Annotated in this window: 52 protein-coding genes (1 of these 52 cut by a window edge); 35 read left to right on the plus strand and 17 right to left on the minus strand. The window is 40.5% G+C overall.

All coding sequences use genetic code 11. The annotated features are described in order from the left end of the window. A protein-coding gene (gene tcdA, locus AC3Z9T_RS15750) for a tRNA cyclic N6-threonylcarbamoyladenosine(37) synthase TcdA (protein ID WP_490127038.1) crosses the window boundary here: on the plus strand, positions 1–114 show its end. The gene continues 705 nt to the left of window position 1, outside the view; only the last 114 of its 819 coding nucleotides appear in the window; its start codon lies beyond the left edge, outside the window; it ends in the stop codon at positions 112–114. 32 nt (positions 115–146) lie between these two features. Here the strand turns inward: tcdA and csdE are convergent, their stop codons facing one another. Next, positions 147–608 (minus strand): cysteine desulfurase sulfur acceptor subunit CsdE, encoded by a 462-nt coding sequence (gene csdE, locus AC3Z9T_RS15755; RefSeq protein ID WP_490127039.1) that lies wholly within the window; start codon positions 606–608, stop codon positions 147–149. A gap of 9 nt (positions 609–617) precedes the next feature. Then, positions 618–1,832, minus strand: a complete 1,215-nt coding sequence (csdA, locus tag AC3Z9T_RS15760; protein ID WP_490127040.1) for a cysteine desulfurase CsdA — start codon at positions 1,830–1,832, stop codon at positions 618–620. A 609-nt stretch (positions 1,833–2,441) separates the two neighbouring features. On the opposite strand from csdA, the gene AC3Z9T_RS15765 reads away from it, so the two are divergent. The 3 genes from AC3Z9T_RS15765 to rlmM all read left to right on the plus strand — a co-directional run bounded on the left by AC3Z9T_RS15765 (position 2,442) and on the right by rlmM (position 4,981). Next, entirely contained in the window at positions 2,442–3,383 is a 942-nt protein-coding gene (locus AC3Z9T_RS15765; RefSeq protein ID WP_490127041.1) for a transcriptional regulator GcvA, read from the plus strand. Between the two features lie 127 nt (positions 3,384–3,510). Further along, entirely contained in the window at positions 3,511–3,891 is a 381-nt protein-coding gene (locus AC3Z9T_RS15770) for a DUF423 domain-containing protein (RefSeq protein ID WP_490127095.1), read from the plus strand. After that, entirely contained in the window at positions 3,884–4,981 is a 1,098-nt protein-coding gene (gene rlmM, locus AC3Z9T_RS15775) for a 23S rRNA (cytidine(2498)-2'-O)-methyltransferase RlmM (protein ID WP_490127042.1), read from the plus strand. The genes AC3Z9T_RS15770 and rlmM overlap by 8 nt, the downstream gene beginning before the upstream one ends. Before the next feature lie 48 nt (positions 4,982–5,029). Here the strand turns inward: rlmM and xni are convergent, their stop codons facing one another. From xni to queF, 3 genes are read right to left on the minus strand one after another with little or no spacing between them, the layout of a single operon-like run. Next, positions 5,030–5,797, minus strand: a complete 768-nt coding sequence (gene xni, locus AC3Z9T_RS15780; protein WP_490127043.1) for a flap endonuclease Xni — start codon at positions 5,795–5,797, stop codon at positions 5,030–5,032. A 31-nt stretch (positions 5,798–5,828) separates the two neighbouring features. Continuing rightward, positions 5,829–7,196: a nucleotide 5'-monophosphate nucleosidase PpnN gene (gene ppnN / locus AC3Z9T_RS15785; protein WP_490127044.1), complete on the minus strand. Its 1,368-nt coding sequence runs from the start codon at positions 7,194–7,196 to the stop codon at positions 5,829–5,831. 52 nt (positions 7,197–7,248) lie between these two features. Beyond that, complete coding sequence (gene queF / locus AC3Z9T_RS15790) at positions 7,249–8,094, minus strand: NADPH-dependent 7-cyano-7-deazaguanine reductase QueF (RefSeq protein ID WP_490127045.1); 846 nt, start codon at positions 8,092–8,094, stop codon at positions 7,249–7,251. 144 nt (positions 8,095–8,238) lie between these two features. Here queF and syd point away from each other — a divergent pair, with 144 nt between their 5' ends. Next, a complete protein-coding gene (gene syd, locus AC3Z9T_RS15795) occupies positions 8,239–8,799 on the plus strand; it encodes a SecY-interacting protein (protein ID WP_490127046.1) in 561 nt (186 codons plus the stop codon). A 398-nt stretch (positions 8,800–9,197) separates the two neighbouring features. Here the strand turns inward: syd and AC3Z9T_RS15800 are convergent, their stop codons facing one another. Beyond that, a complete protein-coding gene (locus AC3Z9T_RS15800) occupies positions 9,198–10,112 on the minus strand; it encodes a DUF535 family protein (RefSeq protein WP_490127047.1) in 915 nt (304 codons plus the stop codon). A gap of 261 nt (positions 10,113–10,373) precedes the next feature. Between AC3Z9T_RS15800 and AC3Z9T_RS15805 the strand changes: the two genes are divergently transcribed. From AC3Z9T_RS15805 to AC3Z9T_RS15815, 3 genes are all read left to right on the plus strand, one after another. Then, a complete protein-coding gene (locus AC3Z9T_RS15805) occupies positions 10,374–10,709 on the plus strand; it encodes a YqcC family protein (RefSeq protein WP_490127048.1) in 336 nt (111 codons plus the stop codon). A 7-nt stretch (positions 10,710–10,716) separates the two neighbouring features. After that, the gene (gene truC, locus AC3Z9T_RS15810) at positions 10,717–11,466 is read left to right on the plus strand and encodes a tRNA pseudouridine(65) synthase TruC (RefSeq protein WP_490127049.1); all 750 of its coding nucleotides are present in this window, start codon (positions 10,717–10,719) and stop codon (positions 11,464–11,466) included. Positions 11,467–11,562: 96 nt separating this feature from the next. Beyond that, positions 11,563–12,015: a flavodoxin gene (locus tag AC3Z9T_RS15815; protein ID WP_490127050.1), complete on the plus strand. Its 453-nt coding sequence runs from the start codon at positions 11,563–11,565 to the stop codon at positions 12,013–12,015. 50 nt (positions 12,016–12,065) lie between these two features. Here the strand turns inward: AC3Z9T_RS15815 and AC3Z9T_RS15820 are convergent, their stop codons facing one another. The 4 genes from AC3Z9T_RS15820 to map all read right to left on the minus strand — a co-directional run bounded on the left by AC3Z9T_RS15820 (position 12,066) and on the right by map (position 17,119). Continuing rightward, positions 12,066–12,452 carry a DUF3461 family protein gene (locus AC3Z9T_RS15820; protein ID WP_070927333.1) on the minus strand — a complete coding sequence of 129 codons (387 nt, stop codon included), beginning with the start codon at positions 12,450–12,452 and terminating at the stop codon, positions 12,066–12,068. 176 nt (positions 12,453–12,628) lie between these two features. Then, on the minus strand, positions 12,629–13,453 hold the full coding sequence (gene dapD, locus AC3Z9T_RS15825) for a 2,3,4,5-tetrahydropyridine-2,6-dicarboxylate N-succinyltransferase (RefSeq protein ID WP_490127051.1): 825 nt from the start codon (positions 13,451–13,453) through the stop codon (positions 12,629–12,631). A 45-nt stretch (positions 13,454–13,498) separates the two neighbouring features. Next, the gene (glnD, locus tag AC3Z9T_RS15830; RefSeq protein WP_490127052.1) at positions 13,499–16,135 is read right to left on the minus strand and encodes a bifunctional uridylyltransferase/uridylyl-removing protein GlnD; all 2,637 of its coding nucleotides are present in this window, start codon (positions 16,133–16,135) and stop codon (positions 13,499–13,501) included. A 186-nt stretch (positions 16,136–16,321) separates the two neighbouring features. Further along, complete coding sequence (map, locus tag AC3Z9T_RS15835; protein WP_490127053.1) at positions 16,322–17,119, minus strand: type I methionyl aminopeptidase; 798 nt, start codon at positions 17,117–17,119, stop codon at positions 16,322–16,324. Positions 17,120–17,694: 575 nt separating this feature from the next. On the opposite strand from map, the gene rpsB reads away from it, so the two are divergent. From rpsB to tilS, 19 genes are all read left to right on the plus strand, one after another. Next, positions 17,695–18,420, plus strand: a complete 726-nt coding sequence (rpsB, locus tag AC3Z9T_RS15840) for a 30S ribosomal protein S2 (RefSeq protein ID WP_070927341.1) — start codon at positions 17,695–17,697, stop codon at positions 18,418–18,420. 140 nt (positions 18,421–18,560) lie between these two features. Further along, on the plus strand, positions 18,561–19,412 hold the full coding sequence (gene tsf, locus AC3Z9T_RS15845; protein WP_490127054.1) for a translation elongation factor Ts: 852 nt from the start codon (positions 18,561–18,563) through the stop codon (positions 19,410–19,412). 138 nt (positions 19,413–19,550) lie between these two features. Beyond that, the gene (gene pyrH, locus AC3Z9T_RS15850; protein WP_490127055.1) at positions 19,551–20,279 is read left to right on the plus strand and encodes a UMP kinase; all 729 of its coding nucleotides are present in this window, start codon (positions 19,551–19,553) and stop codon (positions 20,277–20,279) included. A gap of 108 nt (positions 20,280–20,387) precedes the next feature. Next, positions 20,388–20,945, plus strand: coding sequence for a ribosome recycling factor (gene frr, locus AC3Z9T_RS15855; RefSeq protein ID WP_070927346.1), 558 nt, complete (start codon positions 20,388–20,390; stop codon positions 20,943–20,945). Positions 20,946–21,079: 134 nt separating this feature from the next. Beyond that, positions 21,080–22,279: a 1-deoxy-D-xylulose-5-phosphate reductoisomerase gene (gene ispC, locus AC3Z9T_RS15860; RefSeq protein ID WP_490127056.1), complete on the plus strand. Its 1,200-nt coding sequence runs from the start codon at positions 21,080–21,082 to the stop codon at positions 22,277–22,279. A 175-nt stretch (positions 22,280–22,454) separates the two neighbouring features. Then, a complete protein-coding gene (gene uppS / locus AC3Z9T_RS15865) occupies positions 22,455–23,207 on the plus strand; it encodes a polyprenyl diphosphate synthase (RefSeq protein ID WP_490127057.1) in 753 nt (250 codons plus the stop codon). Positions 23,208–23,219: 12 nt separating this feature from the next. Continuing rightward, entirely contained in the window at positions 23,220–24,083 is an 864-nt protein-coding gene (cdsA, locus tag AC3Z9T_RS15870) for a phosphatidate cytidylyltransferase (RefSeq protein ID WP_490127058.1), read from the plus strand. Between the two features lie 16 nt (positions 24,084–24,099). Then, on the plus strand, positions 24,100–25,452 hold the full coding sequence (rseP, locus tag AC3Z9T_RS15875; protein ID WP_490127059.1) for a sigma E protease regulator RseP: 1,353 nt from the start codon (positions 24,100–24,102) through the stop codon (positions 25,450–25,452). Positions 25,453–25,492: 40 nt separating this feature from the next. Then, positions 25,493–27,907 carry an outer membrane protein assembly factor BamA gene (gene bamA, locus AC3Z9T_RS15880; RefSeq protein WP_490127060.1) on the plus strand — a complete coding sequence of 805 codons (2,415 nt, stop codon included), beginning with the start codon at positions 25,493–25,495 and terminating at the stop codon, positions 27,905–27,907. Positions 27,908–27,997: 90 nt separating this feature from the next. Next, a complete protein-coding gene (skp, locus tag AC3Z9T_RS15885; protein ID WP_490127061.1) occupies positions 27,998–28,492 on the plus strand; it encodes a molecular chaperone Skp in 495 nt (164 codons plus the stop codon). Positions 28,493–28,495: 3 nt separating this feature from the next. Beyond that, positions 28,496–29,533, plus strand: a complete 1,038-nt coding sequence (gene lpxD / locus AC3Z9T_RS15890; protein WP_490127062.1) for a UDP-3-O-(3-hydroxymyristoyl)glucosamine N-acyltransferase — start codon at positions 28,496–28,498, stop codon at positions 29,531–29,533. A gap of 130 nt (positions 29,534–29,663) precedes the next feature. Beyond that, entirely contained in the window at positions 29,664–30,116 is a 453-nt protein-coding gene (gene fabZ, locus AC3Z9T_RS15895) for a 3-hydroxyacyl-ACP dehydratase FabZ (RefSeq protein ID WP_004916757.1), read from the plus strand. A 1-nt stretch (position 30,117) separates the two neighbouring features. After that, positions 30,118–30,915, plus strand: a complete 798-nt coding sequence (lpxA, locus tag AC3Z9T_RS15900) for an acyl-ACP--UDP-N-acetylglucosamine O-acyltransferase (protein ID WP_490127063.1) — start codon at positions 30,118–30,120, stop codon at positions 30,913–30,915. Between the two features lie 97 nt (positions 30,916–31,012). Beyond that, positions 31,013–32,167 (plus strand): lipid-A-disaccharide synthase, encoded by a 1,155-nt coding sequence (gene lpxB, locus AC3Z9T_RS15905; protein WP_490127064.1) that lies wholly within the window; start codon positions 31,013–31,015, stop codon positions 32,165–32,167. Beyond that, a complete protein-coding gene (gene rnhB, locus AC3Z9T_RS15910; protein ID WP_490127065.1) occupies positions 32,167–32,760 on the plus strand; it encodes a ribonuclease HII in 594 nt (197 codons plus the stop codon). Before lpxB ends, rnhB begins: the two co-directional genes overlap by 1 nt. Positions 32,761–32,771: 11 nt before the next feature. Continuing rightward, entirely contained in the window at positions 32,772–36,254 is a 3,483-nt protein-coding gene (gene dnaE / locus AC3Z9T_RS15915) for a DNA polymerase III subunit alpha (RefSeq protein WP_490127066.1), read from the plus strand. Positions 36,255–36,266: 12 nt separating this feature from the next. Continuing rightward, positions 36,267–37,226 carry an acetyl-CoA carboxylase carboxyl transferase subunit alpha gene (accA, locus tag AC3Z9T_RS15920; RefSeq protein ID WP_490127067.1) on the plus strand — a complete coding sequence of 320 codons (960 nt, stop codon included), beginning with the start codon at positions 36,267–36,269 and terminating at the stop codon, positions 37,224–37,226. A 229-nt stretch (positions 37,227–37,455) separates the two neighbouring features. Continuing rightward, positions 37,456–38,331 carry a DMT family transporter gene (locus AC3Z9T_RS15925; protein WP_490127068.1) on the plus strand — a complete coding sequence of 292 codons (876 nt, stop codon included), beginning with the start codon at positions 37,456–37,458 and terminating at the stop codon, positions 38,329–38,331. Between the two features lie 14 nt (positions 38,332–38,345). Next, on the plus strand, positions 38,346–39,695 hold the full coding sequence (gene tilS / locus AC3Z9T_RS15930) for a tRNA lysidine(34) synthetase TilS (RefSeq protein ID WP_490127069.1): 1,350 nt from the start codon (positions 38,346–38,348) through the stop codon (positions 39,693–39,695). 73 nt (positions 39,696–39,768) lie between these two features. Here the strand turns inward: tilS and rof are convergent, their stop codons facing one another. Beyond that, positions 39,769–40,032: a Rho-binding antiterminator gene (gene rof, locus AC3Z9T_RS15935; protein WP_490127070.1), complete on the minus strand. Its 264-nt coding sequence runs from the start codon at positions 40,030–40,032 to the stop codon at positions 39,769–39,771. 397 nt (positions 40,033–40,429) lie between these two features. Here rof and nlpE point away from each other — a divergent pair, with 397 nt between their 5' ends. The 7 genes from nlpE to chbG all read left to right on the plus strand — a co-directional run bounded on the left by nlpE (position 40,430) and on the right by chbG (position 47,061). After that, a complete protein-coding gene (gene nlpE, locus AC3Z9T_RS15940) occupies positions 40,430–41,086 on the plus strand; it encodes an envelope stress response activation lipoprotein NlpE (RefSeq protein ID WP_490127071.1) in 657 nt (218 codons plus the stop codon). Positions 41,087–41,584: 498 nt separating this feature from the next. Further along, positions 41,585–41,905: a PTS sugar transporter subunit IIB gene (locus tag AC3Z9T_RS15945; protein ID WP_490127072.1), complete on the plus strand. Its 321-nt coding sequence runs from the start codon at positions 41,585–41,587 to the stop codon at positions 41,903–41,905. 97 nt (positions 41,906–42,002) lie between these two features. Continuing rightward, positions 42,003–43,361 carry a PTS N,N'-diacetylchitobiose transporter subunit IIC gene (chbC, locus tag AC3Z9T_RS15950; protein ID WP_490127073.1) on the plus strand — a complete coding sequence of 453 codons (1,359 nt, stop codon included), beginning with the start codon at positions 42,003–42,005 and terminating at the stop codon, positions 43,359–43,361. A gap of 35 nt (positions 43,362–43,396) precedes the next feature. Beyond that, positions 43,397–43,741 carry a PTS N,N'-diacetylchitobiose transporter subunit IIA gene (gene chbA / locus AC3Z9T_RS15955; RefSeq protein WP_490127074.1) on the plus strand — a complete coding sequence of 115 codons (345 nt, stop codon included), beginning with the start codon at positions 43,397–43,399 and terminating at the stop codon, positions 43,739–43,741. Positions 43,742–43,788: 47 nt separating this feature from the next. Further along, positions 43,789–44,601, plus strand: coding sequence for a transcriptional regulator ChbR (gene chbR / locus AC3Z9T_RS15960; protein WP_490127096.1), 813 nt, complete (start codon positions 43,789–43,791; stop codon positions 44,599–44,601). A 318-nt stretch (positions 44,602–44,919) separates the two neighbouring features. Further along, positions 44,920–46,287 (plus strand): 6-phospho-beta-glucosidase, encoded by a 1,368-nt coding sequence (locus tag AC3Z9T_RS15965; RefSeq protein ID WP_490127075.1) that lies wholly within the window; start codon positions 44,920–44,922, stop codon positions 46,285–46,287. 12 nt (positions 46,288–46,299) lie between these two features. Beyond that, entirely contained in the window at positions 46,300–47,061 is a 762-nt protein-coding gene (gene chbG / locus AC3Z9T_RS15970; protein WP_490127076.1) for a chitin disaccharide deacetylase, read from the plus strand. Between the two features lie 57 nt (positions 47,062–47,118). Here chbG and proS read toward each other — a convergent pair whose 3' ends face one another. The 6 genes from proS to metN all read right to left on the minus strand — a co-directional run bounded on the left by proS (position 47,119) and on the right by metN (position 52,905). Beyond that, positions 47,119–48,837, minus strand: a complete 1,719-nt coding sequence (gene proS, locus AC3Z9T_RS15975; RefSeq protein WP_490127077.1) for a proline--tRNA ligase — start codon at positions 48,835–48,837, stop codon at positions 47,119–47,121. 165 nt (positions 48,838–49,002) lie between these two features. Then, positions 49,003–49,725, minus strand: a complete 723-nt coding sequence (gene tsaA / locus AC3Z9T_RS15980) for a tRNA (N6-threonylcarbamoyladenosine(37)-N6)-methyltransferase TrmO (RefSeq protein ID WP_490127078.1) — start codon at positions 49,723–49,725, stop codon at positions 49,003–49,005. Positions 49,726–49,732: 7 nt separating this feature from the next. After that, positions 49,733–50,137 (minus strand): Rcs stress response system protein RcsF, encoded by a 405-nt coding sequence (gene rcsF / locus AC3Z9T_RS15985; protein WP_490127079.1) that lies wholly within the window; start codon positions 50,135–50,137, stop codon positions 49,733–49,735. A 209-nt stretch (positions 50,138–50,346) separates the two neighbouring features. Next, the gene (locus AC3Z9T_RS15990; protein WP_490127080.1) at positions 50,347–51,168 is read right to left on the minus strand and encodes a MetQ/NlpA family lipoprotein; all 822 of its coding nucleotides are present in this window, start codon (positions 51,166–51,168) and stop codon (positions 50,347–50,349) included. A gap of 59 nt (positions 51,169–51,227) precedes the next feature. After that, positions 51,228–51,881 (minus strand): methionine ABC transporter permease MetI, encoded by a 654-nt coding sequence (metI, locus tag AC3Z9T_RS15995; protein ID WP_490127081.1) that lies wholly within the window; start codon positions 51,879–51,881, stop codon positions 51,228–51,230. Further along, positions 51,874–52,905 carry a methionine ABC transporter ATP-binding protein MetN gene (gene metN / locus AC3Z9T_RS16000; protein WP_490127082.1) on the minus strand — a complete coding sequence of 344 codons (1,032 nt, stop codon included), beginning with the start codon at positions 52,903–52,905 and terminating at the stop codon, positions 51,874–51,876. Before metN ends, metI begins: the two co-directional genes overlap by 8 nt. 170 nt (positions 52,906–53,075) lie before the next feature. Between metN and gmhB the strand changes: the two genes are divergently transcribed. Further along, positions 53,076–53,642, plus strand: a complete 567-nt coding sequence (gene gmhB / locus AC3Z9T_RS16005; protein WP_490127083.1) for a D-glycero-beta-D-manno-heptose 1,7-bisphosphate 7-phosphatase — start codon at positions 53,076–53,078, stop codon at positions 53,640–53,642. The last annotated feature ends 93 nt before the right edge of the window (positions 53,643–53,735 follow it).

The raw sequence follows: 53,735 nt of genomic DNA on the forward strand, positions 1-53,735 counted from the left end.
TCGGGTTTTGGGGCTGCAACGATGGTAACAGCGAGTTTTGGTTTTATTGCTGTATCACATGCACTTAAAAAGATGGTGGCTAAACACCAGAGAGAAAACGCGCCTAAAAATTAAATAAGGGAAACGGATTGTTTCCCTCTATTCAATTATTCTGTTGGCGTCATTTCACTCGCAAAGTTTTGTATCGTCGTGATAAGTGCCGCAATTCCATTTTGCCTTGACTCGCTGAGCTGCCCAGTAAGGCCTGTTTTATTTAAAATCTCTTTGAAATCGATAGCTAAAATTTCATGGCTATTTTTTTGTTCAACAGCGGCTAATAAAAGTGCAAACAAACCTTTTACAACGCGTCCTTCGCTATCACCATAAAAGTGAAAGGTTTGGTCGTCATTGAGCCTAGCACCAATCCATACTCGATTTTCACACCCTTTAACCTCTTGAGTTTGCTGTTTTTGCTCTTCAGTCAAAACAGGAAGTTGGCGAGCGAGCTGGATGAGTAAACGATATTTATCTTCCCACGCTTTTTGTGTCGAAAACTGTTCTATCATTTCCTCGATTTTTAACTCCGTACCAAACGGGTGTGGAGCAAATGTCGGTGTTATTGAAGTCATTAGGCTTCCTTATTCATCTTCATCATTTAATATCGAGAGTGCAAATTTGACTGCATTAATAAATTTATCAATATCTTGTCGTTCATTATATGGCATCACTGAAATACGTAAACAGCCACTAATTGCCATCGCATCCATTAACGGTTGCGCACAATGTTGACCATAGCGTAATGCAATTTTTTGTTCAGTCAACAACATCCCTAAATCACTAAAGTGTATACCTGCAAAATTGAACGCAAGTAGCGGTGAGTTTGGTTGGCTGTAACAAATAAAGCCAGATAACTGGTTAAGCTGCTGACGTGCGTAATTAATTAAGGCGCAGCAATGTGCTTCAGATTGATGTAAATCAGTTTGATTTAGCCATTCAAGGGCTGCAGAAAAAGCGATAACACCGGCGATATTTGGTGTTCCGGCTTCAAAACAGTAAGGAACTGGAGCTGGGGTAAAATGTTCAAAATTAACCTCTGTTAGCATTTTTCCTCCACCATGCCATGGCGGCATCTGTGCAAGTAGCTCAGATTTGCCATAACAAACTCCGAGCCCTGTCGGGCCATAGAGTTTGTGTGTAGAGAATGCATAAAAATCGATATCTATTGCCTTGACGTCAATGGGGCAGTGAACAACACCTTGTGCGCCATCAACAACAATCAGAGCGCCTACAGCATGAGTTAACAAGGTTATTTGTGCTAAGTCGGGTTGAAAACCCGTCACATTTGACATTTGGGTAATTGCAACGACTTTGGTACGTGAACTCAGACGTGATTTAAGGCTCTCTAGATCTAAAGTATATTGTGTATTTACTGGCCATTTAATAATTTTGGCACCAGTTTGCTGGGCGAGGATAATCCAAGGTAATAAATTAGAATGATGTTCTAATTCACTAACAATGATTTCATCATTAGGTTTTAAATGATTTCGAAAATAACTTTGAGTAATCAGGTTAATTGATTCGGTAGTTCCCCGTGTCCATATAATGTTTTTGTCACTTCTCGCATTGATCAATCGGGCTGCCCGCTGACGCCCTTGTTCATAATTTTCCGTTGTTTTTAACGCTTCAGGGGATTGGCCTCGATACACAGAACTTCCCGAATAGCGATAATAATCATCTGAAGCTTGAGACATTAATAGAGGTTTTAGCGAGGTCGCTGCACTATCAAGAAAGATAGTTGGGGAATTAATCGCAGGGAACTGATCTCGAAATTGCTTTGCAGAGAAATAATGCATTTTATTTATTCTTTATCTGAGTGTGTTCTGTATCTGAAATTTGGGTGTTTTATTTGTAATCAAGACTAATAATGATATTCTAGACTAGCTCTTTGAAATATCTTGTTACATTCGTTGGGTTAGCTAATGTTACTCGGAAATGATTATGTGTTTTAGGTCATATTGCAATCATTTTTATTTTATTTGCTAAGCACTAAAATGTGTCACCAAATCAAAATCAAGATTTATCTTAAATATCTTACTGTGGATATTTTTTGTAAACTGAATGACGATTTGTCTTTTTTGGACTTATGGTTGGTTTTGCAGGCAAAAAAAAGCACCGCATTGGGCGGTGCATCACAAAAATCACTATGGACAGACAGGGTAAATGTACAGGAAGTGAAAAAACAGTAGCTAACGCTACAAAGTCTGGCATTCCCAGACAACTTGCAAACACAACATCACAACCACAAAGCCAAAAGTTCCAAAGTAACCAAACTCTGTAACTTTTCGTTCCGGCTTAGGAAGTGCGCATACTATAGGTATTTACTGGCGTATCCTCAATGGACAATTTATAATGCTTCGGATGAAAAAAACTAATGCATATAACCATGTCGAGTAGAAGTGATTATGTCTAAAAGATTACCGCCCCTTAATGCGCTAAGAGTATTTGATGCGGCCGCTCGTCATTTAAGTTTTACTAAAGCGGCAGAGGAATTATTTGTTACCCAAGCAGCCGTTAGCCACCAAATGAAAAGTTTGGAAGATTTTCTTGGGCTGAAACTATTTCGCCGTCGTAACCGCTCATTATTATTAACAGAGGATGGGCAGAGTTATTACCTTGATATAAAAGAAATATTCTCCTCTATTAATGAGGCGACAAGAAAGTTACAGGCTCGAAGTGCAAAAGGGGCATTAACCGTTAGTTTGTCTCCAAGTTTTGCTATTCAATGGCTTGTGCCACGTCTTTCTAGCTTCAATCAAGCTTATCCAGGTATTGATGTACGCATTCAAGCTGTTGATAGGGAAGAGGATAAATTAGCTGATGATGTTGATGTAGCTATTTTTTATGGGCGTGGCAATTGGTCAGGTCTTAGAACAGATAGGTTGTACGCAGAATATTTAATGCCAGTTTGTTCTCCGGCATTATTAACTGGAGCACACCAGTTAAAGCAACCCGAAGATCTAGTAAATCATACTTTATTGCATGATTCTTCACGTCGGGATTGGCAAGCTTACATTCGCCAATTAGAATTGCACAACGTTGTCAATGTACAACAAGGTCCCATTTTTAGTCATAGTGCTATGGTGATCCAAGCCGCGGTGCACGGGCAAGGGGTTGCTCTAACCAATAATGTCATGGCTAAAAATGAAATTGACGCAGGTCGTCTGGTTTGCCCATTTAGTGAGGTGCTTGTCAGCAAGAACGCGTTCTACCTTGTTTGTCAGGAAAACCAAGCCGATTTAGGAAAGATATCCGCGTTTCGTCAATGGATCCTGACTCAGGCAGCGAGTGAACAAGAAAAATTGGGTTTTATTACGGGTGACCAGGATGTGGCGCTTATTCAGTAATCATACATACCTATAATGCTTTAAGTCGCGATAAAAAGGCAGTTTTCCATCAACAGGATCTGTATTGATGCCATTTGAAGTATGACACGTATAGTTAAAAGAAGGTGTTACTGTGAATAGTCGTTTGATGTTAATTTTTGCAGGGATTAGTGGCTTTTTTAGTGTCGCCTTTGGTGCGATTGGAACCCATGCACTTTCATCAGTCATGAGTGCACATCAGATGGAATGGATAGAAATTGGTTTACGTTATCAAATGCTACACACAGTCGCTTTAATGGTACTAGGGGCTATTTTATTACGTAAAGTGATCTTATGGTTTTACTGGTGTGGTGTTTTTTTTGCTGTAGGGATACTTCTTTTTAGTGGTAGCCTTTATTGTATGGCCTTGTTACAGGTAAAATACTTTTCCTATTTTACGCCAATAGGGGGAGTGTGTTTTCTTATTGGCTGGCTGTTGGTCGTTATCGGCGCTATGCGTCTAAGGAAACCGGCGTTACGCCATGAGTAATAAAATTGCATTATATTGCCGCCCAGGTTTTGAAAAAGAGTGTGCGGCAGAGATTACAGATAAAGCAGGGCAAAAAGAAATTTATGGTTTTGCTCGCGTTAAAGAAAATAGCGGTTACGTTATTTTTGAATGCTATCAGGCTGAAGATGCCGATAAGCTTGCTCGTGAGTTACCTTTTCGCGAGCTGATTTTTGCGCGTCAAATGATAGTGGTCGGTGAATTACTTAAAGATTTACCTCCGGAAGATCGCATCACACCAATAGTAAATGCACTTAAGGAGCAGGTCGAACGCGCAGGTGATGTTCGAGTTGAAGTAGCAGATACTAACGAAAGCAAAGAGTTAATGAAGTTTTGCCGTAAATTTACGGTACCTTTACGTAACGCGTTAAGGCAGGAAAAAATCTTATTAGCAAAAGAAAACTTTAAGCGTCCAGTCATTCATGTTTTCTTTATTGCGTCAGGTTGTTGCTATACAGGTTATTCATACAGTACGAATAGCTCTCCATTTTATATGGGGATCCCACGTTTGAAGTTTCCATCGGATGCGCCAAGTCGTTCAACATTGAAACTTGAAGAAGCATTTCATGTGTTTATTCCTTATGATGAATGGGATGAGCGTCTAGCAAGTGGCATGAATGCTGTTGATTTAGGGGCATGCCCCGGTGGTTGGACATACCAGCTAGTAAAACGCAGTATGATGGTGCATGCGGTTGATAATGGCCCAATGGCTCAAAGCTTAATGGATACAGGGCAGGTTAAGCATCATCGAGTTGATGGTTTTAAATTTCAGCCTAGCACCAACAATATCACTTGGTTAGTGTGTGATATGGTTGAAAAACCGGCGAAAGTTGCGGCTTTGATGACAGATTGGTTGCTACAGGGTTGGTGCCGTGAAGCCATTTTTAACTTAAAGCTGCCGATGAAAAAGCGTTATGAGGAAGTTTCGCATATCCTTGAAAAAATGCAGACACAGTTAAAAGAGCAAGGCATTAATGTTCGTATTCAAGCGAAACAGCTCTATCATGACCGTGAAGAAGTTACTGTACATGTTCAACGTATTTGGTCTGCATATGCACCGATCCGTGACTAAATAATCGAAATAACAGGCCGAGCCTTAAAGACTTAAGGCTCGGTTTTTTTATGGGTTATTTAACGTTCCTAGATAGCGCAACTGATTTAAATTTCCCTGCAATTTAATATCCGTTTTTAGCGTTGCGATATCGCGGCAGATTTTAGCGATGTCTAATTGCCCTGTAAGCTTTCTTCGCCATTTTTCATCTACGGTATCTAAATTAGCATACAAGTTTTCAATCGAGTGATACTGCTGCAAAAGCTGAGTGGCGCTTTTGGCGCCGATCCCTGCAACGCCTGGAACTTTACTACTGCTGATCCCTGCTAGCCCCCAATAATCAGGTAATTGATTAGGTTTTACGCCAAATTCTTTCTCAATAAAGGGTACATCTAACCAACGTTTTTGAAAGTAATCGCGGATACGGATTGAAGGTGATAGCAATTGGCAGTAGCCTTTATCCGTCGACACAATGGTAACGGTTTGGCCTGCATCAGCAATTTTTTTTGCTAAGGTTGCAGCTAAATCGTCGGCTTCATCACCATCTGATTGCCAGCAATGGATACCTTTAGATTCAAATTGTTTTATTAGGAGAGGGAGCTCAGCTTGTAGGTTTTCAGGCATGGGCTGTCTGCCCGCCTTATAATCAGGTAATTTTTCATGTCGCCAGCTATGGTGTCTACCTTCTTCATCAAACACTGCAACAATATGCGTTGGAGAGGTATGTGCGATGAGCTGTACAATGGCTGACATACAAGTATCACCACAAGGGCTGCCTTGTACGGCATGTATGCGACGTATTAAGTTAAGTGCATCAATGATTAATAAATGGATCATAACATTTATGCCGTCCTTGGCTTCTAGTTGATTACTTCACTATTTCATAGCAAGGCTCGTAGGCTGTTCCGCCCGGGAGCTTCATACGGTGTTGGCTAACAAAGCCACGTAATAGAGTGTCCATGCGCTGCATGATTTCTTTATCGCCGTGGATCTTGAATGGCCCATGCTGCTCAATGGCTTTCATACCAACTTCTTTCACGTTACCAGCCACAATACCCGAGAAGGCCCGACGAAGGTCAGAAGCCAATTTCTCAGGAGATTGGTTTGGATGCAAGTTAAGAGATGCCATATTTTCATGGGTTGGTTCAAAAGGATGCTGTAATTCAGAGTCAATTTTTATTGACCAGTTAAAGCTATAAGCATCACCCGTGCTACGGCGGTTATCTTTCACCAATGGCATATGTTTTTTCATTACCCGAGCGACTTCTTGCGGGTCGTCGATAATGATTTGGTAATGTTTACTTGCATCATCACCAAGTGTATGGCGAATAAAGTCATCCAAGACAGCGAAGTATTCAGCACTTTCTTTTGGACCTGTTAAAATCAGTGGCAATACTTGCTCACTGTTTTCAGGATCCATCAAAATACCTAACAGATAGAGCAGCTCTTCAGCTGTACCTACACCACCAGGGAAAATAATAATGCCATGGGCTAAACGAACGAATGCTTCAAGGCGTTTTTCAATGTCTGGCATGATGATCAGTTCATTAACCAGTGGATTAGGTGGCTCAGCTGCGATAATAGAAGGCTCTGTCAGCCCAATAAAACGGCTATTTTTGTAGCGTTGTTGCGCATGACCTACCGCGGCACCTTTCATTGGCGCTTCCATCGCACCTGGCCCACACCCTGTACAAATATTCAACTCACGTAATCCAAGTTCATTACCGACTTTACGTCCATAGAGGTATTCAACTTCATTGATTGAGTGGCCTCCCCAGCAGACGATCATACTTGGATCTTCATCAAGGTGCAGGGTACGAGCATTACGTAATATCGAGAAAATGACATTGGTGAGATGGGCGCTATTTTCTAAATCGAGATGCAATTTTTGTTCTGCATAGATGATCTGGCCGTGTACAAAGAGAATGTCACGTAATACGGCAAACAGGTTTGCTTGAATTGAACGAATAATTTTGCCATCCACAAAAGCTTCTTGTGGGGGGTTAATCAGTTCCAGTTTGACACCACGTTCACGGCGTAACACATTAATATCGAAGTCAGTGTGTTTATCTAACAAGTCTTTACTATTATCGGTTAAGCTGCCTGAGTTTAGGACTGCTAATGAGCAATTTCTAAACAGCCGATAAAGATGGCTGCTGGCAGTGCGTTTCAACATATCAACTTCGAGTTGAGACAACAGATCCATGGATCCTAATGGACTGATATGAGTAATCAAGTAACTCTCCTTTATCCCAAAGGGAAAAATTATTTCAATTAACTTAATTTGCTTATTGCCGTGCTAAACGTCCTACTTCAGGCGTAAATGGTGTATTGCTGCGCCATGGGTTGATATCAAGACCACCTCGGCGAGTATAACGTGCGTAAACACTGAGCTTTTCAGGATTACACAGTTGTTTTATATCATTAAAAATGCGTTCTACGCACTGTTCATGAAATTCATTATGATGGCGAAAAGAGACTAAATAGCGCAGTAATGCTTCACGATTAATCTTAGAGCCTCGATAATGAATTTGTACTGAACCCCAGTCAGGTTGATTGGTGATCAGGCAATTCGATTTTAATAAATGACTGACCAGTGTTTCTTCAACAGTCTCATTTTCCGTACTATTGATAAGGTGATCACGGTTGAACTCGTAGTCATCAATTTCGATATCCAAATCATCAATACAGATACCTTGGAACGGATTAATGGTTTGCTGTGAAAATTCATCAAGCTTATGGAGTGTAACGTTAACTTTTCCATTAGCACAGCTGCTGAGATCGTTTTGCAAAACGCTTCGCACATTTTCCCAAGTTTCATAACGTGTTTGATTGAAACTGTTCAGATAAAGCTTAAAACTTTTGGATTCGATAAGATTTTCGCTTTGTGCATCGACACTGACTAAACCAATTGCAACTTGAGGAACGCCTTTACTGTTTAGCCATGACAGCTCATATAAAGTCCAAATATCGGCCCCGTGGAAGGGGAGATTGTCAGCGTGAATATCGAGAGGATCTCTATTTAGGCTACGTGGGACGGCTTGCAATAGGCTTGGATCATATTGGTCATAGTATGCCGTTTTTTTGCCTAATGTAAGGTTATCCAACGCAGGGTTATTCTGATAATGTGACATATTGATCCTTAAACGTCATCGGTTGAGCTAAGTACCGTTAGCCAATGAGGCAAGTTCATTCATTAGTTAATATCTGCCATAATATCACTTATTAACGGTATTGCCGCCATCTCTCTTAATTACATCCTGAATAATTAAATAAATATGAATATGACTGTCTCTGAAACACTAACGCATTTTACGCAACAATATGTCTCTATGTGGGTTGAACAAACGGGATTACCTCCCGCTTCAAGTGAACTTTATGGCATATCTTCTCCATGCATAGTACGTACTGGAGAAAGCTGGGTTTACTGGGAACCACAGCCTTTTCCTATGCTAAATAAGGATTTGAATAAAGTGGCGACTGCATTGGATATTGAGTTACAACCTAGTATCCATGCATTTTATACCACACAGCTTGCGGGAGATATGAAAGCAAAATTTCATGAGCAAACATTGAGTTTAGTTCAAGTGTGGAATGAAGATGATTTTATACGTTTGCAAGAAAACTTAATTGGTCATTTAGTGACGCAGAAACGTTTGAAACTATCACCGACTTTATTTATAGCCACATTAGAATCCGATTTGGAAATGATTTCTTTGTGTAACTTAACTGGGGAAATTATTTTAGAAAAATTTGGTAGTAGGGAACGAAAAGTATTAGCACCTGATTTAACCCAGTTTATTAGTGAACTGTCTCCAATTTTAGTTGCTGTTGAGTAAGTTATTGATGATTTAGATTGTAGGAAATAACTTACAAATTAATGAAGATATAAGCTCTAAATTTCTTAATTTGTCTGAATGAGAATTATTTAATTTTTAATTTCATGTAGTTACTATCAACCCGCGCAAATCAAATTTTATAGTTTTTTTTTAATTTGTTTTGCTAGGTTGTTTCATTAATGTTTTTAATACATTCTTAAACGGCTGGGTGAGGGTGCACTTGCTCAGTGATCTAATCAGTAACACAGGGTCAAGGATGGCTAAGTGATGCATGTAGCTCACTAAACTGTTTATAGAGACAGGATGTTAACGGCAGGATGTCGTATTGCAGGATGCAGTAACACCATTTAAAACATGAGATAAGCCAGTCAACCTGCTTGTTGACTGGCTTTTTTTTATTAATTAAGCGTTTTGCTCTGTTGATTTGGATCCACAGAATAGAGTGATAATGAGTTTAAAACGCTTTGATACATCGCTTCTCTTAAAGCTTCACGTTTGCGAAATGCTGAACGGTGTTGGCTTTTAACTGATTCAATATCACGAACCGGTTCAGTTAACGGTAAGTGATACCAGCCGTCGCTGTTGGCGGTTGCGTTACATTCCAGCCAAAAATTATCATAACTCGATTTCAAATGTTGACGTTTGATATGGCTATTATTTGATATGCCTAAAATTGAAGTACAATGGAAAAATGCAGCAACGGCATATATGGATGACATTAAAAGGTTTTTAGGTCGCATATTATGCATCTGCTTGGTAATAGACTTAACCTGCTCAGTACTTTGCTCTGTTGATGGCCCTTGTAAAGAACATACATAGAGTTGGCCTTCTGTACCGAATGAAAAACTCATTAAGTAGATATCATCGCCAAATTCATTAAGCAAATGTAAGGTAAGGTCTCCCTCTCTCGGAAATGCAGAATAGACTAACCTTAATTGTGCAAAATCGCCTGATTTCAGTTCAATATTTGCTACATTTAGGCCTTTACGTTCTGTCGAAAACATCGCTTGAATAGCTTCAATAGTAAATGTTTTTTCTATCAACTCTAGTGTATAGCTAGCCGTCAATAACTTTTGCTTACCATTCCATTTGCGATGCAAATATTTATTTAATGGGCGTTCAGCAAAATCAGGAATATGGCTAAATTGCTTAGACATGCGAGCACTGGTGTAATTTTCACACATGATTTGGAATTGCTGATAAGGTTTAGCGGGGAGTTTGGCAATACGCGCTTGCCGTTTTAAATTGTCATAACTCTTGTTTATTGATTGCCAAATCTTATTTTGATTGCGCCACTGCTTTAATAATCCCATATATAACCATGCTTGACTGTTGAATATTTTTTATTCGGGGGGAGGTAAAAACGGCAGATATTACGCCTCTGAACTACAACGAAAGCTAAATAAACATTAAATAACTTTACAAAATAACTTGCGGTAAAATAGGCTACGTGACAGTACGGATAATATATGTCATGGCTTAATTGTTTTTGATTATTGCAAACCCCATATATACGACAGAATTAATACGGCATATGCCGTATATTTGAGCCAATTTTATTGAGTGAGTGAATTATGAACATTGAACTACGGATCATTGAAAAGCTTCGTCATATTGAAGAAGAGATGAAAGCAAAATCGCTATGGAATGAATTACCTCCTAGCCCTGAAGCTTTTGAAAGTACGGAGCCTTTTTCGATTGATACCATGGAAGCTACCGAGTGGTTGCAATGGGTTTTGATCCCGCGTTTATATGCACTTATTGAGCAAAATTCTGTTTTACCAGGGGCTTTTGCTGTTACACCTTATTTCGAAGAAGCTTATAAGCATGATGAAGAAGCGCAATATAGTTTATTGCTCGAGCATCTTCGTGAGTTAGATAGTTTTTTTAGCACCGTATCATGTAGGTAATTTATTGATGTTAGAAATTGTTTATCATGATGAATATATGGTTGCGGTGAACAAGCCCGCAGGAATGTTGGTTCATCGGAGCTGGCTCGATAGCAGAGAAACAGTCTTTGTAATGCAAACACTACGTGATCAAATTGGTCAGTTTGTTTATCCGATCCATCGACTCGATAGGCCGACTTCTGGGGTGCTGTTATTTGCACTTTCCAGCGAAGTTGCACGGTTATTAGCGGCTCAATTTGAATCTCATCAAATTGAAAAAATTTATCACGCAGTGGTTAGAGGTTATGTTGAAGAAGTACAAACTATTGATTATCCGTTGTTGGAGCAACTGGATAAGATAGCCGATAAACATGCAACTCGTGAGCCCGCATTACAAGAATGTGTTACGCACTGCCTTCCACTTGCCCAAGTTGAGTGCCCTGTTGCTATTGGCCGCTATCCAACATCTCGTTTTAGTTTATTAGAATTGAAGCCAGAAACGGGGAGAAAGCATCAGTTAAGGCGCCATATGTCGCATATTCGTCATCCGATAATTGGTGATAGTAAGCATGGTGATTTACGGCAAAATCGTGGTATTAGCCAAAATTTTGCTGTTTCGCGACTTATGTTGCATGCAACTCAGCTAGTATTGAGTCACCCTATTTCAGGGGAGCGACTCTCATTAGTTGCGAAATGGGATGAGTCATGGCTCTCGTTAATTAACCAATTTGGTTGGCAAAAGGTGGCGGATGGTTTGGGTATGATGGCATTGGATTGATATACTCGTCATACTTCAAGTTGCAGCGTTGTTGACTACGCCTAGCTGCACCTCGAATTATTTAGAGTATAAGCAGTAAATTTAATGGAGGTGTTCATGTCAAAGATTGGTATTTTTGTAGGAACGGTTTACGGTAATTCTTTAGCAGTGGCTGAGTCTGCCAAAGAAATATTAGAGCAATTGGGTCATGAGATAACGATTTTTGATGAACCAACCCTCAATGATTGGCAGCAGTACAATGGCGGCGAAGGCATCGCTTTAGTCATCACTTCATCAACAGGGCAAGGTGACTTGCCTGACACGATTGCACCACTATTTTATGAGATTCAAGATGTGGTGGGATATCAACCTGAACTCCGTTATGGCTTAATCGCGCTTGGTGATAGTAGTTATGAAAGTTTCTGTGGTGCAGGGAAACGTTTTGATGAGCTATTGATGGAACAATCGGCAACAAGAATTGGCGATGTGCTATTGATTGATGCATTGGAAGAAGATATGCCAGAAGAATATGCCAAGTCATGGCTGCAATCGTGGGCTGAGTTACTCTAAATATCAGCACCGTGGATGCATTTCACGGTGCTGTTAAGATAATTGCATTATTACTTACGCGTTAGTTTTTCAAGATCAGCTTCAATTTCAGCGATTTTATTTGAAACAACATGCTCAAGATGGCGTAAATCATCTAGAATCTTATGTTTCAAATCAATGTCTGTGCTGACGGTTTGACAAATTTGATCTAACTCTTCAATCGCATAGCGTAGGTTTGAGTTAATTTCATTAATTTCTTTAAAATTGTTGCTGCCATCTGCCGCAGCAACGGTTTTGCGCTGGCGTGGATATTTAAACTTGACGCTTTTGGCGAAAAACTCACCTTTATCTTTGCGAAAATAGATTTTCAAAATATCGTTATTTGCTTCTTGGCGTAGCGTATAACGATCGATATCTTGCGGGTTACTAATACCTAAACTTTTTAGATTATCGTACATAAAGTTCACCGAATTATAGAAAATCAAGGATGGTAGAAATACAGAGTCATTGTTTAAAACAATATTATGCGTGAAATATGGGAATTGACAAACCCCTTCACAAGAAAAAAAGGGGTCTATCATTCTTTGAATGGTGAAAGATATTGGTTCAGCTTTTAGCCACTTAGTGGAGGGAATTAATCAATGCTTCTGAGTAATTCGTTAATACCCACTTTGCCACGCGTTTTTTCGTCAACTTTTTTAACGATCACCGCACAGTACAGGCTATAGCTGCCATCTTTTGAGGGCAAATTACCTGATACAACAACTGAGCCAGCAGGGACGCGGCCGTAATGAATTTCACCTGTTTCTCGGTCATAAATCTTAGTGCTTTGGCCGATATACACACCCATAGAAATGACTGACCCTTCCTCAACGATAACACCTTCAACAATTTCAGAACGTGCGCCAATGAAGCAGTTGTCTTCAATGATGGTTGGATTTGCTTGTAAAGGTTCAAGCACACCGCCGATGCCTACGCCACCTGATAAGTGAACATTTTTACCGATTTGCGCACAGGAGCCAACAGTTGCCCATGTGTCGACCATCGTCCCTTCATCAACATAAGCACCAATATTGACATAAGAAGGCATCAATACGCTGTTTTTAGCGATGTAAGCGCCTTGGCGGACTGCTGCTGGTGGCACAACACGGAAGCCTTCGCGTTCAAAACGAGCTTGATCGTAGTCTGCAAATTTCATTGGTACTTTATCAAAGTAGCGGCTTTCTGCGCCATCAATCACTTGATTATCGTGAATACGGAATGAAAGCAATACTGCCTTTTTTAGCCACTGATGCGTAACCCAAACGCCATTAATTTTTTCTGCGACACGGAGTTTGCCACTATCGAGTAATGCGATAGTTTCTGTAACGGCTTGATGAATTGCAGGTGTCACTGTAGACGGAGTGATCGCGGCTCTGTCTTCAAATGCTTGTTCAATGATTGTTTGTAAATGCTGCATTGATTGTTTTTCCCCTTAAGAACGAGTAATAATATTGCTTTAAGACTATGTTTTATCCTTCGAATTGAGGGTTTCTGTCAACCTTTCTGATAACTCTTGTTGCATTTTTTTATCAAGTGCTTGGTGATTTTTATCTGCTAGTACGAAAAAATCCTCGACTTTCTCACCAATAGTGGTGATCCGAGCGCCATGTAGGGAGATTTCCATCTGTGCCAAAACATGGCCAACTCGCGCTAGCAAGCCTGGCTGATCAAGCGCAAATAGCTCCATAAAACTGCGACGTTCATTAGTCGAATGCAAAAAATTCACTTTAGTGGGTACCGTGAAGTGGCGCAATTTAGAAGGCAGTGTGCGTGGTTTGGGTAAGGAAACAGCAGGTTGTTGAACTGCATGTAATAAAGTTTTACGGATTTGTTCATAGCGGTCTTTTGATAATGGTGTGCCATTGGGTTCAAGCACGACAAAGGTATCCATCGCCATGTTATCTTTATTGGTGAAAATTTGTGCGCTGTGGATACTTAGGTTGCGTCGATCGAGTTCACCCGCAACAGCTGCGAATAAGTGAGGTTTATCGGGACACCAAATAAAAATCTCTGTTCCACCATGCTTTGGTTGTGTACTGATCAAAACCAAAGGGCGTTCAAGGTCATGTTTGAGCAAATGATTGGCATGCCAAGCGAGTTGTGTTGGTGTATGTCGCAAGAAATAGTCGGCATGGCAGCGAGACCATAACTTGTTGAGTTTCTCTTCATCAATTGGGGATTGCCGCAACAATGCCAATGCTTGGTGGCGATGATGACGGATCCGTTCACGTAAATCAGGTGTGCTTTGCATACCTTGGTTGAGCTGATGTTCTGTAGAGAGGAAAAGCTCACGGATCAAACTCTGCTTCCAACTATTCCATAAGGTGCTATTGGTGGCGCAAATATCAGCAACGGTTAAGCACATTAAATAGTTCAATCGAGGAACGGTTTTAACTTCGAGAGCAAATTGTTTGATCACATCAGGATCTTGGATATCCCTACGTTGTGCAGTGACAGACATTAATAAATGGCTCTTTACTAACCAAGAGGCCAGCTCTGCTTCTTTGATTGGGAAATCGTGCAACATAGCAAACTCATAGACAAACTCAGAGCCCAAATCGGAGTGATCTCCTGAGCGACCTTTAGCAATGTCGTGAAACAGTGCTGCAAGCCTTAATGTTTCAGGATGCAATAATTTGGGATAAACACTGACACAGAGTGGGTGGTCTTTGCGGTTTTCTTCATGCGTAAAGCTATCGATTTTTTGCAAAACACGGATTGTGTGCTCATCAACGGTATAGGCATGGAAAAGGTCAAACTGCATTTGACCAACAATATTGCTCCAATAAGGGGTATAAGCACTTAATACACTGTGTAAGTGCATGGGCACAAATGCACCTTTAATGGCTCTCGGATGACGCAATATTTTAAGAAACAGCTGCCTTGCTTCTGCTAATTCACATAGCGGTGCTGACAAATTACGTCTTGCAAAACGCAGTTGGCGCAATGTGGTGGAATAGATCCCAGTAATATTTGGGTAGCGGGCCATCAAATAGAACATTTTTAAAATGGCGGCGGGTTGCTTGATAAATAACATGTCATCAATGACATCGATAAATGATCCACGCAATTGGAATTGCTCATCGAGAGGTCTAGGCTTTTCATCAGGGTTGAGTGCGAGGATCGCATCATCAAATAGCTGTAATAGCATCTGATTTAATTCACGCACTCGCCGAGTAACACGATAAAAATCTTTCATCATGCGTTCAACAGGCTGATTTTTTTCGCCTTCGTAACCCAATAAACGAGCAACACTAAATTGGCGATCAAACAATAATCGGTTGTCATAGCGTTTGACTACTAAATGTAATGCAAAACGGATCTTCCATAAAAAGGCGAGACACTCTTTAAGTTCTTTGCGTTCTTCTTTAGTTAAAAAACCAAAGCCGACCATTTCATCAACTGTGGTGGCGCCAAAATGACGTCGCCCGACCCAAAGTAGTGTATGTATATCGCGCAAACCACCCGGACTGCTTTTAATATCAGGCTCTAAATTGTAGCTGGTGCTGTGATAGCGTTGATGACGCTCTTGCTGTTCCTCAAGTTTCGCGGCAAAAAAATTCGCTGAAGGCCAGAAACTGTCACTAAATATTGTTTTTTGTAATTGTAAAAAGAGGGTGATATCACCACAAATCAGCCTTGATTCAATCAGATTAGTCGCAACGGTTAAATCGACATTACCTGCATCAATACACTCTTGTAATGAGCGAACACTATGCCCAATATCAAATTTCAGATCCCATAACAATGTAATAAATTGGCCTATTTTAGCAGCAATTTCATCATTCAATGGTTGTGCGCTGAGCACTAAAATGTCGATATCAGATAACGGATGTAGCTCGTGCCGACCATAACCCCCAACAGCAACTAATGACATCTGTGGTTGCAGATCAAATTGATACTCTTGCCATAATCGAGTGAGTAGAGCGTCAAGATAATCACTGCGTGCGTGTACAAGATCGACGACCGATTGCCCTTGTTTGAATGCTTCCTCTAAATAGTGATTAAAAGATTCGACATGTTGTTTCAGTAAAAGAAGTTCAATGTCAGAGGATTGAAATAAAGAGGGCGATAAAAACGTTACAGGAGATGGTGTCATCGTTATCTTTCCACATCGAGAGCTAAACTGGATAATAACAGCTTACTGGGGATTTTTGCGGATGAACAGACGGAAGTTGAATTATTTTGAGTGAATTAATTGACGTTGAAAATTAAAAACCTGACATGTCACGATGGTATGTGAAAACCTAAACGTGACATGTCACAGCAAATGAGACGGTAAAGATTAAGCGTTAACTAAAACTGCTGAGATAAACGGCTCTTCTTCTTTACGTAGCGTCATGATCTCACAACCATCATCAGTAACAACTAGGGTGTGCTCATATTGCGCAGACCAACTTCTATCTTTGGTTTTTACGGTCCAGCCATCGTTCATGGTACGAATACGATAATCGCCGACGTTAACCATTGGTTCGATGGTAAATGCCATGCCTTTTTGCAATACAACACCACTGTCATCAGCGTCATAATGAAGGACTTGAGGCTCTTCATGGAAACCTTCACCAATACCGTGGCCGCAATATTCACGAACGACAGAGAAATCATTTTTCTCAACATACTCTTGAATCGCTTTACCCAGTGTACGGAGACGAATACCAGGTTTTACCATACGCAGCGCTAGATAAAGGCTTTCTTGCGTGATTTGGCACAGACGTTCACCTTGAATGGTCGGTTTACCGACAATAAACATTTTAGAGGTGTCACCATGGAAGCCTTCTTTAATCACAGTCACATCAATGTTAACCACATCGCCATCTTTCAAGATTTTATCATCACTAGGAATGCCGTGGCAGATAACATCATTAATGGAAATGCATACTGACTTAGGAAAACCATGGTAATTTAAGCATGCAGGGATCGCTTGCTGTACATCCACAATATGTTGATGGCAGATGCGATCTAGCTCACCAGTGCTTACCCCAGGTTTTACGTGTGGTGCAATAATTTCTAATACTTCGGCTGCTAGTCGGCCAGCAACTCGCATTTTCTGAATATCTTCTTCAGTTTTGATAATAATAGCCATGAATTCAGTCCATTTATGTCAACAACGGCTGTGTGACACAATTTAAATGAAAAGGGTCAATAAATAGGCAGTAGTGCCATCTATTCAACATTAATGGGGGTTATGGTACCAGCCACCGCATTTTCTGCCAACTAGACATCGATGTTTATTGGTTTGAAGGAATGGCTCTAGAATACGCTGAACGGCTTGTACGGCTTATCATTTTGAGCTTTGGGTAGCACAAATTATCAAAAAATGTATTCCAAAAGAAGACGTGGGTAGCGAATTTGTATCGAAGATTGATTTGTTTTTTCACTCAGCAAAAAAACAACAAAAGTTGGCTTATTAAACCGATTTATGGTATAAAGCGCGCCGGCAATCCATAATTCTCTATGCTCAAATGTGGCTTTAACTAGTGTTTAATGGCACTGCATCATTAGAATTATGGGTAAGCTTAAACTAAACTCAATTGTGTATAACACACACAGGTCGACACATGCACCGGGGTGCTCTTATGCGTTTAGGCGCAGCTTTAGAGTCGGTGTTATGGGATCTGTGGAGGCATAACCCCAATTACTTAAATACAGAGGTATTAAATGGCAACTGTTTCCATGCGCGATATGCTACAAGCGGGCGTACACTTTGGTCACCAGACTCGTTACTGGAACCCTAAAATGAAACCTTTCATTTTCGGCGCTCGTAACAAAGTACATATCATCAACCTGGAAAAAACTGTTCCAATGTTCAACGAAGCTCTGGCTGAGTTGACTAAAATTGCTTCTCGTAAAGGCAAGATTCTGTTTGTTGGTACTAAACGTGCAGCAAGCGAAGCCGTTCAAGAAGCTGCTAACAGCTGTGACCAGTATTTCGTTAACCATCGCTGGTTAGGCGGTATGCTGACTAACTGGAAAACGGTTCGTCAGTCAATCAAACGCCTGAAAGATCTGGAAGTTCAGTCTCAAGACGGTACTTTCGACAAACTGACCAAGAAAGAAGCGCTGATGCGTACTCGTGAACTTGGTAAGTTAGAAAACAGCTTAGGCGGTATCAAAGATATGGGCGGTTTACCTGACGCTCTGTTCGTTATCGATGCAGAACACGAACATATCGCTATCAAAGAAGCAAACAACCTGGGTATCCCAGTATTTGCTGTCGTTGATACTAACTCTGATCCAGACGGTATCGACTTCGTTATCCCTGGTAACGACGACGCAATCCGTGCAATCAAATTGTATCTGGGCGCTGTAGCAACTACTGTTCGTGAAGGTCGTTCTCAAGATCTGGCTGTACAAGCAGAAGAAAGCTTAGTAGAAGCTGAATAATAAGGCCTGCTCAGTAGAGCCCTTATTAACCAGGTATTGCTATATGGTTAGAAGGGGGCCTTTGTGGCCCCTTTTATCTATCTGAATCAGAATTATCCTTGGGGGGATTCTCCCGCAAGGTATATCGAGGAATAAATCACATGTCTGGAATTACCGCTGCATTGGTAAAAGAACTGCGCGAACGTACTGGCGCAGGTATGATGGAATGTAAAAAAGCACTTGTTGAAGCGAATGGTGATATCGAATTAGCTATCGACAACATGCGTAAATCAGGTCAGGCTAAAGCGGCTAAAAAAGCAGGCCGTGTTGCTGCTGAAGGTGTTATCCTTGCAGAAGTTTTTGCTGATGGCAAAACTGGCGCACTGATCGAACTGAACTGTGAAACTGACTTCGTTGCTAAAGATGCTGGCTTCCTAGCATTTGGTAAAGAAGTTATGGCTTCAGTTGTTGCTGATAAAAATGCGGATATCGAAGCACTGAAAGCAAAATTTGAAGAAACTCGTACTGCTTTGGTTGCTAAAATCGGCGAAAACATCAACATCCGTCGTGTTGCAATCCTTGAAGGCGCACAAGTAGGTAGCTACCTGCACGGCGCTCGTATCGGTGTTTTAGTTGCAGCTGAAGGCGCAGACGAAGAAACTCTGAAGCACGTTGCTATGCACATCGCTGCAAGCAAGCCTGAATATGTTACTCCTGATGATGTACCTGCTGATGTTGTTGCTCATGAGCACCAAATCCAGTTAGACATCGCGATGCAATCTGGTAAACCACGCGAAATCGCGGAAAAAATGGTTACTGGCCGCATGAACAAATTCACTGGCGAAATCTCTCTGACTGGCCAGCCTTTCGTTATGGATCCAAGCAAATCTGTTGGTGATCTGCTGAAAGAGAAAAATGCGAAAGTTACTAACTTTATCCGTTTCGAAGTGGGTGAAGGTATCGAGAAAGTTGAAACTGACTTTGCAGCAGAAGTTGCTGCAATGAGTAAGTAAGTTTTCAGCTTTACAAGGAGCCGCCAATTGGCGGCTCTGTTTTAATTAGCATATCCCAAAAATTAAGGTACGTAGAAATCGCTTTTATGCATTCTGCGTGTGTTACCCCAATAAATTATCTGTGTAGGACAGAACACCATGGCAACCAATGCAAAACCCGTTTATCAGCGTATCCTGCTTAAGCTCAGTGGCGAAGCCTTACAAGGCGCAGAAGGTTTTGGAATCGATGCTAGCGTTTTAGATCGTATGGCTCAGGAAATCAAAGAACTCATAGAACTGGGTATACAGGTCGGTGTAGTTATTGGTGGTGGTAACCTGTTTCGTGGCGCTGGTTTGGCACAAGCGGGTATGAACCGTGTGGTCGGTGACCATATGGGGATGCTGGCAACTGTAATGAACGGGCTAGCCATGCGTGATGCGTTGCATCGTGCTTATGTGAATGCAAGACTAATGTCTGCTATTCCACTCAACGGCGTGTGTGATAACTATAGCTGGGCTGAAGCTATCAGTCTGTTACGTCATGGCCGCGTTGTAATTTTTTCTGCAGGAACAGGGAATCCATTCTTTACAACTGACTCTGCTGCGTGTTTACGTGGCATTGAGATCGAAGCGGATGTTGTATTGAAAGCAACAAAAGTTGATGGTGTGTATTCAGCGGATCCTGCAAAAGATCCTGATGCTGTGCTTTATGAAACATTAAATTATCAAGACGTTCTTGAGCGCGAATTGAAAGTGATGGACTTGGCTGCGTTCACGCTAGCGCGTGACCATAATCTGCCTATCCGTGTTTTCAATATGAATAAGCCTGGTGCTTTACGTCGCGTTGTCATGGGCGAAAATGAAGGAACTCTGATTTCTCACAATTAATACTCAGAGACATCGGCTGAGTTTAATTGTATTATCTAACGTAAATTCAGAAAGTTTAAGCGAGGCTGCATTGCGGCCTTTAATAACCAGTTTTTAAGGGTTGAAAACGTGATCAATGAAATCAAAAAAGATGCTCAAGACCGCATGGAAAAGAGCGTCGAAGCACTGAAAAATCAAATCAGTAAAGTTCGTACTGGCCGTGCATCTCCAAGCCTGCTTGATGGTATCATGGTAGATTACTATGGCTCAGCAACACCTTTACGTCAATTAGCAAACGTGACTGTTGAAGATGCGCGTACACTAGCTATTTCTGTATTTGACCGTTCAATGTCACCTGCAATCGAAAAAGCAATCATGGCTTCTGATCTCGGTCTGAACCCATCATCAGCGGGTACGGTTATTCGTGTTCCACTTCCACCACTGACTGAAGAGCGTCGTAAAGATCTGATCAAAGTTGTTCGCGCTGAAGCTGAACAAGGTCGTATTGCTGTTCGTAACGTTCGCCGTGATGCTAACGATAAAGTAAAAGCATTACTGAAAGATAAAGAAATCAGTGAAGATGATGAGCGCCGTTCACAAGATGATATTCAGAAATTGACTGATAACTTCATCAAAAAAGTTGATGACGCTTTGGCTCAAAAAGAAGCTGAGCTGATGGAGTTTTAATCCATCCAATAAAACCATCAAAGGACTGTCTTTGATGGTTTTATTCTCTCATATCAAATATTCTAATAAGCATCCTTTCTTATCGATCAAGCTGATATAATCTCAGTATTGAATAAATACAGAGCATCCGCATCATGAAACGTCTTACTATTCTGGGTTCTACAGGTTCAATTGGTACTAGTACACTTTCTGTTGTAAGAAATAATCCCGATAAATTTAAAGTGATTGCTTTAGTGGCAGGTCGGAATGTTGCTGAATTGGCAAAGCAATGTCTTGAGTTTCAACCACAGTATGCTTCGATGGCTGATGAAAACTCTGCTCAAGAATTGCGTGTGATTTTGGCCGGAAGTAATTGTAAAACTGAAATTCTGTCTGGTCGTGAAGCCGCTATTCAACTTGCTGGCCTTGATGATGTTGATCAAGTTATGTCTGCAATCACCGGTGTTGCTGGTTTACTCCCTACATTGGCTGCAATTCGCAAAGGGAAACGAATTTTATTAGCGAATAAAGAGTCACTGATCACCAGTGGTCGACTATTCTTTAATGCGATTCGTGAGCATGGCGCCTCGGTTTTTCCGATTGATAGCGAACATAATGCCATTTTCCAAAGTTTGCCTGAAATTATTCAGTTAAATCTAGGTTTTGCCGATCTATCCGCTTCGGGTATTTCGAGTATTATTTTGACTGGCTCAGGCGGCCCGTTCAGAGAAACGCCATTATCTTATCTTGATAATGTGACTCCAGATGAAGCTTGTAATCATCCTAATTGGTCGATGGGACGTAAAATTTCCGTTGATTCAGCAACTATGATGAATAAAGGTCTTGAATATATTGAGGCTTGTTATTTCTTTAATGCTGATCAACAGCAAATGGAAGTGATTGTGCATCCCCAATCGGTGATCCATTCAATGGTGCGTTACCGTGATGGGAGTGTGATTGCGCAGCTCGGTACGCCTGATATGTGCACACCAATCTCTTATAGCATGGCTTATCCACAACGTATTTCTTCGGGGGTTGAGCCTCTCGACTTTTCAAAATTGTCATCATTAACATTTGTTCAGCCTGATTATCAGCGCTACCCTTGTTTGAAGCTTGCCATTGATGCTTGTCATCAAGGTCAGGCAGCAACAACAGTTTTAAATGCGGCTAATGAAATATCTGTCGCCGCATTTTTGGAAGGAAAAGTACGTTTTACCGATATTGCGAAAATCAATCTTGCAATATTAGAAAAACTGCATTTACCTGAACCAGTTTCTATTGATGAGGTCTTAGACATCGATAATCAGGCACGATGTGAAGCTGCACAATTAATCAAACAGACTTTTTCGGTCTAGTATGTGATTTATTTAGTTGCTGATAGGCATCATAACTCTTTAATATGTCAGGCGCATAAAAACATAATATCAGTATTTAGCGCAGAATTAAGGACGTGTCTTATCAGCAAATTCAAAAATAACAGGTATGATTATGCTGAATTCTCAACGCTATGCATACAAGGATTAATATTTAATGAACTCTAGTGGTGAAAATCTCTCCAACTCAGGGCTGCCAAAACATGTTGCTATTATTATGGATGGCAACGGGCGATGGGCAAAGCAGAGAGGGAAATTAAGAATAACTGGGCATAAGGCTGGCGTTGAGTCTGTGCGTAATGCTGTACGTTTTTCAGTTAAAAATAACATCGGCTCACTAACGTTATATGCTTTTAGTAGTGAGAACTGGAGAAGACCAGAAAAAGAAGTTAGCTCCCTAATGGAGTTATTCGTGTTTGCACTCGATAATGAAGTGAAAAATCTACATAAGAATAATGTAAAACTACAAATTATCGGTGACATTGGTCGATTTAGTGAACGCCTTCAAAAACGTATTCAAAAAGCAGAAGAACTTACTGCAAACAATACGGGTTTGAGGTTAAATATCGCAGCAAACTATGGCGGTCGTTGGGACATTGCAAATAGTGTAAAACAGGTTTTTAAGCGCGTACAAAATGGTGAGTTGACCATCGATGATATTAATGAAGAGTCAATTAATGATTATGTCTGTATGCATGAACAAGAAGACGTTGATTTGGTTATTAGAACTGGTGGTGAACACCGCATCAGTAACTTTTTATTATGGCAGGTTGCTTATGCCGAATTCTATTTCACCAATGTACTGTGGCCAGATTTTGATGAAATGGTGTTTCAGAACGCAATTGATGCTTTTAGTCAACGCGAGCGGCGTTATGGTGGGGCTGAGTCAGATGATGAGCTCGTTAAGTAAAAGGGGTAAATTGTGCTGAAATATCGTTTAATTACAGCAATTATATTAATTCCACTGGTTATTGCCGCGCTTTTTCTGCTTTCACCAGCTGCATTTGGTTATGTTGTCATTGCTGTATGTGCGCTTGGGGCATGGGAATGGGCACAGTTTGCTGGGTGGCAAGCTCAAGCTAAACGAGTTGCGCTCGCTGTGATTTTTGCTGTTGTGCTACTGGCAATGCAATTTTCTTTTGCTGATATGACCACGCTGGCAAGTGAGCCCATGATTTTATATGGCTTATGGGCAGGGCTTATCTGGTGGGTAGTGGCAATTTTGTTAGTTGTAACCTATCCACAATCTGCACAAGCATGGGGGCAATCAGCAATTGTTCGTATACTGTTTGGTGTATTGACTATTATCCCTTTCTATTGTGGCATGATGGTGCTAAGAACGATTGGTTATCATACTGATACTTTCTTTGGTGCTTGGTGGCTGTTGTATGTCATGTTATTAGTATGGGGCGCTGATTCAGGAGCTTATGCCTTTGGTCGTACTATGGGGCGCCATAAGATGGCACCAAAGGTGTCCCCTGGTAAAACTTGGGAAGGGTTAGTGGGTGGCTTGATCACTGCTGGTATTATTTCTTGGCTATTTAGTTTATTTGCGCCAATCCCTGTTATGCCTGATTATTTGCTGGTTACATCAATTATTGTTGTTGTAGTATCTGTATTCGGTGATTTGACTGAAAGTATGTTTAAGCGTCAGTCAGGGATCAAGGACAGTAGTCATTTAATTCCTGGTCACGGTGGAATTCTTGACAGAATCGATAGTCTAACAGCTGCAATACCTGTATTCGCTGGCCTGAATTTATTAGTTTTTCATGGCTTCGGTCTGTAAGGCGCTAGGATAGGACATGGGATTTTTTTGGAGTTTGGCGGCATTTATCATCGCTATTGGCGTGTTAATTACCGTGCATGAATTTGGCCATTTTTGGGTCGCTCGCCGTTGTGGTGTCTACGTTGAACGTTTTTCTATCGGTTTTGGGAAAACGTTATGGCGTAAAGTTGACCGTCAAGGGACTGAATTTGTTATCGCCATGATCCCGTTGGGCGGCTATGTCAAAATGTTGGATGAGCGTGTAGGGGATGTGGCTCCTGAACGACGCCATCTGGCTTTTAATAATAAAACCATTGGGCAACGTGCTGCAATTATTAGTGCAGGGCCAATTGCGAACTTTTTATTAGCAATTGTTGTCTACTGGTTGGTATTTATGATTGGAGTTCCTTCCGTTCGCCCAATTATTGAAGATGTGAAAGCAGGTTCAGTAGTGGCTGAGGCAAATTTTTTGCCAGGAATGGAACTAAAGTCAATTGATGGCATCGAAACGCCTGATTGGAATTCGATTCGTTTAGCATTAGTGGGCAAAATTGGCGATCGCCAATTAACCGCTGAAGTGTTGCCTCAAGGATTTAATGAGCCAATCACTAAAACTGTTGATTTAACAACTTGGCAGTTTGATCCTGAAAAGCAAGATCCTGTGCTTTCTATTGGTATCATGCCAGTTTCGGCGAGGGTGGAGCCCGTTATTTCAAAAGTTTCACCGGGGCTTGCTGGCGAGCGAGCGGGTTTACAAGCAGGGGATAGGATTGTTAGCGTGAACGGGGATGTCGTTGATCTATGGAACCCTGTTACGCGGTTTATTCGTCAGAGTCCGAATCAGCCATTAAAATTAGGCGTTGAAAGAGACAATCAGCTCATTTCGCTCACATTGACACCAGATAGTCAAAAAGGGAAAGGTGGAGAGCAAATTGGAATTGCGGGAGTCGAACTTTCAGTGTTACCGTTAGCGGATGAATATAAAATGGTGCAGCAATATGGGCCATTTTCTGCATTTTACCAAGCTAGCGATAAGACATGGCAGTTAATGAAGCTGACCGTGAATATGATGGGTAAATTAGTTGTTGGGGATGTCAAACTTAACAACTTGAGTGGGCCGATCTCGATCGCTAAAGGCGCGGGGGTATCGGCAGAGTCAGGCTTGGTATATTATTTGATGTTCATCGCGCTGATAAGCGTGAATTTGGGCATTATCAATTTGTTTCCATTGCCTGTATTAGATGGGGGGCACTTGCTCTTCTTATTAATTGAAAAAATTAAAGGAAGTCCAGTGTCTGAGCGAGTACAAGACTTTAGTTATCGGATAGGTGCAATGGCATTGATTCTGTTAATGGGGCTTGCACTTTTTAATGATTTCTCTCGCTTCTAATAAGTAAGCTTGGGACCAGTAAGGAATACGCATAACAACGATGGCGATGAAAAAGTTGCTCATAGCGTCGCTGCTTTTCGGCAGCGCCACTGCATACGGTTCAGACGGATTCGTAGTTAAAGACATTCGTTTCGAAGGTCTACAACGCGTCGCCGTTGGTGCAGCATTATTGAACATGCCTGTAAGGGTAGGTGATTCAATTGATAACGACGATATTAGTCGTTCAATTCGTTCCCTATTCTCTACTGGTAACTTCGAAGATGTTAGGGTCCTGCGTGATGGAAACACGCTGATCGTTCAAGTTAAGGAGCGGCCAACCATCGCGAGTATCACTTTTACAGGTAATAAATCTGTTAAAGACGATATGCTCAAACAAAACTTGGAAGCATCAAATATTCGTGTTGGTGAAGCCCTTGACCGCACGACAATCGCGAACATAGAGAAAGGTCTAGAAGATTTTTACTATAGTGTTGGTAAATACAATGCGACAGTAAAAGCAGTTGCTACGCCACTACCTCGTAATCGTGTTGATTTAAAATTTGTGTTCTCTGAAGGCGTTTCTGCAAAAATTCAGCAGATCAACGTGGTCGGTAACAAAAATTACACGACAGCGGAATTGGTGAATAAATTCCAATTACGCGATGATGTGCCATGGTGGAACTTAGCAGCAGACCAAAAATATCAAAAACAAAAACTGGCTGGTGACTTAGAAACCCTCCGTAGCTTCTATCTTGACCGTGGTTATGCTCGCTTCAATATTGACTCTACTCAGGTCAGTTTGACGCCAGATAAAAAAGATATCTACATTACGATTAATGTGACTGAAGGCGATCAATATAAGATCTCCGGCGTCGAGGTTAATGGTAATACGGCGGATCATCTCACTGAAATTCAAGAACTCATTACCATCACTCCGGGTGAACTATATAACGGCACTCAAGTGACGAGTATGGAAAACAAAATTAAAGACCTTCTTGGTCGATATGGTTATGCCTACCCACGCGTAATGACTCAGCCTGAAATTAACGATCAAGACAAAACAGTGAAACTGCACGTCAATATTGATGCAGGTAATCGTTTCTATGTGCGTCAAATTCGTTTCCAAGGTAATGACACCAGTAAAGATACCGTCTTGCGTCGCGAAATGCGCCAAATGGAAGGGGCTTGGCTGGGTAATGATTTGGTTGAGCTAGGCAAAGAGCGTCTTAATCGTACAGGTTTCTTTGAAACTGTTGATGTAGAAACTCAGCGTGTGCCGGGTAGTCCTGACCAAGTTGATGTGGTTTACAAGGTTAAAGAACGTAATACCGGTTCAATGAACTTTGGTGTTGGTTTCGGTACTGAAAGTGGCGTAAGTTTCCAAGTTGGTGTCACACAAGATAACTGGTTAGGTACAGGTAATGCGGTTGGTATTAACGCAAGTAAAAACGATTACTCAACCAACGTTGAGATGTCATTTACTGACCCATACTTTACCGTTAACGGCGTGAGCTTGGGTGGTCGTATTTTCTATAGCGACTTCCGTGCGAAAGATGCCGATTTGTCTGGCTATACCAACAAAACTTATGGTTTAGATAGCTTCCTAAGCTTCCCATTCAATGAAAATAACTCCTTCCGCGTTGGTGCGGGTTATGTTCATAACTCACTTTCTGATATGCGCCCTCAAGCTGCGATGTGGGATTACCTCTATTCAATGGGGGATAGACCTCCAATTAATGACGACGGTCGCAATAAAGAGAAGTTTAATGCGGATGACTTCACGGTTAACGTGGGTTGGACCTATAATTCATTGAACCGTGGTTTCTTCCCAACGTCAGGTAATAAAACTAACCTGTCTGGTAAAGTGACGGTTCCGGGTTCTGATAACGAATACTATAAGCTGCGTTTTGATACGGCTCAGTACTACCCAATTAATGAAGATGAAACTTGGGTGATTTTAGGTCGAGCGCAAGCAGGCTATGGTGATGGTATTGGCGGTAAGCAAATGCCATTCTATGAGAACTTCTATGCAGGTGGTTCAAGTACCATTCGTGGTTTCCGTTCGAATAATATTGGTCCGAAAGCCGTTTATTTGAAGAATGTGAACGGTACGGTTGGTCCTGAACCGGGTAGCCCATCAAGTGATGCGGTCGGTGGTAATGCGATGTATACTGCATCATTTGAGCTGATTACCCCTACACCATTTATCGATGAGAAATACTCCAACGCAGTACGTACATCACTGTTTGTTGATGCGGGTACTGTATGGGATACCAACTGGAACAGCATTGATCCAGCATGGCGTGCAGGCATGCCTGACTATGGTAAAGCAACTAATATCCGTGCATCTGCGGGTGTCGCTTTACAATGGATGTCGCCACTTGGGCCTCTGGTCTTCTCCTATGCGCAGCCAATTAAGGACTACGAAGGCGATAAATCAGAACAGTTCCAATTCAATATCGGTAGAACATGGTAATCTAGATCGTGTCTATCTAAGGAAAACCCCCACATATAACGTGGGGGTAACCAAAATTTCCAGCCATAAATATGGGTTAAGGAGTTTCGTGTGAAAAAATTGTTGTGTGCAGCGGGTGTGAGCTTGGCTTTAGCGATGTCTGCAGGTGCTTACGCAGATAAAGTTGCTGTTGTGAACGTTGGGGAAATTTTCCAAAATATGCCAGCACGCGAAGCCGTTGCTAAACAGCTTGAGAACGAATTCAAGAGCCGTGCGACAGAGTTGCAGAACTTGGAAAAAGATCTCCAGTCACGCGTAGAAAAACTGCGCCGTGATGGTGCAACAATGAAGCAAAGCGATCGTGAAAAGCAAGAAAAAGAGCTGATGACTAAGCGTGATCAGTTTGCTGAAAAAGCACAGAAATTTGAAGAAGACAACCGTCGCCGTCAAATGGAAGAGCGCAACAAAATCCTCAGCCGTATTCAGGATTCTATTAAATCTGTCGCAGCCAAAGAAGGCTATGATGTTGTTATCGACGCAAACGCAGTTGCTTATGCAAAAGATAGTATTGACATCACTAGTCAGGTTCAAAAACAGGTTAAATAATAGATGTCTTCAATTCGATTAGCTGACCTTGCTCAGCAGTTGAATGCACAGTTACACGGTGATGGCGATATAGTCATCACCGGTATTGCTCCGATGTATTCAGCAAACAATCAACAAATTACATTTCTGTCTGATAGCCGTTATAGCGACAAATTAGCAGAATGTCAGGCTGCAGCAGTTGTCCTAACAGCGAAAGATCTAGAGGCTTGTAAAGTCGCCGCTTTGGTTGTGGATAATCCATATCTTGCTTATGCACGTATGGCTCAAATTATGGATACGACTCCAAGTCCTGCAGAAAATATCCATGCGTCCGCTGTAATTGCCGATGATGCAGTATTAGGTTGTAATGTTGCTGTTGGCGCAAATGCAGTGATTGAAAGTGGTGTTGTGCTAGGCGATAACGTTGTTATCGGAGCTGGTTGTTTTGTTGGTAAAAACACGCGTATTGGCGCGGGTAGCCGCTTATGGGCAAATGTTAGCATCTACCACCATGTTGAAATCGGTGAGCACTGTTTGATCCAATCAGGTACTGTTATTGGTTCTGATGGTTTCGGATACGCGAATGATCGTGGCAAGTGGGTCAAAATTCCCCAACTTGGTACAGTCATTATTGGTGATTGCGTAGAGATTGGTGCATGCACTACTATCGATCGCGGCGCTTTAGATAATACGGTTATTGGTAGTAATGTTATTATTGATAACCAATGTCAGATAGCACACAACGTAACCATCGGCGAAGGCACTGCCGTTGCTGGTGGAGTTATCATGGCAGGAAGTTTAAAAATTGGTCGTTATTGTATGATTGGTGGCGCGAGTGTAATTAATGGCCATATGGAAATTTGCGATAAGGTAACCGTCACCGGTATGGGGATGGTCATGAGACCAATTACTGAGCCTGGTGTATACTCTTCCGGTATACCTTTACAGCCTAATAAAGCATGGCGTAAAACAGCCGCTTTAGTGTTAAATATCAATGAAATGAATAAGCGCTTGAAAACAGTTGAGCGTGAATTAGATAGCAAAATTCAAAAAGATCAGTAATCATTTTGTAATTCAGGTTAAAATAACCAACTGAGTTACGTTTTTCCGGCCTGCTAGTTAACCTAACTTCATGGTTAAAGCAGGCCGATTCGTTAATTAAATTGTATTAATAGACAGGAAGAGTATTTCGATGAGTGATAATCATACTCTGAATATTGAAGAGATTTTAGAACTGCTTCCGCACCGTTATCCGTTCCTTTTGGTTGACCGTGTATTGGATTTCGAAAAAGGGAAATCCCTACGTGCAGTAAAAAACGTCTCGTTCAACGAGCCATTTTTCCAAGGCCATTTTCCCGGTAAGCCAATTTTTCCAGGCGTTTTAATTCTGGAAGCGATGGCTCAAGCGACAGGTATTCTTGCGTTTAAAAGCGTAGGGAAATTGGAACCAGGTGAACTGTATTATTTTGCAGCGATCGATAATGCTCGCTTCAAACGCCCTGTGTTACCGGGAGATCAAATGATCCTCGAAGTTGAGTTCATTAAAGAACGTCGTGGCGTTGCGCGTTTTAAAGGTGTTGCAAAAGTTGATGGAGAAGTGGCCTGCGAAGCAGAAATGATGTGCGCCCGTCGCCGTGAGGTCTGATATGATTGACAAAACAGCCTGTATTCATCCCTCATCCATTGTTGAAGATGGAGCTATTATCGGTGCCAATGTTCGTATTGGCCCTTTTTGTTATATTGGCGCTAACGTTGAAATAGGCGAAGGCACTGAGCTCAAATCTCACATTGTTATCAACGGTCATACAAAAATTGGCCGTGATAACGTAATTTACCAGTTTGCTTCGGTCGGTGAAGCAAACCAAGACTTGAAATATCAAGGTGAACCTACGCGTGTCGAAGTCGGTGATAGAAACCGTATTAGAGAAAGTGTAACTATTCATCGTGGTACAACTCAAGGCGGTGGTTTGACGAAAGTGGGTGATGACAATTTATTGATGGTCAATGCTCATATTGCTCATGATTGTATTATTGGTAACCGCTGTATCATTGCTAATAATGGTACCTTAGGTGGGCATGTCACACTAGGCGACTTTGCAATTATTGGTGGGATGACGGCTGTTCATCAATTTTGTCAAATTGGCGCTCATGTTATGGTTGGCGGTTGCTCTGGGGTTGCACAGGATGTTCCACCTTATGTTATTGCTCAGGGTAACCATGCGACACCTTATGGCTTAAATATTGAGGGCCTGAAGCGTCGTGGCTTTGATAAAGAGTCACTCCATGCTATCCGCAATGCTTATAAAGTGCTTTACCGTTCAGGAAAATCACTGGAAGAAGCGCGTAGCGAAATAGCTCAGCTGGCACTTGCGAACCCGCATGTGAAAGTCTTTAGTGATTTCCTCGAAAACTCAGCAGAATCTAACCGTGGTATTATTCGCTAATTAAATATGGCGAAATCAGGGCCTATACTTTAAATCATTCAGGGTGCAGCCAACAACGCTGCAACTTGAAGTATGAGGAGTATATAAGGAGAGAATTTTGGCGGATCATAATCGCCCACTTACTATTGGCCTTGTCGCTGGTGAAACATCCGGCGATATACTGGGTGCAGGCCTTATCAAAGCATTAAAAGAACAGGTTCCTGACGCACGTTTTGTTGGTGTCGCAGGGCCTTTAATGCAAGCGGAAGGCTGCGAGGCTTGGTATGAAATGGAAGAGCTTGCAGTGATGGGGATTGTTGAGGTTTTAGGGCGGCTTCCTAGGTTACTGTCTATCCGCAAAGATTTGACTGAGCGTTTCACACAACTACAACCTGACATTTTTGTCGGTATTGATGCACCTGATTTTAATATCACCCTCGAAGGGCGGTTAAAATCAAAAGGCATAAAAACCATTCACTACGTTAGTCCATCAGTATGGGCGTGGCGGCAAAAACGGGTATTTAAAATTGGGCGTTCAACAAATTTAGTGTTAGCCTTTTTACCGTTTGAAAAAGCATTCTATGACCGCTTTAATGTGCCTTGTCGTTTTATTGGGCACACGATGGCGGATGCAATACCACTTCAAGTTGACCAATTGGCTGCGAGACAGCGCCTTGGCATACCTGAAAATGCTAGATGTTTAGCTATCTTACCCGGAAGTCGACATTCAGAAGTGGAAATGTTGAGTTCGGACTTTTTAAAAACCGCAACAATCCTCAATCAACATTTTGCTGAACTGCATATCGTTGTACCATTGGTCAATCAAAAGCGGCGTGAACAGTTTGAAGCTATCCGCCAGCAGGTAGCCCCAGAGCTGACAATTCATTTATTAGATGGTCAAGCTAGGGATGCAATGATCGCTGCTGATGCGGCATTATTAGCTTCCGGTACTGCGGCACTCGAATGTATGTTAGCAAAATGCCCAATGGTGGTTGGTTATCGAATGAAGCCTTTTACCTTTTGGTTAGCAAAACGCTTAGTGAAAACACCTTATGTGTCACTGCCTAATTTGCTAGCAGGGGAAGAAATTGTTAAAGAACTGCTGCAAGAAGAATGTCAGCCTGAGAAATTAGCTCAGCAGCTAATGCCCCTATTAGAAGGTGGTGAACAGGTTGAGCAGCTAAAAGCCACATTTTTACAGCTTCACCAGTTGATCCGCTGTGGTGCAGATCAACAAGCGGCTGATGCTGTTTTGGACTTGGTTAGAAATTAATGGACTTTATATACCCAAAAGCCAACTTAATTGCTGGTGTTGATGAAGTTGGGCGTGGCCCACTTGTTGGCGCTGTTGTTACCGCAGCGGTAATTTTGGATCCTAATAAGCCAATCATTGGGTTGGCTGACTCGAAAAAATTAACAGAAAAAAAACGAGAACAATTATTTGTTGAGATCCAAGAAAAAGCATTGTGCTGGTGCATTGGCCGAGCTGAGCCAGAAGAAATTGATGAAATCAATATCTTGCATGCCACGATGTTAGCCATGCAACGTGCGGTTTCAGGTTTAACTATCACACCTGATTTTGTTTTAGTGGATGGTAACCGCTGTCCTAAATTATCAATGCCTTCACAAGCTGTAGTTAAAGGCGATAGCATAGTGCAAGAAATTAGTGCCGCATCGATTTTAGCTAAAGTAGTGAGAGATAGAGAGATGGTAGAGTTGGATAAAGCTTATCCTGAATATGGATTCGCAAAACATAAAGGCTATCCAACGGCATATCATCTAGAAAAATTGGTACAACATGGTGCAACAAAATTTCATCGTACGAGTTTTGCTCCAGTGCGCCGTGCATTAGAAGCGAAAGGCTGAGTATAAATTAGATGGCTGAACCTCGTTTTATTCACTTACGCGTTCACAGCGACTATTCCATGATTGATGGGCTGGCGAAAACTGGCCCATTAGTGAAAAAAGTGGCAGCAATGGGCATGCCTGCTTTTGCTATTACTGATTTTACTAACCTTTGCGGGTTAGTGAAGTTCTACGGTGCCACACATAGTTCAGGTATTAAGCCAATCATTGGTGCTGATTTCTTTGTTGAAAGCGAGCAATTGGGTGATGAGATCGCCCATCTTACCGTATTAGCACGTAACAATGAAGGGTATCAAAACCTAACGTTGTTAATTTCCGAAGCTTACCAAAAGGGCTATGGTGCGATAGGCCCGACTATTCATCGTGATTGGTTAGTTAAGCACAAAGCAGGTTTGATTTTACTGTCTGGTGGTCGGAAAGGGGATGTTGGGCAGTTTTTATTACGTGGTAATCAAGTGCTTGTTGATGAGTGCTTAGAATTCTATGAAACCCATTTTCCTAATAGTTATTATCTTGAATTAATACGCACGGGCAGGCCCGATGAAGAAAGCTATCTGCATGCTGCGGTAGAGCTTGCTACGCAGCGCGGTTTGCCAGTCGTTGCGACCAATGACGTATGTTTTATTGAAAGCAGTGATTTTGAAGCACATGAGATCCGCGTTGCTATTCATGATGGTTTTACGTTATCAGATCCTAAGCGCCCTAAAAATTATAGCCCTCAGCAATACTTACGGACTGAAGCAGAGATGTGCGAATTATTCGCTGACATCCCTGAAGCCCTTGAAAACAGTGTAGAGATTGCTAAGCGTTGTAATGTCACCATTCGTCTTGGGGAATACTTCTTACCTCAGTTCCCAACAGGGGATATGAAAACGGAAGATTTCTTAGTAATGCGTTCCAAAGAGGGGCTCGAAGAGCGTCTTGAGTTTTTATTTCCTGATGAAAAAGTTCGTGCAGAAAGGCGGCCTGAATATGATGAGCGTTTAGAGGTTGAACTAAACGTAATTAACCAAATGGGTTTTCCAGGTTACTTCTTGATCGTGATGGAGTTTATCCAATGGTCAAAAGATAACGGTGTACCTGTAGGGCCCGGTCGCGGCTCTGGCGCGGGTTCTTTAGTCGCATATGCACTGAAAATTACCGATCTGGATCCGCTGGAGTTTGATCTTCTTTTCGAACGTTTCTTGAATCCTGAACGTGTTTCGATGCCTGACTTTGACGTTGACTTCTGTATGGAAAAACGTGATCAGGTGATTGATCACGTTGCACAGATGTATGGTCGTGATGCGGTATCGCAGATCATTACCTTTGGTACTATGGCGGCAAAAGCGGTTATACGTGATGTTGGGCGAGTACTAGGCCATCCATATGGTTTTGTGGATCGAATTTCTAAACTCGTTCCGCCTGATCCAGGGATGACGCTGGATAAAGCATTTGAAGCGGAACCTCAACTTCCTGAAATCTATGAAGCTGATGAAGAAGTTAAAGCGCTAATCGATATGGCGCGTAAGCTTGAAGGGGTCACGCGTAATGCGGGTAAGCACGCAGGGGGCGTAGTTATTGCGCCAACCAAAATCACTGATTTTGCGCCACTGTATTGTGATGCTGAAGGGAACAACCCTGTTACTCAATTCGACAAAAACGACGTTGAATATGCAGGTTTAGTCAAGTTTGACTTTTTGGGGTTGCGTACGCTGACGATCATTAACTGGGCGTTAGAAATGATCAACCCAAGGCGCGCTAAGAAAAATTTAGAGCCTATTGATATCGCTGCTATCCCACTGCATGACCAAAAAAGCTTTGACATGTTGCAACGTTCAGAAACGACCGCAGTATTCCAGTTGGAATCACGTGGTATGAAAGACCTGATCAAACGACTACGTCCTGACTGTTTTGAAGATATGATTGCATTGGTAGCACTGTTCCGCCCTGGTCCATTACAATCAGGGATGGTTGATAACTTTATCGACCGTAAACATGGGCGCGAAGAGATTTCATACCCTGATGTGCAATGGCAACATGAATCATTGAAACCTGTTTTAGAGCCAACATATGGCATTATCTTATACCAAGAACAGGTTATGCAGATTGCTCAAGTACTTGCAGGCTACACATTAGGCGGCGCTGATATGTTGCGCCGTGCAATGGGTAAAAAGAAACCTGAGGAGATGGCGAAGCAGCGTTCTGTGTTTGAAGAAGGCTCCATCAAAAATGGTGTTGATGGCGAACTATCGATGAAAATCTTTGACTTGGTAGAGAAATTTGCCGGTTATGGGTTTAACAAATCGCATTCAGCAGCCTATGCTTTGGTTTCATATCAAACACTATGGCTTAAAGCACACTACCCTGCAGAGTTTATGGCGGCGGTAATGACCGCCGACATGGATAACACTGAAAAAGTGGTTGGTCTCGTCGATGAGTGCTGGCGTATGGGGCTAAAAGTGTTACCACCAGATATTAATTGTGGTCAGTATCATTTCCACGTTAATGATGAAGGTGAAATAGTTTATGGTATTGGCGCAATTAAAGGGGTTGGTGAAGGCCCGATCGAAGCGATTATAGAAGCCCGCCAAAAAGGGGGGATTTTTAAAGAGATCTTTGATCTCTGCGCAAGAGTCGATATCAAAAAAATCAACCGCCGTGTGATGGAAAAACTGATCATGGCGGGAGCATTTGATAAACTAGGTCCACATCGTGCAGCACTGATGTCTTCACTTGAGGATGCATTAAAAGCGGCAGATCAACATGCGAAAGCGGAAGCTATTGGGCAAGCTGATATGTTTGGTGTACTCGCTGAAGCACCTGAACAAGTAGAAAGTTCGTATGCAAGTGTGCCAAAATGGCCTGAACAAGTCGTACTTGATGGTGAACGCGAAACATTGGGGCTTTATTTAACCGGGCACCCAATAACACGATACTTAAGTGAGATTGAGCGCTATACTAACGGTTTAAGATTAAAAGATGTGAACCCAACCCCTCGTGGTCAAGTGACAACTGTGGTAGGTTTAGTACTTTCATCTAAAGTCATTACGACTAAGCGTGGCAATCGAATCGGTATTTGTACGCTTGATGATCGTTCCGGTCGTCTGGATATTATGCTATTTTCAGATGCACTAGATAAATACCAGCACTTGCTGGAAAAAGACAGTATCCTGATTGCCACCGGTCAGGTCAGCTTTGATGATTTCAACGGTGGTAATAAAATGACAGTGCGGGAGTTGATGGATATTAGTGAAGCAAGGGAAAAATATGCACGAGGACTTGCTATTTCACTGTCAGACAAACAAATTAACGACCAGTTACTGAACCGACTTCGCAGCACTCTTGAACCCCATCGTTCAGGAACGATTCCGGTTCATTTGTATTATCAGAAGGATGACGCCAGAGCCAAGCTTAAATTTGGTGTTATTTGGCGTGTAACACCCGTTGATGCCCTTCTGAATTCTCTGCGAACTCTGCTGGGTAATGAGCAGGTAGAATTAGAATTTGACTAAAATAGGAATATTATGAGTCTGGATTTTCTTGATTTTGAACAGCCAATTGCTGAATTAGAAGCGAAAATTGATTCGCTGACCGCAGTTAGCCGTCAAGACAACAATTTAGAAGTCAACCTAGATGATGAGGTTGCTCGTTTACGTGAAAAAAGCCTTGAGCTGACACGTAAAATTTTCTCTGATCTGGGGGCTTGGCAAATTGCTAAACTCGCTCGTCACCCACGCCGTCCTTATACATTAGATTATATCTCTCGCATATTTACTGATTTTCAGGAGTTAGCGGGGGATCGCGCTTATGCCGATGACAAAGCTATCATTGGTGGTATTGCGCGTTTGAATGACCAGCCAGTTATGGTTATAGGTCATCAGAAAGGGCGTGAAACCAAAGAAAAAATTCGCCGTAACTTTGGTATGCCAGCCCCAGAAGGCTACCGTAAAGCGCTACGTTTAATGGAAATGGCTGAGCGCTTCAACCTACCAATTATTACGTTTATCGACACGCCAGGTGCATACCCAGGTGTTGGTGCAGAAGAGCGTGGACAATCAGAGGCGATAGCTCGCAACCTACGTGAAATGTCTCGTTTATCTGTTCCGACTATTTGTACCGTGATTGGTGAAGGTGGGTCAGGTGGTGCATTAGCTATCGGTGTGGGTGATAAAGTCAATATGTTGCAATACAGCACCTATTCAGTTATTTCACCAGAAGGTTGCGCCTCTATCCTTTGGAAAAGTGCAGATAAAGCACCATTAGCTGCAGAAGCGATGGGGATCACTGCACCTCGTCTGAAAGAATTGAAATTGATTGATAATGTCGTGACTGAGCCTTTAGGTGGTGCACATCGTAATTATGATGAAATCGCTGCGTCTCTAAAAGCGCGTCTTGTAGAAGATTTAGATGAGCTGCTCGAACTTGACAAAGAAGCACTGAAAAATCGCCGTTACCAACGTTTGATGGAATATGGCTACTGCTAATTTACTGATTAGTGAAGGAAAAACGGGAGTTAGGTAAAAAGCCAACTCCCGTTTTTATTTGTTGCAGAAAATATATATACTCTAAATAATTCGAGTTGCAGGTAGGCGACAAGCGAAGATGGTCGATGAGCATAGATAAACACTGTGATTCGGCGAGCGTAGCGTAGCCCTTTATACCTTAACGAAAAGCGCTACAACTTGAAGTATGACGAGTAGATAAAGGATGATCATGCGGCAGTATAACTATTTAATTTATGCATTTTTGTGTGTGTTGATTTGGAGTTTTATCCCTATTGTTTCACGCTTTGGACAAAATGGGCTGGATAGTTTTCAATTTTTGTTTTGGTCCAATCTTATTTCTGCTATTTCAGTCATTTGTGTTGCTTTATTCTCAGGTTATCGACCTGCTAAATTATTTATTCTTTCTAGAAAGACTTTGAGTAAAGTTTTTGTACTGGGGTTTTTAGACTGTCTTTTTTATTTGTTATTGTATTACGGTTACTCGATAGAAAATGGTATTGCCGTTTTAGTAATCCAATATAGTTGGCCTTTGATTATTATATTGCTATCCGTTATTTTACTGAAAGATAGGTTAGCAGGAAGACAAATTGTTGGCGTGATTATTGGTTTTATCGCGGTTATTATTACTTTTACTAAAGGTCATTTGACACAACTACAAGTGGAAAATCCCATCGCATTGTTACTTGTGTTTAGTGGTGCGTTTTGTTTTGCACTCATGTCGGTATTTTCAAGGCGTTATTCGATAGATCCTTATATTAGCACCGTCTGGTTATTTATATTTTCGACATTGACCTCATTAGTGCTACTGCTTATGTTTAGCAAAATGAAATTACCTTCTGAAGGCGCATTTTGGCCAACGATGATTAATGGTATTTTGATTAACGGCGTGTCTTATATTTTGTGGTTTAAAGCCATGAATACAGGGCATTCGGCTAAAATTGCCTCAATTGTATTTTTATCACCGGTCTTGTCAGTACTTTGGTTAGTGATGATCCTAAGTGATCCGTTTGAGATTGCGTATATTGTAGGGATATTGCTAGTGATCATCTCAGGTGTATTGTGTGTGGGTCGCGGTAAAAAATAGAAAAGGTTTGAATAATGATGAAATCATCACAATTCATTGTTGAGCATGTATTCAACAAAATTGGCCATTTTAGAAAAATACTTGTTGGGCTTAGCGGTGGTATCGACTCAACCGTTCTACTTCATGCGTTATACCAATTAAAGAAACAGCAACTTCCTGAGCTGGAAATTAGAGCGATCCACATTCACCACGGCTTAAATTATAAAGCTGATGAATGGGAAACCCATTGTTTAAATTTATGTCACCAATGGAAAATTCCTTTTGTTTGCTACCATGTTACGGTTGATCCTGCTAAAAATGGTATCGAAGCAGCGGCTCGGGAAGCTCGTTACCAAGCCTATCGTGATGAGCTCTTTGAAGGTGAAATTATAGTGACTGCTCAACATTTGGATGATCAGGCTGAAACTTTCATGTTAGCTTTGAAGCGAGGAAGCGGACCTGCCGGACTTTCCTCAATGCCTAGAGTTTTAAATTTTAACGCGACGATAGGGAAAACAAAGTTATTACGACCTTTACTAGAAATATCCCGACATGAATTAGAAATATATGCAGATGAAGAAAGGCTAGTTTGGGTTGAAGATGATAGCAATCAAAACGACCGTTATGATCGTAATTTTTTAAGATTGAATGTGATGCCAATATTAGCACAGCGTTGGCCATACTTTGCAAAAGCGGTTTCACGTAGTGCATCATTATGTGCTGAGCAAGAGTCCTTGCTTGATGAACTATTACAAGAAGCACTCGATGAGATGATGGATTATCGAGGTGGCTTGTTTATTGATGGTTTGCATGATTGTACACAAGCAAAACGTAATGCACTGTTACGCCGCTGGATGGAGCTTCATCAATTATCGATGCCACCTTTCAATCAATTACAGCGTATTTGGCAGGAGGTGGCACTGGCAAGGCAAGATGCAGAGCCCATTTGCCAGTTAGGCGATGTTGATATTAGGCGATATCAGGGGGCATTGTGGATTGTTCGCCGTATTAATAGCTTGCTGGGGCAACAATTTACATGGAACTACCCACAACCTTTTATTTTACCTGAGGCACTAGGTACGCTGAATGTTATGGTTGATGAAGGGCAAATACGTCCTCCATTATCGACCGAGAAGGTGACAGTTCGCTTTGGCTTACAAGGAACTCATAAAATTGTCGGTAGGATGCATTCCAGAAGTAGTAAGAAAATTTGGCAAGAACTCGGTATTGCTCCTTGGATGCGTGAACGAACACCGATTATTTATTACAATAATCAATTGATTACCGCAGTTGGATGTTTTATTACCCCTGAAGGGTTAGTGAGTGATGGTCAGCTTGGTGTGGCATTTCATTGGGTGAAGTTCGACGAGTATCAATCTAATTAGTCAATAAAATAAGAAGCCCCTTATAACATGGGTGTTGATAAGGGGCACAGAAGGACTCAATAGTGTATGAGCTTTAGTGAGAGCTATCGACAACAATCGTGCCGATATCAGGATGACTGAAGGTGTTGATGTGATCCAATCGAAGCTCTTTTGTTCCCTCTTGAGTTTCTAAAATGAGATACTCAACTTTTTTACGTAAGAGCAAATCGCTGGCCTTACCCTCGATGATTTCGCCGCCATGAAGTTTAATTTCAAGCTTTAACTGGCGCTGGCAAGCGATTTCAAGATATTCGTAATCATCACAATTAATAGGTTGATATTCAGTATCTGTAGACATATTCCCTCACCACTGTGTTAGTGGCGGTTATTGCCGCCTTGACTATACTCGTCATAATTCAAGTTGTAGCGTTGTTGACTACGTTCACTCGCACTAGTTACCTACTTGTGTAGGCTCCCAGCGACTCGTTTACTTGTCGCCTCGCCACATCTCGAATTATTTAGTGCATATTTTCACTAAGCATCACATGCTTAATAGGATAATAGCACAGTAATTTTAAGAACAATAATGAGTGATGGTTTAAATAAATAAATTCTTGTTCTCATGTGACACTGTTGTGTTCCATATGTCAGGAAAGTCCGAAATATAGTGATGTTAATATTTTTATTGGCATAAAATGTTATCATTAAGGTATAGAGTAAAATTATAAAAATGGAACAGTTAGGAGATAAAGGTAATGAGAAAAACACTATTCTTAGCATTAATAGCGACAGGTGTAATAGCATTAGCGGGCTGTCAAACAGTAGCAAAACAACCTAACGTGACCTATATCGATAGAGCTTATACAGGCACATTACCTTGTGCGGATTGTTCTGGAATTGAAGCCACCTTGTTAGTTAATCAAGATGGGACTTATGTAGAGCAATTGGTTTATTTAGGTACTCGTGATGGCAACCAAACTTTTTACGAAACTGGTTCATGGGCGAAAGAGGGTGATAAATTGCGCATGACAAATGCGAATGGTGAACGCAGCTATTTCTTGCCATCAGCAGATGATAAAGCAATGATCTTACTTGACCAAGAAGGTAACAGAATCGAATCACAGCTAAATTACACATTAAATCAAGTGACCTCAAGCAAAAAAGTTGGTGAATACCGCTATCTTGCAGATGCAGCAACTTTTACTGAATGTAAAACAGGTCGTACTTATGCAGCATCAGGTTTAGAACTTGAAAAAGGTTATAGCGCGACAGGTGTAACAGGTGGAACGCCTGTATATGCTGAAATAGACGGTTATTATACAATTCGCCCTTCTATGGAAGATGGTCAATTTGATCCTGCACTCGTTCAAACAGGTCAAATAATATTTAATAAGTCGAGTTCTTGTAAATAAATTAATATTTTCTATATATTCTTATTTTGGAAGCCGGTTTCATATGAAATCGGCTTTTTTTATTAAAAAACTACCAATTAATCTTTGAGTGGAATATAAATTTAATAATAACCGTGAATAACACTCTCTAACAGTTATTAATTGATTATTCACATTAATGATTTATTTATAAGAAATGTGAAGGAGGTCATAGCGGCTGGTCAAGGAGAGACAATTATGGATAGTGATGAAATATTCATAATAAGGGGGATTACGTATACTCGATTCAACTAAAAGCAATCGAGACAATCGTTATACTTCAAGTTGCAGCATTTTTCGCCGAGGTATAAGTGGCTACTCTCATTAGTGTCAGTCACTGTGTTTTCTATGTTCTTAGCGATTTATTTACTTATTGCTTAGTGACACCTCGAATAATTTAGAGTATGGAATATAAAAATATAATGATACCTGTAGCAGTTAACAGATATTTAAAGTGGACGGATGAACGAGGAATTTACTGTGGAAAAGAAGCTCATTTATTTATTTTGCTCAGCAGGAATGTCAACCTCTCTTCTTGTGTCAAAAATGAGGCAACAGGCTGAAAAATATGATGTTCCAGTTGTTATAGAGGCTTTTTCTGAAACGCTTGTAACAGAAAAGGGAATTGATGCAGATCTTGTTTTACTTGGTCCTCAAATAGCTTGGAAATATTCTGAAATCCAAAAACTCCTACCGACTAAGCCTGTTGAGGTTATTGATTCTGTACTTTATGGCAAAGTTGATGGTTTGGGAGTATTAAAGGCAGCGGTAGCAGCAATAAAAAATAAATCTAGTCAATAAATATTAAATCTTAATAAATTAAATTCGTTATCTATTTGTTATGGTTGTCTTATTTCATACAAACAAGATATGTGATTAAAGTATCTAAGGATATTCTATGAATCATATGCTCACTTCACTTGAAAAAATACTACTCCCAGTTGCTATAAAACTAGGAAATCAACCACATATAAATGCAATAAAAAATGGTTTTATTAGATTAATGCCTTTGGTTTTAATTGGGGCATTATTTGTTTTGATAAATAACGTTTTTCTTAGCTTTGGTGAAGGTTCTTTCTTTTATTCACTTGGTATTCATATTTCACCTGAAGCAATAGATTATTTAAATAAATTTAAAGGTATCGGCGGTAATGTTTATAATGGTACATTAGGAATTATGTCTTTAATGACACCTTTTTTTATCAGCATGGCATTAGCAGAAGAACGTAAAGTTGATCCAACCGCAGCAGGGGTAATTGCTATTGCAGCATTTGTTACTGTGACGCCATTTGATGTGAATGGTAATTATGCAATTGGTGCAAATTGGCTGGGGGGCGCCAATATCATTTCAGGTATGATTATCGGTTTAGTCGTTGCCGAAGCATTCACTTTTATTGTTCGTCGTAATTGGGTGATTACATTACCTAGCACAGTGCCAACCGCAGTGAGTCGTTCATTTTCTGCACTAATTCCTGGTTTTATCATTTTATTGATTATGGGAATCATTGCATGGAGCTTGGCTGGGATCACCACTAATTTCCATCAATTAATTATGGATACGATATCAAAACCATTAGCGTCACTTGGTGGTGTTGTTGGTTGGGCCTATACCATTTTTTGTACGCTATTATGGTTCTTTGGTATTCATGGTGCTTTGGCATTAACGGCACTAGATTCAGGGATTATGACGCCATGGGCTCTAGAGAACGTGGCGTTATACCATGAATATGGTTCTGTTGATGCTGCACTTGCAGCAGGAAAAACCTTTCATTTATGGGCTAAGCCTCTCTTTGACTCTTATATATTTCTTGGAGGGTCAGGAGCTACTCTTGGATTAATTATTGCCATCTTTATCGCTTCACGTCGTGCCGATTACCGACAAGTTGCGAAATTAGGTTTACCTGCATCAATATTTCAAATTAACGAGCCTATGATATTTGGTATTCCGATCATAATGAATCCAATTATGTTTATTCCATTTGTTTTTGTTCAACCGATATTATTGGCAATTACGGTGATCGCCTATTATACGGGGATCATTCCGCCTATCACGAATATTGGTCCATGGACAATGCCGACTGGATTAGGTGCTTTCTTCAATACAAACGGTAGTTTTTCAGCTCTATTTTTAGCGTTGTTTAACCTTGGTATTGCAACGTTAATCTATTTACCGTTTGTGATTATTGCCAATAAAGCACAAGTGACGACAGACCAAGAAGAAAGCGAAGAAGATATTAAGAAAGCATTACAGTTTTAACCGTATTGTAATGCCTAATGATGAATGAGGAATCTATGATTGATTTAGATAATAATGGAAACTTATCTTTTGATGACCTTGAAGAAATTGTTATGGGGCTAATTATTAATTCTGGTAAGGCGAGATGCTTAGCTTATAAAGCTTTAGAGCAAGCTAAGGAAGGTCAGTTTCTTGAAGCAGCTGAGTTAATGGAGCAATCAAAACTTGCATTAAGTGATGCTCATCAAGTTCAAACCAAAATGATTGAAACTGATATGGGGGAAGGAAAAATTAAAGTGAGTTTGATTTTAGTTCATGCTCAAGATCACTTAATGAATACGATGCTGGCTAAAGAGTTGGTAACGGAGTTAATTGATCTCCATAAAAAAATAAATCTTTGAGTAGGGGGTGTATGATGCAGCCAATAATAAGCACAATTAATACCAATATGGATGTTAAGACTGTCTATGAAAATGATATTTTCAATGATAAGGACTTTCATGTAGTTATTTATAATAAAACAGAAAGTGCTACGGGGCTGCATCAACATGACTACTATGAGTATACAATTGTTCTCACCGGTCGCTACTATCAAAATGTTAATGGTAGAAAAGTATTATTAGAAAGAGGGGATTTTGTTTTTTTACCTATAGGATCAAATCATGAAAGCTTTTATGAGTTTGGTGCAACAAGAATTTTAAATGTTGGGATAAGAAAAAAGTTTTTTGAAGAATATTTCTCGCCATTATTGCCTTCATTTTTTGTTGCCTCTCAAGCTTATGCATTGAAGAATGAATTTATGGCTTATATAGAATCTGTAATAGCATCATTAAATTTTAGAGAAAATGAATTTAATGAATTCATTGAGATTGTTACTTTCAATGTCGTTAATCGATTACGTCATTATAGAGAGAAAAAAGTGCAAGATGATACCCCTCAATGGCTAAAAAATACAATTGAAGAAATGCATGAAATCGCTATGTTCAATGAGAATGCTTTAGAAAATATGGTTGCAATAACGGGGAAGTCTCAGGAATACTTAACGCGAGCAACAAAACGTTATTATAGTAAAACACCAATGCAGATTATCAATGGTATTAGAATAAACTTTGCCAAAAGACAACTAGAAATAACGAATTATTCTATAACAGATATCGCTTTTGAGTCAGGGTATAGTAGCCCAAGTTTATTTGTCAAAAAATTTAAGGAAGCAACAACATTAACACCGAGTGAATATAGAAAGAGCTTACAAAGCAGTTAATATAGTTATTATGCTTCCGTTGAAATACTGTACTCGTCATACTTCAAGTTGTAGGGCTTTTATTGAGGTATAAGTGACTACGCTACGCTCGTCGAGTTACATAGTTTATCTATGCTCCTCGGCTATCTTCACTTGTCGCTTACCTGCAACTTGAATTATTTTGAGTATATGATAATAAAAGTTAACTAACTAATTTTATTAACATTAGTTGCAGTATCAATTCGCCTATAAAAATTTAGTTATAACTTAGTGTTATTTAGATTGATATTAATATTTTAAATCCCATATCTAATTTTCATTAGTGAGGTCTGATTCCACATGAGTAACAAATTAAAAGTAGTGACTATTGGTGGTGGTAGTAGTTATACACCTGAGTTAATCGAAGGTTTTATTAAGCGTTATCATGAGTTACCTATTAGTGAATTATGGCTGGTAGATATTGAAGAAGGAAAAGAAAAGCTAGATATTATTTATGATTTAAGTTTACGGATGATAAAAAATGCCAATATACCACTTAAACTGTATAAAACATTAGATCGTAAGCAAGCATTAAAAGATGCAGATTTTGTGACTACTCAATTTCGAGTGGGGTTATTAAAAGCGAGAGAAAAAGATGAGGTCATTCCTCTACGGCACGGTTATTTAGGGCAAGAAACAAATGGTGCTGGTGGCTTATTTAAAGGGTTACGTACAATTCCCGTTATTTTTGACATTATTAAGGATGTCGAAGAGTTGTGCCCGCAAGCGTGGATTATTAATTTTACTAACCCAGCAGGGATGGTGACAGAAGCTGTTCACCGACATACTCATTTTAAACGCTTTATTGGCGTTTGTAATGTCCCTATTGGTATGAAAATGTTCATTACAGATGTACTCGGTCTAACAAAGGAAAACCAGCTATCGATAGATTTATTTGGTTTGAACCACATGGTCTTTATTAAAGAAATTATTGTAGATGGCGAGTCTCGATTTGATGAAGTATTGAATGGCATTATTTCAAAAACCTATAGTACTAACTCAGTAAAGAATATTACAGGGCTACCTTTTGATAGTGGATTACTCAGTGCTTTGAAATTGATACCGTGTTCATACTTACAATATTACTTCAAATACAAAGAGATGTTAGCAATTGAAATGGCAGAGTTTTATAAAGAAGGAACCCGAGCACAGGTTGTTCAAAAGTTGGAAAAAGCACTTTTTGATCTGTATAAAGACCCTGATTTAAAAGTAAAACCTAAGCAGTTAGAATTACGTGGCGGTGCTTATTATTCAGATGCTGCCTGTGAAGTGATTAATGCTATTTATAATGATAAACAAACGGAGCACTACGTTAATATTCCACATCATGGCCATATAGATAATATTCCAGCAGATTGGGTGATTGAGGTAACGAGCAAATTAGGACGTGATGGTGCAGTACCACATGAAAGGGTTACTCATTTCGATGAGAAAGTATTAGGGTTGATCTATACCATTAAAGAGTATGAGATTGCTACAACTCATGCGGCAATCAATGGAGATTTCAATAATATTTTATTAGCCATGAATTTAAACCCACTTATTAATTCCGATAATGATGCGCGTAATATGGCGAAAGAGCTTCTTCTGGTACATAGAAATTATTTACCTAATTTTTCTGAAGCTATTAAGCATATCGAACAGGAAAGAATTGCCTCTGGATCTTAATAGGAACGAGATATGTCTTCTTTATTAATTATTAATGCAGATGACTTCGGATTATCTAAGTCTGTCAATTATGGCATTATTGACGCACATCGTTATGGTATCGTGACATCAACCACTGCGATGATGAATATGTCTAATGTTCAACATGCAGCAGAACTTGCCCGTCAAGTACCGACTTTGGCAATAGGAATGCATTTTGTGTTAACTGCTGGAACCCCTCTTACTATAATGTATTCATTAGCTCGTGAAGGGAAATTAGGAAAATGGTTATGGGAACTGGAAGCCTCAGATCAATTACCTTTAGATCAAATGATGCGAGAGCTTAATGCTCAATACCAACAATTTATTGATGTTTTTGGACGCTCACCAAGCCATTTGGACAGTCATCATCATATACATATGCTTTCACAGTTTTATCCTTTAGTTGTTGAATTTGCCAATCAAAAGGGAATACCGTTGAGGGTTTATCAGGAACTTAAGAATAGCGAAAAAGTATTGAGTGTCCCACGTAGCACTGATTATTTCTCTCCTGATTTTTATGGGGAACCTAATTTAGTCACAGAGGCGTTATTGTTCGATATACTCGATGAGTCAACACAGCAAGGGTATCAATCAATAGAGATAATGTGCCATCCAGCATTTATTGATAATGACTTATTAACGAGTAGCTATGCATATCCAAGATTGACTGAGTTAGAGGTTTTAACGGGAAAAGGGCTAAAGCAAGCTATTAAGGATAGAGGCTATCAATTGGGGACTTATCTAGAATTATAATAAATTGCCCAACCTATTATTTTTACAGGTTGGGCAAAATAAGAATACTAAGGTAGATTATTTACCCAGTTTTTCTTTTAAGAAGCTGACGACGTTGTCTAAGCCAACGAGTGATTTTTCATCACTACGGCGAGCTTTGTATTCCACTTGATTATTGTCCAAATTACGATCGCCAATAACGATAGTGTATGGAACACCAATCAGTTCCATATCAGCAAACATCACACCGGGACGCTCTTTACGGTCGTCAAAAATGACATCGATCCCCTGTGCTTTCAAATCAGCGTATAACTTTTCTGCGACTTCTTTGACTCGATATGATTTGTGCATATTCATTGGCAAAATCGCAACATGGAATGGTGCGATCGCATCAGGCCAAATAATACCTCGAGCATCATGACTTTGCTCAATTGCAGCAGCAACAATACGGGTTACACCAATACCATAGCAGCCCATAGTCACGATTTGGTTGTGGCCTTCTTCATTCTGAACAGAGGCTTTCATTGCTTCCGAATATTTAGTACCTAATTGAAAAATATGACCAACTTCGATACCGCGTTTAATCAATAATGTGCCTTTACCATCTGGGCTTGGATCACCCTCGACAACATTACGCAGATCGAAAGTTTCTGGTTGGGCGAGGTCACGCTCCCAGTTGATGCCAAAGTAGTGTTTTCCATCAATATTAGCACCTGCACCGAAATCGCTCATCACAGCAACACTGCGGTCAATGACCATTGGTAGTGGCATGTTCACAGGGCCAAGAGAACCCGGAGCAGCTTTAATTGCTGCTTTTATTTCGTCTTCAGATGCAAACTCTAATGGGCTAGAAATCAGAGGATGCTTTTCTGCTTTGACTTCATTTAGCTCATGATCACCACGGATCAATAAAGCGACTAATGTGTGACCTGAATCTTTTTTAGCTCTAACAATTAGTGTTTTAACCGTTTTTTCAATGGGTAAATTAAATTGTTCAACTAATTCAGCGATCGTTTTTGCATTTGGTGTATCAACTAAACGCAGCTCTTCAGTTGGTGCAGCGCGTGAAGTGAGTGGTGCAATCGCTTCTGCAAGTTCAATATTGGCTGCAAAATCAGATTCAGTAGAGAAAACGATATCATCTTCACCACTCTGAGCAAGTACTTGGAACTCATGGGAAGCGCTTCCCCCAATTGAGCCGGTATCTGCTTGTACTGGGCGGAAGTCAAAGCCAATCCGTGTAAAGATTTTGCTATAAGCTTCATACATTGCATCATATGTTTCTTGTAATGATTCTTGTGATGTATGGAAGGAATAAGCATCTTTCATGATAAATTCGCGTGAACGCATAATCCCAAAACGTGGGCGTACTTCATCACGGAATTTAGTTTGAATTTGGAATAAATTCAATGGCAATTGTTTATATGAGGTGATTTCATTACGCACTAAATCAGTAATGACTTCTTCATGTGTTGGACCTAAAACAAATGGGCGCTCACTACGATCAGTAAAACGTAGTAGTTCAGGGCCATACTGTTCCCAACGACCACTCTCTTGCCACAAATCTGCGGGTTGAACTACGGGCAAAGACACTTCAATTGAGCCCGCATTTTCCATTTCTTCACGGACGATGTTCTCGACTTTACGTAGAACACGGACACCAGTCGGTAACCAGTCATAAAGACCAGATGCAAGTTTACGGATCATTCCTGCACGAAGCATCAGCTGATGGCTGATAACTTCTGCATCTGCAGGAGTCTCTTTTAGTGTTGAGAGCAGATATTTGCTAGTACGCATTGTATAGGTTCCATTAGAACAACGGGTTATGGCGAAAATAAATATCCGCCAAAATCAATCTAGGTTGTTAAGCCGCATGATAAACAAATTGTTTATCTCAATCTAGGTGGCTAAGCAACATGATAAACAATTAGTTTATCAGCGACAGAGCTTTGCCAAAAGGGGTTAAACGGTTTTTTCGTAAGGTTCGATCGCGAATACTTCCGTTACACGATCAATAACTCGCCAACGAATATTAAAATCAAGTAAATGAACTGCGTAATCACGTACTTCATTAGAGCTGAGTTTTTTATAAGCAGGTCTAGGATCTTGCATGAGAACCTGCTGAATAAATTGGCTAAGGCCTGGATAACTTTGCTGGTATTTAATTAAATCTTGCTGGACTTGAGGATGAAAAATAACCTGCATATCATCCGATGGGGCATCTTGTGCAAAACCTGCTTTTGCTGTTGGTATAGATTCAGCAAAAGGCAAATAAGGTTTGATGTCAAGGACGGGGGTGCCATCAACTAAATCTAAGCTGCCCAGCTCTAATATAACTTGATTGTTTTTTACGATGACATCTTGTAATTCGATCAGTGACATACCTATAGGATTAGGGCGAAAAGTAGAACGTGTCGCAAAAACACCCATTTTTTCGTTACCCCCGAGCCGAGGAGGGCGTACTAAAGGTTTCCAGCCACCTTTCATTGTTTGATGAAATATAAACAACACCCAGATATGACTGAATTGAGTTAGTCCTCTTATTGAATTCGGATCATTATAAGGGGGGTGTAGATGTAGCCTCCCCGAGCCACCTGGTACAAGCCCAGGTTGGCGTGGGATGGCAAACTTCTCTTTATAGGGAGATTCGATATGCCCTATGACATTACATTCGAATGATTGCATGTAATTATTATTCAACAATTTGGATAGCGCTACCTTCGCAAATTGTCGCTTGATAGCAACCCGGTGATGTCATCGTTTGACACTGATGTAATAATACAGCATCAGCCGCAATATAAGCTGCTTGCGTTAACATACTTTTTTTCGCCGTATTTAGGTTGGCAGGGGGGCTTTGTACGCTCTCACGGCATGATTCACCTGAAACTACCCCTAAATCTTTAAATGGCATCCCTAGTAACTCTTCTGGGCTGTTCATTAACTTTACATTCGTGGTATTAGGTTCAGCGGCTTTCTTTGGCACAGGTTTAGATAGCTTCATACTTGTGAAGCCTTTATTTTGACCCTGATGAATGTATTGATTCATTCCACACCCAGCTAAAATAAAAGTAGCGAGGGTGAGCAATAACAATCTCATAAGTTTTTCCTTTCTTATAGTAGCTTTTGGGGAAATGGCAGTTGCTATGTTTCATCTTTATACTTGTCATAATTCAAGTTGTTGTATGCGCTCATTGGCACTTGTCGCCTAGCCGCACCTCGAATTATTTAGAGTGTATATAATGCAAAAAATACTAGGTGGCATTGCACCACCTAGTATATTAATCACTTTTTAACTAATAAAAAAGATTACCAACCTTTAACAGCTCCGCCATCAAAGACTTCATCAGCCTTCTTAGCTACTTCATCTGATTGATATGCTTGAACAAATTTCTTCACATTTTCACTATCTTTATTATCATCACGAGCAACAATAATATTCACGTATGGAGAATCTTTGTCTTCAACAAACAAACCATCTTTTGCTGGAGTTAGCTTCGGAGTTGCACTACTTGCCCAAGTGGTGTTGATGATAGCTAAAGCAATTTTTTGATCATCAAGTGCACGTGGTAATTGAGGTGCTTCTAATTCAACAAATTTTAAGCCTTTTGGATTTTCTACAATATCCAAAACAGTAGGCATTAGACCCGTGCCATCTTTTAGCTTAATTAAACCTTGTTTTTGTAACAGTAACAGTGAACGGCCTAGGTTAGTTGGATCATTTGGTAGTGCGATTTGTGAGCCATCAACCAGTTCATCAACTGATTTGATTTGTTTAGAATAAGCAGCGATTGGGTAGATAAATGTGTTACCTACAGGCGTTAATTTATAGTTTCTATCTTTAATTTGCTGATCAAGATAAGGCTTGTGTTGGAATGCGTTAGCATCAATGTCACCTTTACTTAATGCTTCATTTGGAAGCACAAAGTCATTGAAAGCGACTAATTCAACGTTCAAGCCGTACTTCTCTTTTGCTACTTTTTGTGCAACTTCAGCAACTTCCAACTCTTTACCCATAATAACGCCAACTTTGATGCTATTTGGATCTTTTTCTTTTTGGCCACAACCAGTAAGTGCTAATGTGCCTAATAGCGCGCCAACAACTGCGATAGACTTCAACTTGATAGACATAGATATACCCCTTAAACGCTTTCTTTATAGCACCTCAATGGCGCTGCTATTTTTACGGACTATTTATGTGACACTTTTTTCATTAGGTATTCACCAGTGAACTGAATGATGAATACTAAAACGATTAACAAAACAAGTACGGTATTCATGACTAACGGATTGTAAGTGTAATAACCATATTGCATTGCTATCTGACCTAAACCACCTGAGCCGACAGCTCCACCCATTGCAGAATAACCGACTAACATAATTAGTGTAATGGTTGCTGCATTTATGATCCCCGGTAATGATTCAGGTAATAGAATTTTGCGAACAATTTGCAGTGGTGTCGCCCCCATTGCTCTAGAAGCTTCAATCAAACCGCTCGGAACTTCTAACAAGGTATTCTCCACCATACGAGCGATAAATGGGATAGCACCGACAGTCAGCGGGACGATAGCCCCTTCAATACCAATTGCTGAACCAACAAGGAATTTAGTAAAGGGACTGATCCAGACTAAAAGAATAATAAATGGAATCGAACGGAAAATGTTCACTATTGCGGAAATAACCGCATACAGAGCCTTATTTTCCATGACTTGCCCTTTGCGAGTCACATACAGTAGAACGCCTGTTGGTACGCCCATAATAAAACCGAGGATCGCTGAAACGAAAGTCATAATAATAGTATCAATCGTTCCTGATATAAGCAGTGAAATCATTCCCTCAGACATAACCTAAAACCTCTACTTTGACATGATGCTCTTTCAAAAATTCAATTGTTGCTTCAACTCCACCATTGACACCATGCAATTCAGCTAACATAACGCCAAATTTTACTCCGCCTGCATAGTCAATTTGAGAGCTTAATATATTGATATCGATGTCAAACTTACGCACTGCCATAGAAATTAACGGGGCATCAACAGATTGGCCGGTAAATTCTAATTTTAATAATGGTGATAAATCTGCACCAGGCTCGTTTTTTAATTTTTCTTTATAATCATCAGGAATATCAATAACTAATGTGGATTTAATAAATTCTTGAGCAACAGGGGTTTTAGGGTGAGAGAATACTTCACTCACTTTGTCTTGCTCTATTAATTGGCCACCGCTAATAACTGCTACCTGATCACAGATACGCTTAACAACATCCATTTCATGGGTGATTAATAAAATCGTTAGCCCTAAGCGGCGATTAATATCTTTCAATAACTCTAGAATAGAACGTGTTGTTGCTGGATCAAGCGCGCTGGTTGCTTCATCACACAATAAAACTTTTGGCGAATTAGCCAAAGCACGCGCAATGGCAACACGTTGTTTTTGACCTCCTGATAAATTAGCTGGATAAGCGTCTTTTTTATCAGTTAAGCCAACAAGTTCAAGTAACTCATTCACTCGAGTTTTAATTTTCTCTTTAGGCGTATTATCTAACTCAAGTGGTAATGCTACGTTGTCAAAAACATTACGAGAAGATAATAAGTTAAAGTGTTGGAAAATCATACCAATGCCACGTCGTGCTTTTGTTAATGATTTTTCAGGTAAGGCTGTTAAATCTTGCCCATCAACAATAACTTGTCCAGATGTTGGACGCTCAAGCATGTTGACGCAACGAATTAGCGTACTTTTACCTGCGCCTGAAGCACCAATGACACCATAGATTTGCCCAGCAGGCACATGCAGGCTAATATTAGTGAGTGCCTGAATGTTACGGCTTCCTTGCTGGAAAACTTTATTAATATTTGAGAGCTTTATCATTTATTTCTTCTAAATGTTTAGGAATCAATTTTTAGACATCTAAATCTAACATGCTTGGATGTTAAGGCGTCTAGACGTCTAAGTCAATAAAGTTTGATTTATTTATTCTGTTCTCATTTATTTTCTTTTCATGAGATACTGATGGTTCTTTCAGTTTGAGGAGTGAATCGGTGAGCAAAGGTATACCTGCTATCTTTTTAGATAGGGATGGCACAATCAATATCGACCATGGCTATGTACATAAAATAGATGACTTTCAATTTATTGATGGTGCTATTGAAGCAATGGCTGAGTTAAAGAAAATGGGGTATGCGTTAGTTGTGGTGACTAACCAATCTGGTATCGGTAGAGGTATCTATTCTGAAGATAGTTTTATGCAGCTAACCGAATGGATGGATTGGTCACTTGCAGATCGTGGCGTTGACCTTGATGGTATTTATTTCTGCCCACATCATCCTGATGCAAAAGAAGAAGAGTACCGCCAAGATTGCAATTGTCGTAAACCAAAACCTGGAATGTTATTAGATGCTCAATCATTTCTTAATATTGATATGGCAGCTTCTATTATGGTTGGTGACAAGCTGGCTGATATGCAAGCAGGTAAAGCGGCAAATGTTGGTACTACTATTTTAGTAAAAAGTGGTGAATCTGTGACTGATGAGGCTATTGCAGCGGCTGATCTAGTAATAGAAAGCATCGCAGAGTTGCCAAAAGCGGTGAAAAACATCAAAAAATAGGCGTTTTGGGTGATATATCAGCAATTGAAATTTTTTTTGAAAAAAACACTTGCTAGATTTTTCTGACTCCCTATAATGCGCCTCCACTGACCA

The organism is Providencia sp. 6390, assembly GCF_058148425.1.

Excerpts from the sequence above, each read along its gene's own strand:
- rof (WP_490127070.1), bottom strand. The coding sequence starts at position 40,032 with ATGTCTACAGATACTGAATATCAACCTATTAATTGTGATGATTACGAA.
- glnD (WP_490127052.1), bottom strand. The coding sequence starts at position 16,135 with ATGACACCATCTCCTGTAACGTTTTTATCGCCCTCTTTATTTCAATCC.
- tsaA (WP_490127078.1), bottom strand. The coding sequence starts at position 49,725 with ATGCAATCATTCGAATGTAATGTCATAGGGCATATCGAATCTCCCTAT.
- lpxD (WP_490127062.1), top strand. The coding sequence starts at position 28,496 with ATGTCTTCAATTCGATTAGCTGACCTTGCTCAGCAGTTGAATGCACAG.
- AC3Z9T_RS15925 (WP_490127068.1), top strand. The coding sequence starts at position 37,456 with ATGCGGCAGTATAACTATTTAATTTATGCATTTTTGTGTGTGTTGATT.
- proS (WP_490127077.1), bottom strand. The coding sequence starts at position 48,837 with ATGCGTACTAGCAAATATCTGCTCTCAACACTAAAAGAGACTCCTGCA.
- nlpE (WP_490127071.1), top strand. The coding sequence starts at position 40,430 with ATGAGAAAAACACTATTCTTAGCATTAATAGCGACAGGTGTAATAGCA.
- chbR (WP_490127096.1), top strand. The coding sequence starts at position 43,789 with ATGGATGTTAAGACTGTCTATGAAAATGATATTTTCAATGATAAGGAC.
- xni (WP_490127043.1), bottom strand. The coding sequence starts at position 5,797 with ATGATCCATTTATTAATCATTGATGCACTTAACTTAATACGTCGCATA.
- dnaE (WP_490127066.1), top strand. The coding sequence starts at position 32,772 with ATGGCTGAACCTCGTTTTATTCACTTACGCGTTCACAGCGACTATTCC.
- truC (WP_490127049.1), top strand. The coding sequence starts at position 10,717 with ATGTTAGAAATTGTTTATCATGATGAATATATGGTTGCGGTGAACAAG.
- metI (WP_490127081.1), bottom strand. The coding sequence starts at position 51,881 with ATGTCTGAGGGAATGATTTCACTGCTTATATCAGGAACGATTGATACT.
- AC3Z9T_RS15770 (WP_490127095.1), top strand. The coding sequence starts at position 3,511 with ATGTTAATTTTTGCAGGGATTAGTGGCTTTTTTAGTGTCGCCTTTGGT.
- fabZ (WP_004916757.1), top strand. The coding sequence starts at position 29,664 with ATGAGTGATAATCATACTCTGAATATTGAAGAGATTTTAGAACTGCTT.
- AC3Z9T_RS15805 (WP_490127048.1), top strand. The coding sequence starts at position 10,374 with ATGAACATTGAACTACGGATCATTGAAAAGCTTCGTCATATTGAAGAA.
- rseP (WP_490127059.1), top strand. The coding sequence starts at position 24,100 with ATGGGATTTTTTTGGAGTTTGGCGGCATTTATCATCGCTATTGGCGTG.
- AC3Z9T_RS15820 (WP_070927333.1), bottom strand. The coding sequence starts at position 12,452 with ATGTACGATAATCTAAAAAGTTTAGGTATTAGTAACCCGCAAGATATC.
- csdA (WP_490127040.1), bottom strand. The coding sequence starts at position 1,832 with ATGCATTATTTCTCTGCAAAGCAATTTCGAGATCAGTTCCCTGCGATT.
- metN (WP_490127082.1), bottom strand. The coding sequence starts at position 52,905 with ATGATAAAGCTCTCAAATATTAATAAAGTTTTCCAGCAAGGAAGCCGT.
- pyrH (WP_490127055.1), top strand. The coding sequence starts at position 19,551 with ATGGCAACCAATGCAAAACCCGTTTATCAGCGTATCCTGCTTAAGCTC.
- AC3Z9T_RS15815 (WP_490127050.1), top strand. The coding sequence starts at position 11,563 with ATGTCAAAGATTGGTATTTTTGTAGGAACGGTTTACGGTAATTCTTTA.
- syd (WP_490127046.1), top strand. The coding sequence starts at position 8,239 with ATGAATATGACTGTCTCTGAAACACTAACGCATTTTACGCAACAATAT.
- lpxA (WP_490127063.1), top strand. The coding sequence starts at position 30,118 with ATGATTGACAAAACAGCCTGTATTCATCCCTCATCCATTGTTGAAGAT.
- tsf (WP_490127054.1), top strand. The coding sequence starts at position 18,561 with ATGTCTGGAATTACCGCTGCATTGGTAAAAGAACTGCGCGAACGTACT.
- map (WP_490127053.1), bottom strand. The coding sequence starts at position 17,119 with ATGGCTATTATTATCAAAACTGAAGAAGATATTCAGAAAATGCGAGTT.
- csdE (WP_490127039.1), bottom strand. The coding sequence starts at position 608 with ATGACTTCAATAACACCGACATTTGCTCCACACCCGTTTGGTACGGAG.
- AC3Z9T_RS15800 (WP_490127047.1), bottom strand. The coding sequence starts at position 10,112 with ATGGGATTATTAAAGCAGTGGCGCAATCAAAATAAGATTTGGCAATCA.
- rcsF (WP_490127079.1), bottom strand. The coding sequence starts at position 50,137 with ATGAGATTGTTATTGCTCACCCTCGCTACTTTTATTTTAGCTGGGTGT.
- chbA (WP_490127074.1), top strand. The coding sequence starts at position 43,397 with ATGATTGATTTAGATAATAATGGAAACTTATCTTTTGATGACCTTGAA.
- AC3Z9T_RS15990 (WP_490127080.1), bottom strand. The coding sequence starts at position 51,168 with ATGTCTATCAAGTTGAAGTCTATCGCAGTTGTTGGCGCGCTATTAGGC.
- queF (WP_490127045.1), bottom strand. The coding sequence starts at position 8,094 with ATGTCACATTATCAGAATAACCCTGCGTTGGATAACCTTACATTAGGC.
- AC3Z9T_RS15965 (WP_490127075.1), top strand. The coding sequence starts at position 44,920 with ATGAGTAACAAATTAAAAGTAGTGACTATTGGTGGTGGTAGTAGTTAT.
- rpsB (WP_070927341.1), top strand. The coding sequence starts at position 17,695 with ATGGCAACTGTTTCCATGCGCGATATGCTACAAGCGGGCGTACACTTT.
- AC3Z9T_RS15765 (WP_490127041.1), top strand. The coding sequence starts at position 2,442 with ATGTCTAAAAGATTACCGCCCCTTAATGCGCTAAGAGTATTTGATGCG.
- rnhB (WP_490127065.1), top strand. The coding sequence starts at position 32,167 with ATGGACTTTATATACCCAAAAGCCAACTTAATTGCTGGTGTTGATGAA.
- rlmM (WP_490127042.1), top strand. The coding sequence starts at position 3,884 with ATGAGTAATAAAATTGCATTATATTGCCGCCCAGGTTTTGAAAAAGAG.
- ispC (WP_490127056.1), top strand. The coding sequence starts at position 21,080 with ATGAAACGTCTTACTATTCTGGGTTCTACAGGTTCAATTGGTACTAGT.
- tilS (WP_490127069.1), top strand. The coding sequence starts at position 38,346 with ATGATGAAATCATCACAATTCATTGTTGAGCATGTATTCAACAAAATT.
- bamA (WP_490127060.1), top strand. The coding sequence starts at position 25,493 with ATGGCGATGAAAAAGTTGCTCATAGCGTCGCTGCTTTTCGGCAGCGCC.
- chbC (WP_490127073.1), top strand. The coding sequence starts at position 42,003 with ATGAATCATATGCTCACTTCACTTGAAAAAATACTACTCCCAGTTGCT.
- chbG (WP_490127076.1), top strand. The coding sequence starts at position 46,300 with ATGTCTTCTTTATTAATTATTAATGCAGATGACTTCGGATTATCTAAG.
- dapD (WP_490127051.1), bottom strand. The coding sequence starts at position 13,453 with ATGCAGCATTTACAAACAATCATTGAACAAGCATTTGAAGACAGAGCC.
- accA (WP_490127067.1), top strand. The coding sequence starts at position 36,267 with ATGAGTCTGGATTTTCTTGATTTTGAACAGCCAATTGCTGAATTAGAA.
- uppS (WP_490127057.1), top strand. The coding sequence starts at position 22,455 with ATGAACTCTAGTGGTGAAAATCTCTCCAACTCAGGGCTGCCAAAACAT.